At 73.9% G+C, this 54,293-nt stretch carries 53 protein-coding genes and 2 pseudogenes; 18 read left to right on the top strand and 37 right to left on the bottom strand.

The features are described from left to right. Positions 1-121 (top strand): annotated as a pseudogene (locus tag RNC47_RS25145) (aminotransferase); the annotation flags it as partial. Here RNC47_RS25145 and RNC47_RS25140 read toward each other — a convergent pair. After that, positions 82-1,941 carry a phosphoenolpyruvate carboxykinase (GTP) gene (locus RNC47_RS25140; RefSeq protein ID WP_311601852.1) on the bottom strand — a complete coding sequence of 620 codons (1,860 nt, stop codon included), beginning with the start codon at positions 1,939-1,941 and terminating at the stop codon, positions 82-84. The pseudogene RNC47_RS25145 and the gene RNC47_RS25140 sit on opposite strands and share 40 nt — an antisense overlap. Positions 1,942-2,115: 174 nt before the next feature. Here RNC47_RS25140 and trhA point away from each other — a divergent pair, with 174 nt between their 5' ends. From trhA to RNC47_RS25125, 3 genes are all read left to right on the top strand, one after another. Next, a complete protein-coding gene (gene trhA / locus RNC47_RS25135) occupies positions 2,116-2,760 on the top strand; it encodes a PAQR family membrane homeostasis protein TrhA (protein WP_311601850.1) in 645 nt (214 codons plus the stop codon). A gap of 78 nt (positions 2,761-2,838) precedes the next feature. After that, positions 2,839-4,335, top strand: coding sequence for an MFS transporter (locus RNC47_RS25130; protein ID WP_311601849.1), 1,497 nt, complete (start codon positions 2,839-2,841; stop codon positions 4,333-4,335). Positions 4,336-4,340: 5 nt separating this feature from the next. Continuing rightward, positions 4,341-4,949, top strand: coding sequence for an acyl-CoA-like ligand-binding transcription factor (locus RNC47_RS25125; protein ID WP_311601848.1), 609 nt, complete (start codon positions 4,341-4,343; stop codon positions 4,947-4,949). 8 nt (positions 4,950-4,957) lie between these two features. On the opposite strand, the gene RNC47_RS25120 is transcribed toward RNC47_RS25125, so the two are convergent. Then, positions 4,958-5,791, bottom strand: coding sequence for an ABC transporter permease (locus tag RNC47_RS25120; RefSeq protein WP_311601847.1), 834 nt, complete (start codon positions 5,789-5,791; stop codon positions 4,958-4,960). Continuing rightward, entirely contained in the window at positions 5,788-6,696 is a 909-nt protein-coding gene (locus RNC47_RS25115; protein WP_311601846.1) for an ABC transporter ATP-binding protein, read from the bottom strand. Before RNC47_RS25115 ends, RNC47_RS25120 begins: the two co-directional genes overlap by 4 nt. Before the next feature lie 133 nt (positions 6,697-6,829). On the opposite strand from RNC47_RS25115, the gene RNC47_RS25110 reads away from it, so the two are divergent. Both RNC47_RS25110 and RNC47_RS25105 read left to right on the top strand, forming a co-directional pair. Continuing rightward, positions 6,830-8,023 (top strand): sensor histidine kinase, encoded by a 1,194-nt coding sequence (locus tag RNC47_RS25110; protein ID WP_311601845.1) that lies wholly within the window; start codon positions 6,830-6,832, stop codon positions 8,021-8,023. Beyond that, on the top strand, positions 8,020-8,679 hold the full coding sequence (locus tag RNC47_RS25105) for a response regulator transcription factor (RefSeq protein WP_311601843.1): 660 nt from the start codon (positions 8,020-8,022) through the stop codon (positions 8,677-8,679). Before RNC47_RS25110 ends, RNC47_RS25105 begins: the two co-directional genes overlap by 4 nt. On the opposite strand, the gene RNC47_RS25100 is transcribed toward RNC47_RS25105, so the two are convergent. The 3 genes from RNC47_RS25100 to RNC47_RS25090 form a co-directional block, all read right to left on the bottom strand. Then, the gene (locus RNC47_RS25100; RefSeq protein ID WP_311601842.1) at positions 8,676-10,664 is read right to left on the bottom strand and encodes a thioredoxin domain-containing protein; all 1,989 of its coding nucleotides are present in this window, start codon (positions 10,662-10,664) and stop codon (positions 8,676-8,678) included. The genes RNC47_RS25105 and RNC47_RS25100 overlap by 4 nt on opposite strands. 83 nt (positions 10,665-10,747) lie before the next feature. Further along, the gene (greA, locus tag RNC47_RS25095) at positions 10,748-11,248 is read right to left on the bottom strand and encodes a transcription elongation factor GreA (protein ID WP_311601841.1); all 501 of its coding nucleotides are present in this window, start codon (positions 11,246-11,248) and stop codon (positions 10,748-10,750) included. Positions 11,249-11,410: 162 nt separating this feature from the next. Then, positions 11,411-11,827 carry a DUF4307 domain-containing protein gene (locus tag RNC47_RS25090; protein WP_311601840.1) on the bottom strand — a complete coding sequence of 139 codons (417 nt, stop codon included), beginning with the start codon at positions 11,825-11,827 and terminating at the stop codon, positions 11,411-11,413. Between the two features lie 140 nt (positions 11,828-11,967). Here RNC47_RS25090 and mca point away from each other — a divergent pair, with 140 nt between their 5' ends. Further along, positions 11,968-12,840 (top strand): mycothiol conjugate amidase Mca, encoded by an 873-nt coding sequence (mca, locus tag RNC47_RS25085; RefSeq protein WP_311601839.1) that lies wholly within the window; start codon positions 11,968-11,970, stop codon positions 12,838-12,840. Between the two features lie 4 nt (positions 12,841-12,844). Further along, on the top strand, positions 12,845-13,084 hold the full coding sequence (locus RNC47_RS25080; RefSeq protein ID WP_311601838.1) for a hypothetical protein: 240 nt from the start codon (positions 12,845-12,847) through the stop codon (positions 13,082-13,084). A gap of 16 nt (positions 13,085-13,100) precedes the next feature. Here the strand turns inward: RNC47_RS25080 and RNC47_RS25075 are convergent, their stop codons facing one another. The 4 genes from RNC47_RS25075 to ilvA form a co-directional block, all read right to left on the bottom strand. Next, positions 13,101-16,379 (bottom strand): tetratricopeptide repeat protein, encoded by a 3,279-nt coding sequence (locus RNC47_RS25075; RefSeq protein ID WP_311601837.1) that lies wholly within the window; start codon positions 16,377-16,379, stop codon positions 13,101-13,103. Between the two features lie 160 nt (positions 16,380-16,539). Continuing rightward, the gene (locus RNC47_RS25070) at positions 16,540-17,409 is read right to left on the bottom strand and encodes an ABC transporter permease (RefSeq protein ID WP_311601836.1); all 870 of its coding nucleotides are present in this window, start codon (positions 17,407-17,409) and stop codon (positions 16,540-16,542) included. Beyond that, complete coding sequence (locus RNC47_RS25065; RefSeq protein ID WP_311601835.1) at positions 17,406-18,431, bottom strand: ATP-binding cassette domain-containing protein; 1,026 nt, start codon at positions 18,429-18,431, stop codon at positions 17,406-17,408. The genes RNC47_RS25070 and RNC47_RS25065 overlap by 4 nt, the downstream gene beginning before the upstream one ends. A 173-nt stretch (positions 18,432-18,604) precedes the next feature. Then, the gene (ilvA, locus tag RNC47_RS25060) at positions 18,605-19,822 is read right to left on the bottom strand and encodes a threonine ammonia-lyase (protein ID WP_311601834.1); all 1,218 of its coding nucleotides are present in this window, start codon (positions 19,820-19,822) and stop codon (positions 18,605-18,607) included. A 181-nt stretch (positions 19,823-20,003) separates the two neighbouring features. Here ilvA and RNC47_RS25055 point away from each other — a divergent pair, with 181 nt between their 5' ends. Next, entirely contained in the window at positions 20,004-20,519 is a 516-nt protein-coding gene (locus tag RNC47_RS25055; RefSeq protein WP_311601833.1) for a MarR family winged helix-turn-helix transcriptional regulator, read from the top strand. Positions 20,520-20,555: 36 nt separating this feature from the next. Here the strand turns inward: RNC47_RS25055 and RNC47_RS25050 are convergent, their stop codons facing one another. Beyond that, positions 20,556-21,710 (bottom strand): cystathionine gamma-synthase, encoded by a 1,155-nt coding sequence (locus tag RNC47_RS25050; protein WP_311601832.1) that lies wholly within the window; start codon positions 21,708-21,710, stop codon positions 20,556-20,558. A 117-nt stretch (positions 21,711-21,827) separates the two neighbouring features. Here RNC47_RS25050 and RNC47_RS25045 point away from each other — a divergent pair, with 117 nt between their 5' ends. Then, on the top strand, positions 21,828-22,958 hold the full coding sequence (locus RNC47_RS25045) for a hypothetical protein (RefSeq protein ID WP_311601831.1): 1,131 nt from the start codon (positions 21,828-21,830) through the stop codon (positions 22,956-22,958). Between the two features lie 52 nt (positions 22,959-23,010). Continuing rightward, complete coding sequence (msrA, locus tag RNC47_RS25040; protein ID WP_311601830.1) at positions 23,011-23,667, top strand: peptide-methionine (S)-S-oxide reductase MsrA; 657 nt, start codon at positions 23,011-23,013, stop codon at positions 23,665-23,667. 22 nt (positions 23,668-23,689) lie between these two features. Here msrA and RNC47_RS25035 read toward each other — a convergent pair whose 3' ends face one another. Next, entirely contained in the window at positions 23,690-24,436 is a 747-nt protein-coding gene (locus RNC47_RS25035; RefSeq protein WP_311601829.1) for an SDR family NAD(P)-dependent oxidoreductase, read from the bottom strand. Positions 24,437-24,542: 106 nt separating this feature from the next. Between RNC47_RS25035 and RNC47_RS25030 the strand changes: the two genes are divergently transcribed. Then, positions 24,543-25,151, top strand: coding sequence for a TetR/AcrR family transcriptional regulator (locus RNC47_RS25030; protein WP_311601828.1), 609 nt, complete (start codon positions 24,543-24,545; stop codon positions 25,149-25,151). A gap of 26 nt (positions 25,152-25,177) precedes the next feature. Here RNC47_RS25030 and RNC47_RS25025 read toward each other — a convergent pair whose 3' ends face one another. The 4 genes from RNC47_RS25025 to RNC47_RS25010 form a co-directional block, all read right to left on the bottom strand. After that, a complete protein-coding gene (locus RNC47_RS25025; protein ID WP_311601855.1) occupies positions 25,178-26,032 on the bottom strand; it encodes an LLM class flavin-dependent oxidoreductase in 855 nt (284 codons plus the stop codon). Between the two features lie 63 nt (positions 26,033-26,095). After that, the gene (locus RNC47_RS25020; RefSeq protein WP_311601827.1) at positions 26,096-27,700 is read right to left on the bottom strand and encodes an alkaline phosphatase D family protein; all 1,605 of its coding nucleotides are present in this window, start codon (positions 27,698-27,700) and stop codon (positions 26,096-26,098) included. A gap of 130 nt (positions 27,701-27,830) precedes the next feature. Beyond that, positions 27,831-28,511, bottom strand: coding sequence for a response regulator transcription factor (locus tag RNC47_RS25015; protein WP_311601826.1), 681 nt, complete (start codon positions 28,509-28,511; stop codon positions 27,831-27,833). Position 28,512: 1 nt separating this feature from the next. Continuing rightward, positions 28,513-29,730 (bottom strand): sensor histidine kinase, encoded by a 1,218-nt coding sequence (locus tag RNC47_RS25010; protein ID WP_311601825.1) that lies wholly within the window; start codon positions 29,728-29,730, stop codon positions 28,513-28,515. 87 nt (positions 29,731-29,817) lie between these two features. On the opposite strand from RNC47_RS25010, the gene RNC47_RS25005 reads away from it, so the two are divergent. Together RNC47_RS25005 and RNC47_RS25000 are read left to right on the top strand one after the other, a co-directional pair. Continuing rightward, positions 29,818-30,735 (top strand): ABC transporter ATP-binding protein, encoded by a 918-nt coding sequence (locus tag RNC47_RS25005; protein ID WP_311601824.1) that lies wholly within the window; start codon positions 29,818-29,820, stop codon positions 30,733-30,735. Then, positions 30,732-31,484 (top strand): ABC transporter permease, encoded by a 753-nt coding sequence (locus RNC47_RS25000; protein ID WP_311601822.1) that lies wholly within the window; start codon positions 30,732-30,734, stop codon positions 31,482-31,484. Before RNC47_RS25005 ends, RNC47_RS25000 begins: the two co-directional genes overlap by 4 nt. A gap of 631 nt (positions 31,485-32,115) precedes the next feature. Here RNC47_RS25000 and RNC47_RS24995 read toward each other — a convergent pair. The 5 genes from RNC47_RS24995 to RNC47_RS24975 all read right to left on the bottom strand — a co-directional run bounded on the left by RNC47_RS24995 (position 32,116) and on the right by RNC47_RS24975 (position 35,176). Then, on the bottom strand, positions 32,116-32,301 hold the full coding sequence (locus tag RNC47_RS24995) for a DUF3618 domain-containing protein (protein WP_311601821.1): 186 nt from the start codon (positions 32,299-32,301) through the stop codon (positions 32,116-32,118). Further along, on the bottom strand, positions 32,259-32,708 hold the full coding sequence (locus RNC47_RS24990) for a phage holin family protein (RefSeq protein ID WP_311601820.1): 450 nt from the start codon (positions 32,706-32,708) through the stop codon (positions 32,259-32,261). The genes RNC47_RS24995 and RNC47_RS24990 overlap by 43 nt, the downstream gene beginning before the upstream one ends. Positions 32,709-32,779: 71 nt before the next feature. Continuing rightward, entirely contained in the window at positions 32,780-33,331 is a 552-nt protein-coding gene (locus RNC47_RS24985; RefSeq protein WP_311601819.1) for a gamma carbonic anhydrase family protein, read from the bottom strand. 89 nt (positions 33,332-33,420) lie between these two features. After that, entirely contained in the window at positions 33,421-34,683 is a 1,263-nt protein-coding gene (locus tag RNC47_RS24980) for a L,D-transpeptidase (RefSeq protein WP_311601818.1), read from the bottom strand. A gap of 160 nt (positions 34,684-34,843) precedes the next feature. Then, positions 34,844-35,176, bottom strand: a complete 333-nt coding sequence (locus tag RNC47_RS24975; protein WP_311601817.1) for a hypothetical protein — start codon at positions 35,174-35,176, stop codon at positions 34,844-34,846. Between the two features lie 120 nt (positions 35,177-35,296). On the opposite strand from RNC47_RS24975, the gene RNC47_RS24970 reads away from it, so the two are divergent. Further along, positions 35,297-35,470 carry a hypothetical protein gene (locus RNC47_RS24970; protein WP_311601815.1) on the top strand — a complete coding sequence of 58 codons (174 nt, stop codon included), beginning with the start codon at positions 35,297-35,299 and terminating at the stop codon, positions 35,468-35,470. 10 nt (positions 35,471-35,480) lie between these two features. On the opposite strand, the gene hutH is transcribed toward RNC47_RS24970, so the two are convergent. From hutH to RNC47_RS24945, 5 genes are all read right to left on the bottom strand, one after another. Next, entirely contained in the window at positions 35,481-37,043 is a 1,563-nt protein-coding gene (hutH, locus tag RNC47_RS24965; protein WP_311601854.1) for a histidine ammonia-lyase, read from the bottom strand. A gap of 17 nt (positions 37,044-37,060) precedes the next feature. Then, positions 37,061-38,224: a GGDEF domain-containing protein gene (locus RNC47_RS24960; protein ID WP_311601814.1), complete on the bottom strand. Its 1,164-nt coding sequence runs from the start codon at positions 38,222-38,224 to the stop codon at positions 37,061-37,063. Between the two features lie 50 nt (positions 38,225-38,274). Further along, the gene (locus RNC47_RS24955; protein WP_311601813.1) at positions 38,275-39,096 is read right to left on the bottom strand and encodes an enoyl-CoA hydratase/isomerase family protein; all 822 of its coding nucleotides are present in this window, start codon (positions 39,094-39,096) and stop codon (positions 38,275-38,277) included. Between the two features lie 32 nt (positions 39,097-39,128). Then, positions 39,129-40,220 (bottom strand): adenylate/guanylate cyclase domain-containing protein, encoded by a 1,092-nt coding sequence (locus RNC47_RS24950; RefSeq protein ID WP_394814868.1) that lies wholly within the window; start codon positions 40,218-40,220, stop codon positions 39,129-39,131. A gap of 77 nt (positions 40,221-40,297) precedes the next feature. Further along, complete coding sequence (locus RNC47_RS24945; protein WP_311601812.1) at positions 40,298-41,155, bottom strand: biotin--[acetyl-CoA-carboxylase] ligase; 858 nt, start codon at positions 41,153-41,155, stop codon at positions 40,298-40,300. Between the two features lie 115 nt (positions 41,156-41,270). On the opposite strand from RNC47_RS24945, the gene RNC47_RS24940 reads away from it, so the two are divergent. From RNC47_RS24940 to mmpB, 3 genes are read left to right on the top strand one after another with little or no spacing between them, the layout of a single operon-like run. Further along, positions 41,271-42,866, top strand: a complete 1,596-nt coding sequence (locus RNC47_RS24940; protein WP_311601811.1) for an acyl-CoA carboxylase subunit beta — start codon at positions 41,271-41,273, stop codon at positions 42,864-42,866. A gap of 11 nt (positions 42,867-42,877) precedes the next feature. After that, on the top strand, positions 42,878-43,123 hold the full coding sequence (locus tag RNC47_RS24935) for an acyl-CoA carboxylase epsilon subunit (protein WP_311601810.1): 246 nt from the start codon (positions 42,878-42,880) through the stop codon (positions 43,121-43,123). A 60-nt stretch (positions 43,124-43,183) separates the two neighbouring features. Beyond that, positions 43,184-43,318, top strand: coding sequence for a morphogenic membrane protein MmpB (gene mmpB / locus RNC47_RS24930; RefSeq protein ID WP_311601809.1), 135 nt, complete (start codon positions 43,184-43,186; stop codon positions 43,316-43,318). On the opposite strand, the gene RNC47_RS24925 is transcribed toward mmpB, so the two are convergent. The 11 genes and pseudogenes from RNC47_RS24925 to RNC47_RS24875 all read right to left on the bottom strand — a co-directional run. After that, positions 43,308-44,912, bottom strand: a complete 1,605-nt coding sequence (locus tag RNC47_RS24925; RefSeq protein ID WP_311601808.1) for a CotH kinase family protein — start codon at positions 44,910-44,912, stop codon at positions 43,308-43,310. The genes mmpB and RNC47_RS24925 overlap by 11 nt on opposite strands. Next, the gene (locus tag RNC47_RS24920; RefSeq protein WP_311601807.1) at positions 44,912-45,589 is read right to left on the bottom strand and encodes a DUF4956 domain-containing protein; all 678 of its coding nucleotides are present in this window, start codon (positions 45,587-45,589) and stop codon (positions 44,912-44,914) included. Before RNC47_RS24920 ends, RNC47_RS24925 begins: the two co-directional genes overlap by 1 nt. Then, positions 45,579-46,424 (bottom strand): polyphosphate polymerase domain-containing protein, encoded by an 846-nt coding sequence (locus tag RNC47_RS24915; RefSeq protein WP_311601805.1) that lies wholly within the window; start codon positions 46,422-46,424, stop codon positions 45,579-45,581. The genes RNC47_RS24920 and RNC47_RS24915 overlap by 11 nt, the downstream gene beginning before the upstream one ends. A gap of 317 nt (positions 46,425-46,741) precedes the next feature. Continuing rightward, positions 46,742-47,935 (bottom strand): NADase-type glycan-binding domain-containing protein, encoded by a 1,194-nt coding sequence (locus RNC47_RS24910; RefSeq protein ID WP_311601804.1) that lies wholly within the window; start codon positions 47,933-47,935, stop codon positions 46,742-46,744. After that, positions 47,932-48,519: a phage tail protein gene (locus tag RNC47_RS24905; RefSeq protein ID WP_311601803.1), complete on the bottom strand. Its 588-nt coding sequence runs from the start codon at positions 48,517-48,519 to the stop codon at positions 47,932-47,934. Before RNC47_RS24905 ends, RNC47_RS24910 begins: the two co-directional genes overlap by 4 nt. Then, positions 48,516-50,474: a putative baseplate assembly protein gene (locus RNC47_RS24900; RefSeq protein ID WP_311601802.1), complete on the bottom strand. Its 1,959-nt coding sequence runs from the start codon at positions 50,472-50,474 to the stop codon at positions 48,516-48,518. The genes RNC47_RS24905 and RNC47_RS24900 overlap by 4 nt, the downstream gene beginning before the upstream one ends. A 16-nt stretch (positions 50,475-50,490) precedes the next feature. Next, positions 50,491-50,916 (bottom strand): GPW/gp25 family protein, encoded by a 426-nt coding sequence (locus RNC47_RS24895; protein ID WP_311601801.1) that lies wholly within the window; start codon positions 50,914-50,916, stop codon positions 50,491-50,493. 52 nt (positions 50,917-50,968) lie between these two features. Next, a complete protein-coding gene (locus RNC47_RS24890) occupies positions 50,969-52,849 on the bottom strand; it encodes a VgrG-related protein (protein ID WP_311601800.1) in 1,881 nt (626 codons plus the stop codon). Beyond that, a complete protein-coding gene (locus RNC47_RS24885) occupies positions 52,849-53,571 on the bottom strand; it encodes a CIS tube protein (protein WP_311601799.1) in 723 nt (240 codons plus the stop codon). The genes RNC47_RS24890 and RNC47_RS24885 overlap by 1 nt, the downstream gene beginning before the upstream one ends. A gap of 52 nt (positions 53,572-53,623) precedes the next feature. Continuing rightward, on the bottom strand, positions 53,624-54,049 hold the full coding sequence (locus RNC47_RS24880; protein ID WP_311601797.1) for a phage tail protein: 426 nt from the start codon (positions 54,047-54,049) through the stop codon (positions 53,624-53,626). 27 nt (positions 54,050-54,076) lie between these two features. Continuing rightward, positions 54,077-54,293 (bottom strand): annotated as a pseudogene (locus RNC47_RS24875) (extensin); the annotation flags it as partial.

Raw genomic sequence — 54,293 nt, 5'->3', positions numbered from 1 at the left:
GGGCAACCCGGCGGCGTTCGGATTCGACTGCCCGCCGGAGATCCTGGAGGACATCCTCCGCAACGTCTCGTCGGCGCACGGCTACGGCGACGCCAAGGGCCTGCTGGCCGCGCGCCGCGCGGCCAGCGCCTCGTATTCGGCCCACAGGCCGTCCGGCGTGTGGTCACCGAAGGTGCGCAGGTGGTCCGGGATCAGCGCCGCCTCCTGGCGCCAGATCTCGGGGTCGACCTCCAGCAGGAAGTCGAGGTCGGCCGGGGCCAGGTCGAGGTCGGTCACGTCGAGCGCCCCGGGCGCCGGCAGCACGCCGATGGGGGTGGTGACGCCCTCGCCGTGCCCGTCGAGGCGGTCGATGATCCACTTCAGCACCCGGATGTTCTCGCCGAAGCCGGGCCAGACGAACTCGCCGGCCGCGTTCTTCTTGAACCAGTTGACGTAGTAGATCTTCGGCAGCTTCTCCGGGTCGGGCGCGTTCTCGCCGACCTTCAGCCAGTGGGCGAAGTAGTCGCCCATGTTGTAGCCGCAGAACGGCAGCATGGCGAACGGGTCGCGCCGCAGTTCGCCGACCGTGCCCTCGGCGGCGGCGGTCTTCTCGGAGGCGACGTTGGCGCCGAGGAAGACGCCGTGGCGCCAGGAGAAGGACTCGGTGACCAGCGGCACGGCCGTGGCCCGGCGGCCGCCGAAGAGGATGGCGGAGATCGGCACCCCGGCCGGGTCCTCCCACTCGGGGGCGATGGTCGGGCACTGGGCCGCCGGCACGGTGAACCGCGCGTTGGGGTGGGCGGCCGGCACCCCGGAGTCCGGGGTCCAGTCGTTGCCGCGCCAGTCGGTGAGGTGCGCGGGCGGCTCGTCCGTCATGCCCTCCCACCACACGTCGCCGTCGTCGGTGAGGGCGACGTTGGTGAAGACGGAGTTGCCCCACAGGGTGCGCATGGCGTTGGCGTTGGTGCGCTCGCCGGTGCCGGGTGCGACGCCGAAGAAGCCGGCCTCGGGGTTGATGGCGCGGAGCCGGCCGTCCTCACCGAACCGCATCCAGGCGATGTCGTCGCCGATGGTCTCGACCTTCCAGCCGGGCAGCGTGGGCCGCAGCATGGCGAGGTTGGTCTTGCCACAGGCCGAGGGGAACGCGGCCGCGACGTACTTGGGTTCGGCGCCGGCCTCGGGCGGGGTGAGCTTGAGGATCAGCATGTGCTCGGCCAGCCAGCCCTCGTCGCGGGCCATCACCGACGCGATGCGGAGCGCGTAGCACTTCTTGCCGAGCAGCGCGTTGCCGCCGTAGCCCGAGCCGTAGGACCAGATCTCGCGGGTCTCCGGGAAGTGCGAGATGTACTTGGTCGAGTTGCACGGCCACGGCACGTCCTGCTGGCCCTCGGCGAGCGGCGCGCCCACCGAGTGCACGGCGCGCACGAAGGTGCCGTCCTCGCCGAGTTCGTCGAGCACCGCGCTGCCCATCCGCGTCATGGTGCGCATGGCGACCGCGACGTAGGCCGAGTCGGTGATCTCGACGCCGAGCGCGGAGAGCGGTGAGCCGAGCGGGCCCATGCAGAACGGCACCACGTACATGGTGCGGCCGCGCATGGCGCCGCGGAACAGGCCGTTCGCGCCGGTGAAGATCTCCCGCATCTCGCCGGGCGCCATCCAGTGGTTGGTGGGGCCGGCGTCCTGCTCACGCTCGGAGCAGATGAAGGTGCGGTCCTCGACCCGGGCGACGTCGGTCGGGTCGGAGGCGGCGTAGTAGGAGCCGGGCCGTTTCTCGGCGTCGAGCGGGGTGAAGGTGCCGTTGGCGACCAGGGTGGCGCACAGCCGGTCGTACTCCTCCTGACTGCCGTCACACCAGACGACCTCGTCCGGTTCGGTCAGTGCTGCTATCTCCTCGACCCAGGCAACGAGCTTCTGGTGCCGGGTCGGGGCGTTGGCGGCGACGGGAGCTGAGGTCAGCGTCACGTTCGCTCCTGTGGTTGAGGGTTTTCGTGGAGCGGGCCGGGCGCCGGGGACCGGCACACGACCGATGCGCTCATCCGATAAGAACAGGCGCTCATCTGATGGTGCCGCTTCTTCTCTTCTGTGTCCAGAGGAGCTCATGTGAGCGAGTTGGACGACCCCTATACCATCAATCGCATGACCCCGCCCGTCAAACCCCACCTACGCGGCTGGCTCCACGCCGGGATGTTCCCGGCGGTCCTGATAGCCGGCATCCTGCTGACCGCGTTCGCGGGCAGCCCCCGGGCCCGTGTCGCCTGTGCGATCTACGCCATAACGGCCTGCGCCCTCTTCGGCATCAGCGCGCTCTACCACCGGGGGACCTGGGGCCCGCGGGCGGAGGCGGTGTTGCGCCGACTGGACCACGCCAACATCTTCCTGATCATCGCCGGCACCTACACGCCCTTCACGATCCTGCTCCTGGAGGGTGCGCGGGGGCAGGCGCTGCTGTGGATCGTCTGGGTGGGCGCGCTGGCCGGAATCGCCTTCCGGGTGTTCTGGACCAACGCGCCACGCTGGCTCTACACCCCCTGCTACATCGCGCTCGGCTGGGCCGCGGTCTTCTTCCTGCCGGACTTCCTCCGCACCGGCGGGATCGCGGTGCTGGCCCTGGTGGTGGTCGGCGGGGTGCTCTACAGCGCGGGCGGCGTGGTCTACGGACTGAAGCGGCCGAACCCGTCACCGCGCTGGTTCGGCTTCCACGAGGTCTTCCACTCGTTCACGCTGGTCGCCTTCGTCGTCCACTACGTGGGGATCTCGCTGGTGGCCTACCAGCACGGCTGACGCCCCCCGAGAATAACTTGACAGCAGCTACCTTCTGAGAGTCACTATCACTTGATAGCGACTCTCGGAGGTCTGTCCATGGTTCGCCGCTGGTGGGCGCTGACCGCGCTCGGTCTCGCCATGCTCGTGCTCGGCTTCGACATCACGATCCTCAACGTGGCGCTCCCCACCCTCGCCGCCGACCTCGGCGCGAGCACGGGCGAGCAGCAGTGGGTCATCGACGCCTTTCTCGTCGTCTTCGCCTCCTGCATGCTGCCGGCGGGGCTGCTCGGCGACCGGTTCGGCCGCCGCCGGATGCTGGTCGCGGGGCTGGCGATCATGCTCGTCGGCTCGCTGGCCGGCGCCCTCGTCGGCGACCCCGCCGCCCTCATCGCCGCCCGCGCCGTGATGGGTCTGGGCGCCGCGCTGGTCACCCCGCTCGCCATGGCGGTGCTGCCCACCCTCTTCGAGCCGGACGAACGGGCCAGGGCCATCGCCGCCCTCACCGCGGCGCTGGCCGCGGGCATGCCGCTCGGCCCGCTGCTCGGCGGGCTGCTGCTCGACCACTTCTGGTGGGGGTCGATCTTCCTGATCAACGTGCCGCTGATCGGCGTCGGCACAGCCGCCTGTCTCCTGCTGCTCCCCGAGAGCCGCGACCCCGCTGCGCCGAGCCTGGACCCGCTCAGCACCCTGCTCGGCGTCGGCGGCCTCGGCCTGCTGGTCTACGGCGTCATCGAGGCACCGGCGCGCGGCTGGACCGAGCCCGTGGTGCTCGGCGCCCTCGCCGGCTCGCTGCCGCTGCTCACCTGGCTCTTCCTGCGTGACGTGCGCCGCCCGCGACCGGTGCTCGGCCTCGGCCTGCTGGCCCACCGCGACTTCCGCTCGGCCGCGCTCGTCGGCACGGTCGCCAGCCTGGCGATGGCCGGGCTGCTGTTCCTGGTGCCCCAGTACCTGGGGGCGATACGCGGGTACGACGCCTTCGGCACCGGTCTGCGGCTGATGCCGATGATGGGCGGGCTGCTGGTCGCGGCGCGCACCTGCCAGCCGCTGACCAGGCTCCTCGGACCACGCGCCACCGTGGCGGGCGGCCTGGGGCTGCTCGCCTTCGCTGGCCTGCTGGGCGCCACCACCGACACCGACTCCGGCTACGGGCTCACCGCCGCCTGGTTGACCGTCACCGGGCTCGGTGTCGGGTTCGCGCTGATCCCGTCCATGGACGCGGCCCTCGGCGCGCTGCCCGCCGACCGCGCGGGCAGCGGCTCCGGGCTGCTGATGACCGTCCGGCAGGTGGGCAGCGCCGTCGGGGTCGCACTACTCGGCAGCCTGCTCGCCCAGGGCTACCGCGACCGGCTCGACACCGCCGGACTGCCGGCCGAGGCCGCCGACGCCGCCCGGGAGTCCGTCGTCGCCGCCCAGCTGGTCGCGGAACGGGTCGGCGACCCCGGCCTCGCCGAGGCGGCCGACACGGCGTTCCTGCACGGCATGGGCCTCGCGCTGTTCGCGACGGCGCTGGTCGCGGGGATTGGCGCGGTGTTCGGCGGGCTGCTGCTGCCCGGTCGGAGCGTGGCGCCGCCGGGAGACCGTGACGGACAATGACTCCCATGCCCACCGCACCGAAGCCCGCGACCGGCCTCCGGGAGCGCAAGAAGATCCGCACCCGGCAGGCCATCCGGCGGGCCGCGTACCGGCTGTTCGAGGAGCGCGGCTTCGACGCGACCCGGGTCGACGAGATCGCCGAGGCCGCCGAGGTCTCGCCGAGCACGGTCTTCCGCTACTTCCCGACCAAGGAGGACATCGTCCTCTCCGACGAGGAGGACCCGGTGATCGAGGCGGCGCTGCGCGCCAGGCCCGCCGACGAGCCGCCGCTGACCGCGCTGCGCGCCGCCCTGCACGACGTGATGGCGGAGCTGTGGCGCCAGCCGGAGGCGGTCACCGAGCTGCGGCAGCGGATGCGTCTCGTCGCGTCGGTGCCGGCGATCCGCGCCCGGATGCACGAGTCGATCGGGAAGTCGGGCGACGTCCTGCACGGGGCGATCGCCGAGCGGACCGGCCGCGCCCGGGGGGACCTGGAGATCCGGATCCTCACCGGCGCGGTGCTCGGCGCCCTGACCGAGGCGCTGCTGCACTGGACTGAGGAGGGCCTGGAGGACGACCTGATGGACGTCCTCGACCGGTCCTTCCGGGTGCTGGAGCACGGTCTCGCCGACTGACCCACCTCTCACTGGTCGCGGCGCAGCACCGCCACCACCGTCACCGCCACGGCCACCGCCGTCCACACCGCGTAGACCGTCCAGGCGCCGCCCACGGTCATCGGGTAGGGCACCGTGACCCAGTCGACCGTCCTGGCCAGCTCCTGCCAGGCGGGGAACGGCATCGTGTGCTGGATGGTGGCCGACCAGTGGCGCCGCTCGCTGAAGAAGGTCGGCAGCAGCGGCAGCGTGACGACCGCGCAGATCACCGCCGTCGCGCTGTGCCGGACGACGGCCCCGAGGGCGGCGCCCACCAGACCGCTCACCGGGGCGAGCAGGGCCGAGGCCACCACCACCCGCGCCGCCCCCGGGTGGTCGATCGACACCCCGGCGTCCCGGGCCGACAGGATCGCCTGGGAGGACCAGAACGAGACCAGCGCGACGAGCGTGCCGAAGCCGGTCAGCACCACCGCGAGCACGCACAGCTTGGCCGCCATCACCGAGCCACGGGCCGGGACGGCCGCGAAGGTGGTGCGGATCGAGCCGCTGCCGTACTCGCCGGTGACGGCGAGCGCCCCCACCGCGCTGGTGGCCAGCATCAGGATCAGGGCGCCGTTGGCGGTGAACGCGTCGAGCAGCGGCATCCCGTCGGCGACGAAGTTGGCCCGCGTCCGGGCGTCGTACTGGTGCCAGTAGCGGTAGTGGTCCCAGGCCGAGCCGGCGTTGAAGCCGACCACGGCCAGGGCGGCGAGCAGCAGGAACCACGGGGTGGAGCGCAGCGACCAGAACTTGAGCCACTCGGCGGCGAGCGGGTCACGGAACCGGGCGCGCGGTTCGGCGACGGGCAGGGGAAGCGAGGTCATCGGGTGGCTCCGGAGGCGTACTCGACGCGGTCGGCGGTCAGTTCCATGAACGCCTCCTCGAGCGAGGCGGCGCGGGTGGTCAGTTGGTGCAGCGGGACGCCGTGGCGCAGCGCCAGCTCGCCGATCCGGGCCGCGTCGAGGCCGGTCACCGTGAGGTCCCCGCCCGCCTCGCGGACGACCGCGCCCTCGGCGGTCAACGCGGCCGCCAGCACGGCCGGTTCCGGGGTGGCCACGGCCACGCTGGCGCTGCCGCCGCGCGCCGCGAACTCGGCCAGGCTCTCGGCCGCGATCAGCGAGCCGCGCCCGACCACCACCAACTCGTCGGCGGTGTGCTCCATCTCGGACATCAGGTGGCTGGAGACGAACACGGTGCGGCCCTCGGCGGCGAGCCGGCGGAAGAGGCCGCGCACCCACTTCACGCCCTCCGGGTCGAGGCCGTTGAGCGGCTCGTCGAAGAGCAGCACCGGCGGGTCGCCGAGCAGGGCGCCGGCGATGCCGAGGCGTTGCCGCATGCCGAGCGAGAAGCCGCCGATCCGCCGGCCGGCCGCGTCCGTGAGGCCGACCTCCGCCAGCACCTCGGCGACCCGGGCGCGCGGGACGCGGTTGCTCACGGCCAGCGCCGTGAGGTGGGCGCGGGCGGTGCGGCCGCCGTGCACGTCGCCGGCGTCCAGCAGCGCGCCGACGTGCCGCAGCCCGCGCAGCCGGTCCCTGAACGGGCGGCCGTGCACCGTGACGGTGCCCGAGGTGGGGGCGTTCAGGCCCAGGATCAGCCGGAGCGTGGTGGACTTGCCGGCGCCGTTGGGGCCGAGGAAGCCGGTGACCCGGCCCGGGCGGACGGTGAAGGTCAGCCGGTCGACGGCCGTGGTGCCGCCGTACCGCTTGGTGAGTTCGCGTACTTCGATCACGCCACCCACGCTGCCGGGCGCGCGGGCGTCCGGGCATCGGACCGGCGCGGACACCTGGGGCGGCGGCTGTCAGCCACGGGTGTACACCCACGGTCCGATGCCGGGGCGCGGGCCGGCGGCCTACCATCGGCCTATGCCGAGCAACCGGTTCTCTCCGCAGCTCAGGAGCCTGACACCGGCCGCCTGGGTCTCCCTGGCCTGGGGCGTGGGCGCGGCGTTCACCTTCCTGATGCGGCAGCGGCTGCCCGGCGAGAGCGCACCCTCGGTGATCGCCGGGGTGCTGTACTACCGCTGGGACGGCGTGGCCATGCTGGCCCTGGCCGCCGTCCTGAACGTGGCGGGCTGCCGGCTGCTCGGACAGCGACCGCTGTCCGCCGTGGGGCTGCTGCTGGCCAGCGCGGTGGTCGCCACGACGCCGCTGAGCGCCGGCGAGATACCCATGGCCCAGTTCCTGGCGGTGGACGTCGCCCTCTACTTCATCGCCGCCAACGAGTCCCGCAGGACCGGGCGGGTGGCGCTGGGCATGGCCCTCGGCACGCTCGCCGGCTACCTGACGTTCCGACTGTTGTCCCGCTGGACGGTCGGCACCTCGGCCGAGCTCGCCGTCGCGCTGACCGCCGTGATCGCCTGGCTGCTGGGCAACGCCGCCCGGGAGGCGCGTGAGCACGCCGAGGCGGCGCGCGCCCAGGCCGCCGCGCAGGCCGTGACGGCGGAGCGGCTGCGGATCGCCCGCGAGCTGCACGACATGGTGGCGCACAGCATCGGCGTGATCGCCCTCCAGGCCGGCGCGGCCGGCCGGGTCATCGACAGCCAACCGGCGATGGCCAGGGCCGCGTTGGGCGAGATCGAGGCCACGGGCCGGGAGACCCTGGCCGGCCTGCGCCGCATGCTGGGCGCGCTCCGCCAGTCGGCGCCCGGGCGGGCGCCCCTCGACCCGGGCCCCGGACTCGCCGACGTGCCGCGCCTCGCCGAGGCGACGACGGCGGCCGGGGTGCGGGTGGACGTGCGCCGGCTCGGCGATCCTGGCCCGCTGCCGCCGGAGATCGACGTCTCGGCGTACCGGATCGTCCAGGAGGCGGTCACCAACGTGGTGCGGCACTCCGGCGCCGACAGTTGCCGGGTGACGATCGACCGGCGGGGCGACGAGCTGAGCATCGAGGTGCTGGACGGAGGGCGGGGCGCGGGCGCGGCGACCGGCACCGGCTGGGGTCTGGTCGGGATGCGGGAGCGGGTGGCGCTGCTGCACGGCGAGTTCACGGCCGGGCCGCTGGCCGGCGGCGGCTTCCTGGTCAGCGCCCGGCTGCCGCTGCCGGTGGGCGTCCGATGACGGTGGCCCGGGTGCTGCTCGTCGACGACCAGCCGCTGGTCAGGACGGCGCTGCGGATGGTGATCGGCGAGGCGGCCGACCTGGAGGTGGTCGGCGAGGCGGGCGGCGGCGCGGAGGCCGTCCGCCTCGCGGAGCGGCTCGCGCCCGACGTGGTGGTGATGGACATCAGGATGCCGGGGATGGACGGCGTCGAGGCCACCCGCCGGATCACGACGGGCCCGAGCCCGGCGCACGTCATCGTGCTCACCACCTTCGACGACGATGACTACGTCTACGGGGCGCTGCGCGCGGGCGCGGCCGGCTTCCTCGTCAAGGACATGGCGCTCGACGACATCCTCGACGCGATCCGGGTGGTCGCGACCGGCGACGGGCTGCTCGCGCCGGGCGTGACCCGGCGGCTGATCAGGGAGTTCGCCGCCCGCCCCGCCGCACCGCCGCCGGCCAGGACGCCGACCGGCATCACCGAGCGGGAGCGCGAGGTGCTGACCCTGGTGGGCGCCGGGCTGACCAACGCCGAGATCGCCGAACGGCTCTCCATCAGCGCCGCCACCGCCAAGACCTACGTCACCCGGCTCCTCGCCAAGCTCGACGCCCGCGACCGGGTCCAGCTGGTGATCATCGCCTATGAGACCGGCCTGGTCGGCCGCCCGGACTAGCTCGCGCCAGGACCGCCCAGCTGCGCCGCCAGGGCCGTCGGGTCGCTGGTCGGGAGGTCGCAGGTGAAGCCGCGGCAGACGTAGGCGGTGGGCTGCCCGTCCCGCAGGGGGCGGTCGGCGAGCAGCGGCACGCCGTCGGGCGCCTCGGGCGCGCCGAGCGCCACCACCGCGCCGGGCGCGGGCGCCGTGAGCGCCGTCCGGTGGAGCGCGGCGGTGGCCGCGTCCCCCGCCGGGCCGACGACGGCGACCTGCCGCGGGCCGTCGAGCGCCGCCTCGGCGACCGCCAGGCCCCAGCCGATGAACCGGGGCGCGCGCGGCGCGAGCGCCGTGACGATGCCGAGCGCCAGGTCGGCGGCCCTGCGGTGCCGGTCGCTTCCGGTGTAGGCGGCGTAGGAGAGCAGCGCGCCGGCCGCCGCCGTCCAGCCGGCCGGGGCGGCGCCGTCGGTCGGGTCCTGGGGGCGCCTGATCAGGGTCTCCGCGTCGTCGGCCGTGTCGTAGAGCGCGCCGTCGGGACGGGCGAAGCGGGTCAGCACCGTTTCGAGCAGCGCGCCGGCCCGGTCGAGCCAGCGGCTCTGCCCGGTCACCCCGTAGAGGGTGAGGAAGCCCTCGGCGACGTCCCCGTAGTCCTCCAGGACGCCGGCGCTCGGCCCGGCCCGGCCGTCGAGCGAGGTGCGGGCCAGCCGGCCCTCGCCGTCCAGGTGCACCCGGGCCAGCAGTTCGGCGGCGTCCGTCGCCGCGGTCACCAGGTCGGGACGCTCGAAGCAGCCGCCGGCCTCGGCGAGCGCCGCGATGGCCAGCCCGTTCCAGGCGGCGATCACCTTACCGTCCCGCTCGGGCCTGGCCCGCGGGGCCCGCGCCGCGAGCAGCCTGGCCCGCTGCTCGGCCGGCGGCTCGCCGGCCGGCAGCAGCAGCGTGCCGGCCTCGCTCAGCTGGTAGCCGGACGGCTCGCCGCCCAGCGCCTCGGCCAGCTGCTCCGGCGTCCAGACGTAGTAGGCGCCCTCCTCGTGGCCCCCGCCCGGCACCTCGCTGTCCGCGTCGAGCGCGGAGGCGAAGCCGCCCTCCGGGGTGCGCAGCTCGCGCACCAGGAAGTCGGCGGTCTCCAGGGCGATCCGGCGGGCGAACGGCGAGCGGGTGCTCCGCCACAGGTGCGTGTACAGCCGCGCCAGGAGCGCGTTGTCGTACAGCATCTTCTCGAAGTGCGGCAGCACCCACGCCGCGTCGACCGCGTAGCGGGCGAAGCCGCCGCCGAGCTGGTCGTAGATCCCGCCCCTGGCCATCGCCTCGCAGGTGCGCTCCACGATCCGCAGCGCCTCCGGGGCCCCGGTCCGCGCGTGGTGCCTGAGCAGGAACTCCAGGGCCATCGGCGGCGGGAACTTGGGCGCGCCGCCGAAGCCGCCGCGCTCCTCGTCGAACTCCCGGTCCAGGCCGCTGACCGCCACCGCCAGGTCCTCGGCGGTGGGCGGCGCGGGCGCCTCGTACGGCAGTTCGCGGCCGGCCAGGTCGCTCGCGATCCGCGCCGCCACCTGCGCCACCTCGCCCCTCCGGTCCCGCCAGGCCGAGTCCACGCCTTCCAGCAGCTGCCGGAAGGACGGCAGGCCGCCGCGCGGCTCGGGCGGGAAGTAGGTGCCGAAGTAGAACGGCTCACCCTCGGCGGTCATGAACACGGTCATGGGCCAGCCGCCCTGTCCGGTGGCGGCCTGCACGGCGTCCATGTAGACGGAGTCGACGTCCGGACGCTCCTCCCGGTCCACCTTCACCGGGACGAAGCGCTCGTTCAGGAACTCGGCGACGGCCGCGTCCTCGAAGCTCTCCCGCGCCATGACGTGACACCAGTGGCAACTCGCGTACCCGACGCTGAGCAGCACCGGGAGGTCCCGCCGCCGCGCCTCGTCGAAGGCCTCCTGACACCAGGGCCACCACGCGACGGGGTTCTCGGCGTGCTGCAGGAGGTAGGGCGAGGTCTCGGCGGCGAGTCGGTTTGCCATGGGTCCATCCTGCACCGGGCGCCGGGGGCGCCGCAGGACGGGCGAGACGGGAGGGAGGGGCGGCGGCGCGACGCGGGGCGCGCTCAGGCGGCCTGGTAGGGCTTGGCCTCCAGGACCCGGACCATGGCCTTCCTGCCGTTGGGCAGCTCGTACTCGGCGTCCTCGCCGGCCTTCTTGCCGAGCACGCCGGCGCCGAGCGGCGACTGCGGCGAGTACGTCTCGATGTCGGACGTCGCGAACTCGCGGGAGGCGAGGAGGAAGGTCATCGTGTCGGACTCGTCGCCGTCGAAGGCGATGGTGACGACCATGCCGGGCGAGACCACGCCGTTGTCCGCCGGCGGGGCGCCGACCTGCGCGTTCTGCAGGAGCTGGGTGAGCTGGCGGACCCGGGCCTCCTGCTTGCCCTGCTCCTCCTTGGCGGCGTGGTAGCCGGCGTTCTCCTTGAGGTCGCCCTCTTCGCGTGCCTGCTCGATCTTCTTCGCGATCTCGATGCGGGCGGGACCCGACAGATGATCCAGCTCGGCCTTGAGCTGGTCATACGCCTCCTGGGTCAGCCAGGTGACAGTGTCGCTGGTCTGCGTCACAGGTGCTCCTCGGGATGTGCGAAGGGAAATAAAAACAAGGCCCGACCCGGACGGCTACGCCGCTGGGCGGGCGGAAACATCGATCGAACTGTCGACTTTAACAACGCTGGCCGATGTGCGGAAGGATTACCCTCCGCTGCCACGCGTGAAACCCAGGGTTGCCTACCGGGCGCCCTGGGCCTCCGAACAGCTGATCAGCTCGGCAGCGGTGGCACGCTGCGTAGTCCTCAGACTAACGGAACGGTGCAGGCTCGACTCGTCCTCGTCGAACGTGAAGTCCGCCCGGCCGACCTCCAGACCGTCCTCCGCCTGGGCCCGGACGGTGCACACGGCCACCAGATCCGCCGGCTTGCGCACCGCGAGGTTCACGTCGATCCGCTCGTCCGAGACGACGTCGAAGCCGGTGAGCTCGGAGCTGACCTTCTCCCCCGCGACATACGCGTACCCGGCCCACGCCACGAAGGCGAGCAGCAGGGCGCCGAGCACCCCGCCCACGATCATCAGCCGGCGGTCGGTGCGGGCGTCGTCGGTGGCACGGCCGTAGCGGCCGGCGGGGAGCCCCGTGCGGGTGTCAGCCATCCTCGACCTCCGGGAACTCGCGGTTCGGCATGGGAGAGGTCATGGCGTGAAAAACGGGAACAACGACCCCTGGTCCATCAGTCACTATAGAAGCCCGGGAGAAGCCCCGGACGACCCACCCGAGTGACTGAGGACGAGCCTTGACAGAGCAGCTGCGACTCATGGCCGTGCACGCCCATCCGGACGACGAGTCCAGCAAGGGCGCGGCAACCATGGCGAAATACGTGGCCGAAGGCGTGGACGTGCTGGTCGTGACCTGCACCGGCGGCGAGCGCGGCTCGATCCTCAACCCGAAGTTGCAGGGCGACCCGTACATCGAGGCGAACATCCACGAGGTGCGCGCCAAGGAGATGGCCGAGGCCCGCGAGATCCTCGGGGTGCGCCAGGAGTGGCTGGGCTTCGTGGACTCCGGGCTGCCCGAGGGCGACCCGCTGCCGCCGCTGCCCGAGGGCTGCTTCGCCCTCCAGGACGTCGACGTGGCGGCCGAGCGGCTGGTCAGGCTCGTGCGGGAGTTCCGGCCGCACGTGATGACCACCTACGACGAGAACGGCGGCTACCCGCACCCGGACCACATCATGACCCACCGGATCTCCATGGTCGCCTTCGAGGCGGCCGGGGATCCGGAGCGCTTCCCGGCGGCCGGCGAGCCCTGGCAGCCGCTGAAGCTCTACTACAACCAGGGCTTCAACCGGCCACGCACCGTCGCGCTGCACGAGGCGCTGCTCGCCCGCGGGCTGGAGTCGCCCTACGGCGAGTGGCTGGAGCGCTGGGACGACTCGGACCGGCCCGAGCGGTCGCTGACCACCCGGGTGCCGTGCGCGGAGTACTTCCCCACCAGGGACAAGGCGCTCATCGCGCACGCCACCCAGATCGACCCGGACGGCGGCTGGTTCCGGGTGCCGATGGAGCTCCAGCAGGAGGTCTGGCCGACCGAGGACTACGAGTTGGCGAAGTCCCGGGTCGATACCGCGCTCCCCGAGTCCGACCTCTTCGCGGGCATCCGCCAGAATTGAGGCCATGGACGACATGAGTGAGTGGCTTCCCCTCGCGGCCCAGCCCCTGAACGAGTACACGGTCACGCCCGGTGTGCTGGGCTTCATCGTGTTCGCGGTGCTCGGTGTCGCGGTCTGGATCCTGCTGAAGTCCATGAGCAGGCACCTGGGCCGGATCTCCGTCAAGGAGTCCGACCGGGGCGAGGCCGAGGGCGCCGGCGAGCCGGCCGGGGCCGCCACCGGCTCCTCCCCGGCCCGCTCCTAGGCCCTGGCCGCCGGCCTCAGGCCGCGTCGAGGACGCCGAAGACGTCCCGCGCGGCGCGCCTCGGCACCATGCCGAGGCGCCAGGCGGCCCAGCCGTCCTCCGGGCCGAGGCCGCGCGTGAGCATCAGCGCGAAGCTGTGCGCGGCGTCGGTCAGCCGGGGGTCGCGCCACGGGTGCTCGGCGCGCAGCAGCTCGGCCAGCTCCTCCTGCGCCACCGCCGCGCCGACCTCCGAGCCGCCGGGCGAGGCCAGCGGCAGCAGGGTGCAGCGCAGGAACGCCGCCCAGTCGGCGCCCCGCCGGTCGGCCCGGCCCTCGCCGTAGCCGTCGGTGAAGAGCCGCAGCGCCTCGTCGGTCAGCTCCAGGGCCTGGCCGAGGCGCTCGTTCCCCGCGTCGACCACCGCGAGCTCGACGCATGTCCACGCCTCCCCGTAGACCACCCCGGCGCGCTGGAAGTCGCGCCGGGCGTCGTTGAGCAGCTGGCGCGCGAAGCCGCTGTTGCGCAGCGATCCGGTGGACTCGGCCCGCATGTCCCTGGTGACCCGCGCCGAGTGGTGGCGGGCGCAGGCCAGGCCGTAGACGTCCCGCATGCGGGAGAACTTGGCGCGGGCCTGCTCCAGGGTGCGCACGGAGCCGGCCAGGTCGCCGCTCTCCTCCAGCGCCTGGCCCAGGTTGTACAGGGTCCACGCCTCGCCGCGCGCGTCCTCCGTGTCGCGGTGCCTGGCGAGGGCGGCGCGCAGCTGCTCCTCGGCGGCCGTGGGGTCCCCGTCGTAGACGCGGGCCAGGCCGAGCTCGGTCTGCGCCCAGGCGACGCCGCGCACGTCCCGGGAGCGCTCGTAGAGGTCGAGGGAGAGCCGGATCTCGCGCTCGCCGCCGGGGATGTCGCCCCCGCACAGCAGCGTCTGGCCGAGCTGGAAGCGGGTCCAGGCCTCGCCGTGCACGCTGCCGCTGCGCTGGTGCAGGCGGAGCGCCTCGGCCAGCATGGTCCTGGCCGAGCCGACGCGGCCGCACTCGCGCTCCACGGCGGCCAGCGCGTGCAGCGTCCAGGCCCGGTCGCCGTCGAGCCCCGCGTCGGTCTGGAGCTCCAGGGCCTCCCGCAGCTTCTCGCCGGCCCCCCGCAGCTGGCCCTGGTGCTGGAGGGTGATGCCCAGGTCGCGCAGGGCGCGGGCGGTGCCGGCCTCGTGGTGGGCCTGCTGGTAGAGGGTGACCACGTCGGAGAGGGTGGAGCGCGCCTTGTCGAGGTCGCCGAGCTGGCGGGCCGCGACGCCGGTGCGCCACTGGACGGAGCGGGTGAGCAGGCCCTGGTTGACGGCCTGGGTCAGCTCGTTGAGCTCGCCGAGGCGGTAGAGGTCGCCGCGCAGCAGGCAGTAGTCGCAGAGGGCGCCGAGCAGGTGCTGGACGGCGTCCCGGTCGACGCGCTCGTCGGCGTGCCGGAGGGTGGCGGTGATGAAGCTGGTCTCGTCGTCGAGCCAGCGCAGGGCGGCGTCGAGCGAGGTGAAGCCGTGGCCGCCGGCGGCGGCGGGCAGCAGGTCGGCGCGCGTGGACGTCTTGCCGTCGACGAGGCGGATCACGGTGTCGGCGAGGTCGGCGTAGCTGCGGATCAGCCGCTCCTGGGCGGCCGAGCGGTCCTCGTCGGTCTCCTCCTCGTGCAGCCGGGCGCGGGCGAAGCGGCGCACCAGGTCGTGCAGCCGGTAGCGGTTGCCGCGGACGTGCCGTAGCAGTCCCGCGGCGGTCAGCTCCTCAAGGCGGCGGGCGCCCTCCTGCTCGCGGACGTCGAGGAGCGCGGCGGCGGCGCGGGCGCCCAGGCTGGCGCGGCCGACGAGCGCGAGCCGGCGCAGCAGCCGGCGCGCGGTCTCGTCCTGGTCGGCGTAGCGCAGCCGCAGGGCGCGCTCGGCCGCGTCCCCCGGCTGGCTGGTGAGGTCGTCGGCGAGCCGGGCCGGGGAGCGCTCGCCGAGCGCGGCGCCGACCATCCGCAGCAGCAGCGGGCGGCCCTCGCACAGCTCCACCACCCGGCGCCAGCCGACGTCGTCGTAGGGCTCGCCGGCGGCGATGGCGCCGCCGTCGGCGACGGCGGCGCGCAGCAGTTCCTCGGCCGCGGCCTGGTCGAGCGGGCCGAGCTCCAGGTGGTGGACGGAGGCGGGGAAGTCGGGCTCGACGCGCAGCGGCTCGGTGGCGGTGACCAGCACCAGCGAGTCGGAGCGCTCCGGGATCAGGGCGCGCACCTGCTCGGGGTCCGTGGCGTCGTCCAGGATGAGCACCACGGGCAGGTCGGCCAGGTGCTGCTGATAGCGCTCCATCAGGCGGCGCGGGTGGGCCGCGTCCGCGCCGCCGGCGGCGCCGTCGCGGAAGAGCAGCTGCTCGCGCGGGGCGCCGAGCCGGTTCAGCAGGTGGAGCAGGGCGTCCCTGGTGGTGAGCGGGTTCTCGCTCTGGCCGCGCAGGTCGACCAGGCAGGCGCCGCGGAACAGCTCGCGGGTCTCCTGCGCGACCCAGCGGGCCAGCATGGTGCGGCCGGAGCCCGAGGGGCCGTGCAGCACGACGACGGTGGGCCGGGTGTCGGTGCGGGCCCGGTCGCGGTTGACCCACTGGGTGATCTGGGTGAGCTGGCTGCGGCGGCCGATGAACGGGTTGCCGGGCTCCGGCAGGCGGTCGAAGGAGCGGGCGAGCACGGCTCTGGTGCGGGCGGCGCCGCCGCGGTCGCGGGGGCGCTGCTGGCTGACTCGGCGCGGCTCCCGCTGCTCGGGGCTCAGCGGCTCGCGGCGCGGGGCCACGGCGCGCTGCTGCTCCAGGTACGGGCGGAGGCCGCGCACCTCGACCGCGTTGCGCCAGGCGAGCCGCAGCTGCTCGACGCCGCCCGGCTGGTTGCGGCTGCCCGCGTGCCGCTCGGCCGACAGCAGGTGAGCGAGGACGGCCTGCGCGAAGAAGCCGGCCAGCGCGGCGACGCCGACGATGGCGGCGTCGGCGAAGGCGGTGGCGGCCGAGTCGTCGATGCTGCCGATCAGCAGCAGCGCGGCGAGCGCCGCGCCGGCGGCCGCGGCCGCCGGGCCCCCCACGGCGCGCCGGCCGAACCGGTCGGCCAGCCGGCTCGGCGCGTGCTCGGTCTCCGCGCGGAGATACGCCGCGTACTCCTCCTCGGCGGGCCGCAGTATCTCGTCCAGCGCGGCGCGGGCCCGCTGGAGCAGCTGCGGGCCGTCGATCCGGCCCTCGGAGCGCCGCACCTCCTCCTGCACGGCGCGCTCGATCAGCCCGTCGATCTCCGCCCGGTGCCGCTCGGTGAGCGCGCCCGCGACATGTGTCGTCATGCTCTTCCCCCTCCCGGTCTCCTCCTGTGGACATGAGGGACCGACTGCTCGCCTGCCCAACTCGCTTCCTACCACGCCATCTTGACGTCGAGAGTTCTCGTGAGGGCGAATCGTGACAGAACGGAGGCCGGGAGGGGAAGAGCCGGCGGAGCCGCTGTTCTCAGCCGGCGGCCCGCTTGTACTTGCGGACCGCGAGGGTGCGGAAGACGGCGATGACGACCACCGAGGAGATCAGCGAGGCCAGCACCGGGTGCTGCATCGGCCAGGCGTCGGGCGCCTGGTATCCGGCCGGCAGGTTCCCGAAGAGCTCGCGGGCCGCCAGCACGATGGCGCTGAACGGGTTCCACTCGGCCACGGGTTGCAGCCAGCCCGGCATGTTCTCCGAGGGCACGAAGGCGATGGATATGAAGGTCAGCGGGAACAGCCAGACCAGGCCGCCCGAGGTGGCGGCCTCGGGCGAGCGGACCGAGAGGCCGATCAGCGCGCCGATCCAGGTGAAGGCGTAGCCGAAGAGCAGCAGCAGGCCGAAGCCGGCGAGCGCGCTGAGCACGCCGTCGTGGATCCGCCAGCCGACCAGGAAGGCGACGACGGCCAGCACCAGCAGCACCACGGCCGTCTGCACGACGTCCGCGAAGGTGCGCCCGGTGAGCACGGCGCCGCGGGCCATGGGCAGCGAGCGGAAGCGGTCGATGATGCCCTTCTGCATGTCCTCCGCGATGCCGGCGCTGGAGCCCGCCACGGCGAAGGTGACGGTCTGCGCGAAGATGCCGCCCATCAGGAACTCGCGGTAGGCGGAGGCGTCGGTGCCGGCGCCCGGGATGTTGATCGAGCCGCCGAAGACGTAGGCGAACAGCACCACGAACATGACCGGCTGGATGATGCCGAAGACGACGACCTCGGGGATCCGCAGCATGCGCAGCAGGTTCCGCCGGGCGACGACCAGGGAGTCCCGCAGGCCCTGGGCGAACGAGATCCGGTCCCCGGCGCGCGGCACGGGCACCGGCACGGACTTCTGGACGGTGGTGCTCATCGGCGGTCCCCCTTCTTCTTCGTCGCGCCCGCGTTCTGGTCGTCCTGGCCGCCGGCCTCGCCGTCGGCGGCGTTGCCCGCCTGCTCGGCCGCGTGGCCGGTGAGCGAGATGAACACGTCGTCCAGGGTGGGGCGGCGCAGCCCGATGTCGTCGATCTCGATGCCGCGGCCGTCGAGCTCGCGGATGACCTCGGCGAGCAGCTTGGCGCCGCCGGAGGCCGGCACGCTCAGCTTGCGGGTGTGCTCGACCAGCGAGGGCTCGCCGTCCCCGAGGCGGCGCAGCACCTCCTCGGCCGCCGCTATGTGCTCGCGGTCGTGGACGACGACCTCGACCACGTCCCCGCCGGTCTGGTCCTTGAGCTGGTCGGAGGTGCCGCGGGCGATGACCCGGCCGTGGTCGACCACGGCGATGGTGTCGGCCAGGTGGTCGGCCTCCTCCAGGTACTGGGTGGTGAGCAGCAGCGTGGTGCCGCCGGCGACCAGCTCCTGGATCACCTCCCACAGCGCCTGCCGGTTGCGCGGGTCGAGGCCGGTGGTCGGCTCGTCCATGAACATCACGGGCGGGCTGACGACCAGGGCGGCCGCCAGGTCGAGGCGGCGGCGCATGCCGCCCGAGTACGTCTTGGTGGTGCGGTCGGCGGCGTCGGCCAGGTTGAACCGCTCCAGCAGCTCGTCGGCCCGGCGCTTGGCGTCCTTCGCGGACAGCTGGTAGAGCTGGCCGACCATCCGCAGGTTCTCCCGGCCGGTCAGGTACTCGTCCACCGCGGCGAACTGGCCGGAGAGGCCGATGGAGCGGCGCACCTCGTTGGGGTGGGCCAGGACGTCGATCCCGGCCACCTCGGCGCGCCCGGAGTCGGGTCGGATCAGGGTCGTGAGGACCCGCACGGTGGTGGTCTTGCCCGCGCCGTTCGGCCCGAGGAGGCCGAGGACGGTGCCCTCGGGCACGTCGATGTCGACGCCGTCCAGTGCCCTGACATCGCCGAAGGTCTTCACCAGACCCTCGGCGTAGATGGCACCTGGCATGGTGTTTCTCCCGTTTTCGGATCGGCAGGTTCAGGGTGGCCCGCGGAGCGCGGGGACGCCAGTCTAGGGCACTCGCGATACATCGCGATACCCGTTTCCGTATTCGAACACCTGTCGTGTCGCGATCCGCCGACCCGCCGGTCCCCCGCCCCGGCCCGGGAGTTCGGCCCCCTTCAGTCCATGACGCCGTAGCCGGCCGCCCGCAGCGCCTCCGTGACCTCCTCGCAGTGCCGCGGCCCCCGCGTCTCCAACTGCAGCTCCACCTCCGCCTCGCCCACCCCGAGCCGGGGATCCGTGCGGACGTGGTTGACCGCGATCACGTTGGCGTCGGTCACCGAGAGCTCCCCGAGCAGCGCCGCCAGCGCGCCGGGCCGGTCCGACACCCGCAGCCGCAGCGACAGGTAGCGCCCGGCCGCCGCCATGCCGTGCCGCAAGGTGCGCTGGAGCACCAGCGGGTCCACGTTGCCGCCCGACAGCACCGCCACCACCGGGCCGCCGGCGAACGCCTCGGGATCGGCGAGCAGCGCCGCGACCGGGCTGGCCCCGGCCGGCTCCACCACCAGCTTGGCCCGCTCCAGGCAGAGCAGCAGCGCCCCGGAGAGCGAGTCCTCCGAGACGGTGCGGACCTCGTCCACCAGGTCGGCGATGATCCGGAACGGCACGTCCCCGGGACGCCCCACCTTCATGCCGTCCGCCATGGTGGCCACCTCGGGCAGCGCCACCGGGCGCCCGGCGGCCAGCGAGGGCGGATAGGCGGCCGAGCCCGCCGCCTGCACCCCGACGATCCGCACGTCGGGCCGCAGCGACTTCACCGCCAGCGCCACCCCGGCCGCGAGCCCGCCGCCGCCGATGCCGAGGACGATCGTCCGCACCTCGGGGCACTGCTCCAGGATCTCCAGGCCCACCGTGCCCTGGCCGGCCACCACGTCCTCGTGGTCGAAGGGGTGGATCAGCACGGCGCCGGTGCGCTCCGCGTACTCGCTGGCCGCCGCCAGCGTCTCGTCCACCACCGTCCCGTGCTGCCGCACCTCGGCGCCGTACTCGCGGGTCGCGGCGATCTTCGGCAGCGGGGCGCCGACCGGCATGAACACGGTCGAGCGCACCCCCAGCAGCGAGGCCGCGAGCGCCACGCCCTGCGCGTGGTTGCCGGCGCTCGCGGCGACCACGCCACGGGCCCGCTCGGCCTCGCCGAGGCCGGCGATCCTGGTGTAGGCGCCGCGGATCTTGAAGGAGCCGGTGCGCTGCAGGTTCTCGCACTTGAGGTGCACGGGCGCGCCGACCAGCCGGCTCAGATACCGGCTGCCCTCCATCGCCGTGACCCGGGCGATCCCGGCGAGCGTCTTCTGGGCGGCCAGCACGTCGTCCAGCCGGGGCCGGTGGTTCTCAGCCATGCCGCCAGTCTGGCAGGGCGGCGCCCCCGAGGGCCCCTCGGGCCCGAGGGGACGTGGTGCGTCGGGGTGGCGCGGGGCGGATCCGGCATCGCGCGCCCCGGTGTCAGTGCGGCGGCGTACGCTGATGCCCAGTCAGCGAGCCACCCCCCGCGGCCGCCGCGCCCCGACGACAGACCCGGACATGACTCCTGAACCCACCGCACCCGCCGCCCCGTCCCACGCCGCTGCCCCGGCCGACCCGCCGGCCGTGGCCGACGTCCCCCTGCTCGACGCGTTCCAGCACGAGGTGGCGGTGTTCGCGCGGCGGGCCGAGCAGACGCGGCTCGCCGGCCTCGGCCCCACCCGCGGCACCATGGACCGGGCCGCGTACCTGCTGCTGAGCCGGCTCGACCAGGAGGGCCCCACCGGGGTCAAGGCGCTGGCCGCCGGCATGGGGATCGACTCCTCGACGGTCACCAGGCAGGTCGCCCCGCTGGTCGACTCGGGGCTGGTGAAGCGCACCGCCGACCCGGACGACGGGCGGGCCGTGGTGCTGCGCATCTCGGCGCGCGGCAGCGACCGCCTGGAGGAGGTGCGGGAGTCGCGGCGCCGGCTGATGACGCTGCTCACGGCCGACTGGACGGAGGAGGAGCGCGCCACGTTCTGCGCGCTCCTCACCCGCTTCAACTCCTCGATCGCCCGCCTCCAGTCGGGCTGAGGCGGGGCGCCCCAGCGGTCGTCCCGGGGGCTCGGCTCAGGCCAGCGCCTGCGCCAGGTCGGCCAGCAGGTCGTCCACGGCCTCGATGCCCACCGAGAGCCGCACCAGGTCGGCCGGCACCTCCAGCGCCGAGCCGGCGGCGGAGGCGTGCGTCATCCGGCCCGGGTGCTCGATCAGCGACTCGACGCCGCCGAGCGACTCGCCGAGCGTGAAGAGCCGCGCCCGGTCGCACACGGCGACGGCCGCCTCCTCGCCGCCCGCCACCCGGAAGGACACCATGCCGCCGAAGTCACGCATCTGCTTGGCGGCCGTCTCGTGGCCCGGGTGCGTGGCGAGCCCCGGGTAGAAGACCTCGACGACCCTCGGGTGCGCGACCAGCGCCTCGACGACGCGCGCCGCGTTGGCGCTGTGCCGGTCCATCCGCACGGCCAGCGTCTTGATGCCGCGCATCACCAGCCAGGAGTCGAAGGGGCCGGCGATGGCGCCCATCGCGTTCTGGTGGAAGGCGAGCTCGTCCGCGAGGCCGGCGTCCGAGGTGACCAGGGCGCCGCCCACCACGTCCGAGTGGCCACCGAGGTACTTGGTGGTCGAGTGCACCACCACGTCGGCGCCGAGCGCCAGCGGCTGCTGCAGGTAGGGGCTGGCGAAGGTGTTGTCCACCACCAGGCGGGCGCCGGCCGAGCGCGCCAGGTCGGCGACCACCGCGATGTCGGTGACGCCGAGCAGCGGGTTGGACGGCGTCTCCACCCACACCAGGCGGGTGGTGGGCCGCAGCGCCGCCCGCACCGCGTCCGGGTTCGAGGTGTCGGCGACCGACCACTCCACGCCCCAGCGCTCCACCACCCTGGCGATCAGCCGGAAGGTGCCGCCGTAGGCGTCGTTCGGGATCACCAGGTGGTCGCCGGGGCGCAGCACGGTGCGCAGCAGGCAGTCCTCGGCGGCGAGCCCCGAGGCGAACGCCAGGCCGCGCCGGCCGCCCTCGAGCGCCGCCAGGTTCTCCTCCAGGGCGGTGCGGGTCGGGTTGGCCGAGCGGCTGTACTCGTAGCCGCCGCGCAGGCCGCCGACGCCGTCCTGCTTGAAGGTGGACACCTGGTGGATGGGGGGCACCACCGCTCCGGTGACCGCGTCCGGTTCCTGCCCGGCGTGGATGGCCAGCGTCTCGAAACGTGACGGGCTGTGCTGCTCGTTCATGAGTACACGGTAGTGGGCCTTACGGTTGACATATCGCGCAGGCCGCAGCGCCGGCGCAGCCGACATGCACCCGTCATAGGGTGGACATCCGAAGGAACGAGGGGGAGCCGCGCCGCCATGGAAGCCCTTCTGCTGCTCATCGCGCTGACGACCATCTTCGGGGTGGTCGTGGTGCCCGCCATCCGCAGGCGACGGGAGCGCCAGGAGTTCGAGCGGGCCGCCGCCACCGCCGAGGCGCAGACCACCCGCCCGGTCTTCGGCGTCCAGCTGGGCAAGGACGGCGACGGCGTCGGCGCCCCGACCGCGACCGGGCTGGTCCCCGTCGACCAGCTCGACGTGCGGCTGCCCGGGCCCGACCCGCGCCTGGTCGCCGCCCTCGAAGAGGTGCAGCGCACCCAGAACTGGCGTCCGGCGGGTCAGCTGCTGGCCCTCACCGACGACCGCGAGCTGCGCTGGCAGCGGGTGCAGTCGCTGGCCGGCGCGGCCGCGATGGAGCTGGCCCGCTCGCGCGCCGCGGGCGACACCTCGGGCGCCGCCTGGCTGCGGAGCTGGCGCGCCGACGAGCCGAACGACGCGGGCGGCTCCCAGGTGTACGCGCAGTTCCTGGTCTGGCAGGCGATGGCCGACCCGTCCTCGGCCGACCACCGGATCATCCTGGAGGAGGCCCGCACGGTCTGCGCCGAGGCCGCCAAGCTGGCCCCCGAGGACCCGACCCCGCACATCACCGAGCTGTTCATCGCCCGCGGCCTCAGCTACCGGCCGGCGGACTTCGAGGCGCTGTGGTCGAACGTCACCCAGCGCGACCCGGCGCACATGGGCGCCCACCTGGCGGCCCTCCCCTACTGGTCGGAGAAGTGGCACGGCTCGCGCGAGCAGGCCGACGCCTTCGCCACGGCCGCGGCCGCCTCGGCCCCCGAGGGCAGCCTGCTGGCCGCGCTGCCGCTCTTCGCCGTCTACGACCACCTGCCCGACGTGCAGCTCTCCCCCAGCCTCTACACGGGCGCGGTGGTCTCCGACGCCGTCGAGGCCGCGCAGTTCGCGGTGAACACGGCGCGCCCCGGTCACCCCGTGGAGCCGCACGTGCGCCATCTGCTGCTGTGTTTCCTGGTGCGCGCCGAGAGGTACCCGGAGGCGGCGGAACAGGTGCGGGCCATCGACGGTTATGTGGGAGCGATTCCGTGGGTGGACGGCGAGAACCCGGCCCGTGAGTACGCCACCTACCGTGCCCTGGCCATCGCCGGCGAGTAGCGCCGACCAGGACCACCACCGACGTCGGACGACCACAGGAGAGAGATCGACCATGCTGTACACCTTCAAGTCCCGGCTCCCCAGCCAGGACGAGGCCCTGCCCGGCCGCGCCGAGCGGCCCTTCGAGGTGCCGGCCCGCCACACCGTCCTGGGCAACCCGCTCCTCGGCCCCTACCCCGAGGGCCTGGAGGTCGCCGACTTCGCCCTCGGCTGCTTCTGGGGCGCCGAGCGCCGCTTCTGGCAGACGCCGGGCGTGTGGACCACCCTGGTCGGCTACCAGGGCGGCATCACGCCGCACCCGACCTACGAGGAGGTGTGCAGCGGCATGACGGGCCACACCGAGACGGTCCGCGTCGTCTTCGACCCCTCGGTGGTCTCCTACCGCGACCTGCTGAAGGTGTTCTGGGAGTCCCACGACCCCACGCAGGGCTTCCGCCAGGGCAACGACGTGGGCACCCAGTACCGCTCGGCGATCCACACCCACTCGCCGGAGCAGGCCGCGGCGGCGGAGGAGTCGAAGTCCGCCTACCAGCGGGTGCTCGCCTCCTCGGGCTACGGCGCGATCACCACGGAGATCCTGCCGGCCGACACCCGCGCCTTCTACCCGGCCGAGGACTACCACCAGCAGTACCTCGACAAGAACCCCGCCGGCTACTGCGGCCTCGGCGGCACGGGTCTCAGCTGCCCGGTCGGCGTGGCGAAGGCCTGACCCACCCGCCCCCCTGGCCGGGTCAGAGCTGGTTCTCGCCGCCGTCGACGTACAGGTTGGCCCCGAGGATGAAGCCGCTCTGCTCGGAGGCGAGGAAGGCCACCACGTTGGCGACGTCGTCGGGGTGCCCGATCCGGCCCAGGGGGACCTGCGCGGCGAACCGCTCCTTGGTGACGGACGTGTCTCCCGCGACCACGGCGTCGAGCCCGGGGGTGTCGATGGTGCCGGGGGAGACCGCGTTGACCCGGATGCCGCGGTCCTTGAGCTCGTTGGCCCAGGTCCGGGCGAAGGACCTGATCGCCGCCTTGGAGGCGGCGTACGTGCCGAAGGCCGCGACGCCGTCGTCGGCGCGCACGGAGGCGTTGAGGATCACCGAGGCGCCGTCGTTGAGCAGCGGCAGCGCCTTCCGCACCGTGAACAGCGTGCCCCGGACGTTGACGCCGAAGGTCTCGTCGAAGTGCTCCTCGGTGACCTGCTCCAGCGTCGCGAACGACGCGGTGGCGGCGTTGGCGAACAGCACGTCGAGGCCCCGGCCCCGGGCGTGGACCGTGTCGTAGAGCAGGTCGAGGTCGGCCAGGTCGGAGATGTCGCCCACCACGGCCGTGGCCCGCTCCCGGCCGATGGTCTCGACGGCCGCGTCCAGCACGGTCCTGCGTCGGCCGGTGATGAACACGTGCGCGCCCTCGGCCGCCAGCCGGACGGCGGTGGCCAGGCCGATGCCGGTGCCGCCGCCGGTGACGACGGCGGTCTTGCCTTCGAGTTGTCCCATGGGTGATGCCCTCCACAGACTTCGGTACCGATCGGTACTGATCAACGCCGAACGAGACCGTATCACCTTCCGCACCGATCAGTACAGAAGAGGTAGGATCGACCGCATGGAGACGCGGCAGAAAGCACCGATCGGCCGCCCGAGGGGATTCGACGCCGAGGAGGCCCTCGAACGCGCCATGCGGGTCTTCTGGGAACAGGGCTACGAGGGCGCCAGCCTCACCGACCTGACCAGGGCCATGGGCATCACCCGCACCAGCATGTACGCGGCCTTCGGCAACAAGGAGGAGCTGTTCCGCAAGGCGCTGGAGCGCTACACCGAGGGCCCCGCCTCGTACGGCGCCCGGGCCCTGCGGGAGCCGACCGCCCGCCAGGTGGCCACCGCGTTCCTCAACGGCTCCGTCCGGGCCTCCACCCGCCCCGGCTGCCCCAGCGGATGCCTCGGCGTCCAGGGCTCACTCGCCGCCGGCGACCCCGGACGCGCCGCCCGCGACGAGCTCGCCGCCTGGCGCAACGCGCACACCGCCCACCTCCGTGACCGGTTCCGGCGGGCCGCCGACGAGGGGGACCTGCCGCCCGGCAGCGATCCCGACCTCCTCGCCCGCTACCTCATGACCGTGGCGAACGGCATCGCCGTCCAGGCGGCCAGCGGCGCCAGCCGCGACGACCTCCAGCGGGTGGCCGACATGGCCCTGCGGAGCTGGCCGCCCTCCTGACCACCGGTCGGCGCGGTGGAGGACCGTCAGCCCCGCGAGAGCGCCGGGAGGATCGCGGTGAGTTGGGCCAGCGGGTCGTCGCCGACGGGGCGGAGGACGACGGTGTGGGCGCCGGCCTCCCAGAGGGAGGCGATGCGGGTGGCGGCCGTGCTGAGGTCGCCGGCGGCCAGGAAGACGTCCTCCGGGGGGATGCCGAGCCAGCCGGAGTACTCGGCGATCACCGGGGCCTTCACCGCCGGGTCGTCGCCCAGGTACAGGTGGGTGAAGGTGATGAGCTCGTGGCCGGGGCGCGGGGCCTCGGCCGTGGCGCGGCCGCGTTCGATGTGGGCGAGGGCGGCGGCGAGGCGGGCGGGGCCCTGGCCCTCGGCGATGATCGTGCCGTCCGCGACCCGGCCGGAGAGCTCCAGCGAGCGGGGCCGGACGACGCCGGTGACCAGGGGCGGGGGCTCGGCCGGCGGGTGGACGAGGGTGACGCCGTCGATCCGGACGGTGCGGCCGGCGACGTCGGTCGTGGCGCCGGAGAGGAGGGAGCGGACCGCGACGATCGTCTCCTCCAGCAGGGCCAGCTTGGTCGGGGAGGCCGCGCCCACCTGGGCCATCCACTCGGGGGAGCCGTGGCCGACGCCGGCGACCAGGCGGCCGGGGAAGAGCCGGGCCACGGTGGCCAACTCCATCGCCAGCAGGGCCGGGTTGCGGAAGGGGGCCGGCACGATGCCGATGCCGACCCGCAGCCGCTCGGTGGCGGACAGCGCGAGCGTGGCCGACGAGATGCCGCCGGCCCAGCCCAGGTCCTCCACCACCCACAGGTCGTCGACGCCCAACCGCTCGGCGGCGCGGGCGAATTCGGCGAGGCCCTCCGGCGGGAGGGAACGGTCGTACATCACGCCGAGGCGGCGGGTTCCAGGAGCGTCTTCGGTCACGGTGCCACTCTAAGCGCGGGCGCCTCAGAGTTGGTGGGCTCCGGGGTGGCCGGGTTCGACCACGAAGGAGGCCGCCGTCTCGACCGAGGAGCCGGGGGTGGTGACGTAGGGCACCACCCGGTAGTCCGCGCGGAGTTCGGTCGGGGTCAGGCCGATCACCGTGTAGCCGCGCTGCGAGTTGTGCCACTTGAAGTGCGGATTCACGCCCGGGGTCATCCAGTTGAAGCCGAAGGTGTCCATCGGGGTGCCGTCGCCGCCGGAGCTGACCGAGGTGCCGGCGAACTCGGTGGCGACCACCGGGGAACTCTCGTCGTCGAAGTCCAGCTTGAGGTCGGCGACCACGCTGCGGTGGATGTCCCCGGTGAGGACGACGCAGTTGGTGACGCCCCGGTCGTGCAGGCCGGTGAGGAGCCGGTCGCGGGCGGCCGTGTAGCCGTCCCACATGTCCAGGCCCACGGTGTGGGTGGCCGGGTCGGTGTCGTGGTCGGCCTGGGCGATCAGGGTCTGGTTGGCGAGCACGTTCCACGCCGTGCCGGCGCGCCGGGTGCCGTCCAGCAGCCAGCCCTCCTGGGCCGCGCCCAGCATGGTGCGTGACGGGTCGGAGCGCTCGGCCTCGCAGCCGAACTGGGTGCCGTCGCCGCACACCTGGTCGTCCCGGTAGGAGCGGGTGTCGAGGACGTGCAGCTGGAGAAGGTCGGCGAAGCGCAGCCGCCGGTAGAGGCGGGAGTCGGCGCCGTCGGGCTTCTGCGGCAGGCGCAGCGGCAGGTGTTCGTAGTAGGCCTGGAAGGCGCCGGCCTTGCGGGCGCGGAAGGCGGTGACGTCGTCGTCGGGGAAGCCGTCGGAGTCGATCTGGGCGACGTCGCCCGCCCAGTTGTTCTCGACCTCGTGGTCGTCCCAGGTCAGCACCCAGGGGAACGCCTGGTGGGCGGCCTGGAGGTCGGGGTCGAGGCGGTAGAGCGCGTGCCGGTTGCGGTACTCGGCGAGGGTGCGGGTCTCGCGCTGGTAGGAGGCGTCGAGGCTGAGGCCGCGCACCCCGCCGGTGGCGCCGACGCCGTACTCGTAGATGTAGTCGCCCAGGTGGACGACGAGGTCCAGGTCCTCGGTGGCCAGGTGGCGGTAGGCGGTGTAGAAGCCCTCGTACCAGCACTGGCAGGAGGCGAAGGCGAGCCGCAGCTCGCTGGCCGCGGTCGGGGCGGTGCGGGTGCGGCCGACCGGACTGACGGCGTCCCCCGGCGCGACCCGGAAGCGGTAGAAGTAGTCGCGGCCCGGAGTGAGTCCGGCCACCTCGACGTGGACCGAGTGCCCGAGCTCGGGCACGGCGGGCGCGACGCCGGAGCGGACCACGCCGCCGAACGCCTCGTCCTCGGCGACCTGCCACTCGACGTCGACCGTCACCGCCGGCATCCCGCCGCGCCCGTCGACGGCCAGCGGGTCGGGGGCCAGCCTGGTCCACAGCACGACCCCGTCCGGTCGCGGGTCGCCCGAGGCGACGCCGAGTTGGAAGGGGTCGGCGGCGAACCTGGGCACGGCCCAGGCGGCGCCCGCGCTCAGTCCGGCGGCGTGCAGGCCGAGGGTGGCCACCCCGGCGCCCGCGGCGCGGCCCAGCAGTCCGCGTCGTGTCAGTCCCATGGAGAACCTGCCCGTCTTGTCAGCTGACCAGCGACGGGCACGTTTCTTGCAAAATGCCGGATTTCGATGGAGGCGCGCCCGGTGCCCCGCAGATTTGGGGAAACGTTGAGGAAGACGGTTCGGTGCCGCCTCAGCCGAGGCCACCGGACGAGGCGTCCCGCACCAGCAGCGCGACCTGCACCCGGTTGGCGCAGTCCAGCTTGCCCAGCGCGCGGCTGACATAGGTCTTGATGGACAGCTCGCTCATCCGCAGCCGCCCGGCGATCTCCGCGTTGGACAGGCCCTCGGCCACCAGCCGCACCACGTCCGCCTCGCGGGCGGTGAGCCGGGCGAGCAGTTCCGCCGCCTCCCGTCGGCGGCGCGCCGCCTGCGGGGTGACGCGGCCCAGCAGGAGGCGGGTCACCGGGGGCGACAGGTAGGCGTCGCCGCCGTGGGCGGCGCGCACGGCGGCGACCAGCTCCTGGGGCGTGCAGTTCTTCAGCAGGAAGCCGGCGGCGCCCGCCTGGAGGGCGCGCAGCACGTTGGGCTCCGCGCCGAACGCCGTGAGCATCACGGCGCGCACGCCGGGCGCGCGGCGCTGGAGTTCTTCGAGCGCGCCGAGGCCGTCGAGCGCCGGCATGCTGATGTCGAGCAGCGCCACGTCCACCCGGTGGCGCAGGGCGGCGTCGACGGCGGCGCGGCCGTCGCCGGCCTCGGCCACCACCCGGATGCCGGGCGCCGCCTGGAGCACGGTGCGCAGCCCGGCCACGATCAGCGGCTCGTCGTCGGCCAGCAGGACGCGGACCGACGCGCGCTCGGCGTCGTCCGTCATCTCAGCGCACCCCGACCAGCATCCCGGCGGCCGGCACCGCCAGCAGCACCACGGCGGTCACGGTGCCGAGCGCCAGGCCGCGGGCGACGCCGCCGGCGCCGGGGTCCGGCGTCTCGGCCGCCTCGGCCGCCTCGGCCGGGACCATCGCGACCAGCCGGAAGCCGTCCTCGCCGTGCCGGTGGTCGAGGAAGCCGCCGGCCGCGCCGACCCGCTCGGCCAGGCCGGCGAGGCCGTGGCCACCGGACGGCGCCGGGGGCGCGGCGGGGGCGGCCAGCGGATTGACGACGGTGAGCAGCAGCGCGTCGGACTCCCAGTCGAGCGCCACGGTGACCGGCCGGCCCGGCGCGTGCCGGGCCGCGTTGGTCAGCCCCTCCTCGACCACCCGGTGGGCCGCTCCCCAGCCCGCCGCACCGAGCGGCAGCTCGGCGCCGCGCTCCCGCAGCGTCACCGGCACGCCGGCGGCGCGGCAGCCGGCGACCAGGCTGCGGATCCCCGCGAGGCCGTGCTCCGGCGGCCGCGGCCCGGCGTCGGTGCCGCGCAGCGCGCCGACCAGGTCGTGCAGTTCGGTCAGCGCGCCGCGCGCCGCCTCGGCGAGCTGCCGGGTGGTCGCGCGCTGGGCCGGCGGCAGCTCGGCCACCTCCAGGGCCGCCGCCTGCACGGAGACCAGCGAGAGCCGGTGGCCCAGCGAGTCGTGCATGTCCCGGGCGATGCGCAACCGCTCCCGCAGCCGCTCCCGTTCGGCCAGGAACTCCCGCTCCCGCAACAGCCGCCGGTTCCGCTCGTCGAGGGCGCGCAGCAGCCTGTGGTGCTGGGCGAGATAGCGACCGAGCAGCAACGGCAGGGCCACGAAGATCAGTTGACCGGAGACCAGCCGCGACAGGGCGTCCGTCCTGACGGGGACGGCCAGGAGCTGGACGGCGAGACCGCCGAGCACCGCGCCGGCGACGACGGCCGCGTCGGCCCGGCCACGCAGCGCGCGCCCCGCCAGGTAGGAGGACCACAGCAGCAGCGCCTGGCCCGCGCCGGTGAGCGAGGCGGCGCACTGCGCCGCGGCGAACCCGGCCAGCGGGCGGCGCCGGCACAGCGCCGCCACCGTGAGGGCGGCGACCGCGTAGCCGGCGAGCGGCCAGGGCGAGGACCCGCGGTCGCGCAGCACGGCCGCCAGGAGCGCGGTGTCCGCCAGCGACACGGCGGCGAGGGCGATCAGGCGGCGGACCATGCGGGCCAGCGTAAGGGCGGGCGCCGGCCCGAAGGTGTCCACTTTGGAGGACAGTTCGGCGCCGGCGCCGTCCCTAGCGTGGGCCGGGTGATCGACGTACACGAGCTGAGCAGGTCCTTCGGGGACACGGTGGCCGTTGACCGGCTCACCTGCACGGTGCGGCCCGGCCTGGTGACCGGGTTCCTCGGCCCCAACGGCGCCGGCAAGTCCACCACGCTGCGCATGATCCTCGGCCTGGAGCGCCCGACCGCGGGCCAGGCGCTGATCGCCGGCGTCCCGTACCGGGAGCTCGACCGGCCGCTGCGCCGCGTCGGGGCGTTGCTGTCGGCCGGCGACGTGCACCGGGGGCGGCGCGCGGTCGACCATCTGCGCTGGCTGGCGCGCGCCGGCGGCATACCGCAGGCCCGGGTCGGGCGGGTGCTGGAGCTGACCGGCCTCACCCCGGTGGCCCGGCGGCGGGCCGGCGGCTTCTCGCTCGGCATGGGTCAACGGCTCGGCATCGCGGCCGCGTTGCTCGGCGACCCGGAGGTGCTGGTGCTCGACGAGCCGGTCAACGGGCTCGATCCGGAGGGCGTGGTGTGGTTGCGGACGCTGCTGCGGGAGCTGGCGGCCGAGGGGCGGACGGTGCTGCTGGCCAGCCACCTGATGAGCGAGATGGCGCTGACGGCCGACCGGCTGCTCGTGATCGGTCGGGGGCGGCTGCTGGCCGACGCCTCGGTACCGGAGTTCCTGGCGGCCAACGGCGGCACCCGGGTGGCCGTCCGCACCCCGGACCCCGAACCGCTGCGGCGCGCGGTGGAACGGGAGGGGGCGGGGGTCGAGGGCCCGGACGGGACGGGTGCGCTGCTGGTGTCCGGCATGCCGGCGGCGCGGGTGGGCGAGGTGGCCGCCGCCGGCGGGATCACGCTCCACGAGGTCGGGGAGCGGGCGGTCTCGCTTGAGGAGGCCTACTTCCGGCTCACCGGCGAGGCGGACGCCGTCGCGTACCGGGGCGGTGCGCGATGAGGCGGCTGGTCGCGGCCGAGTGGCTGAAGCTGTGGACGGTGCGGGCCACGGGCTGGACGCTGGGCGGAACGGTGGCGGTCGCGACCGGCTTCGGCGCGCTGATCGGCACCAGCTTCCGCGACCACGCCAGGTCCGACGCGGCCCCGCACTTCGCGGGCTCCTACGGGCTGATGCTGGCGCAGCTCTGCCTCGTGGTCTTCGCGGTGCGGGCGATGGGTGACGAGTACACCTCGGGCACGATCCGGGCCTCGCTGCTCGCCGCGCCGCGCCGCGGTGGCTTCTACGCGGCCAAGGTGGTGGCCACGGCGCTGGCGGTCGCGGTGGTCGCCGCGCTCTCGGTGGCCGGCTCCTTCCTCGCGGCGCAGGCGACGATGGGCGACGCCGGGGTGGCGCCCTGGTCGCCGGGGGCGCCGCGCGCGCTGCTCGGCGGCTGGCTGTACCTGATGCTGATGGCGCTGCTCGCGCTGGGCGTGACGAGCGTGGTGCGCCGGTCGGCGGCGGCGCTCGGGGTGCTGTTGCCGCTGCTGCTGCTCGGCTCGCAGGGCCTGGCGAACATCCCGCGGGTCGGCACCGTGCTGCAGTTCCTGCCCGACCAGGCGGCCGGCCTGCTGCTCGGGATGGCCGGGCCACCCGACGACCCGACCTTCGCCCGGGCCTACGGCCCATGGACCGGAATGGCGATCACGGCCTGCTGGTCCGCTGCCGCACTGGCCGCCGGCTGCTGGACACTACACCGCCGCGACGCGTGACGGCCTGCGCCTTCTGCCTGCGGCCGGCCAGGCCACGACCACGCGGCGCGCGACCGGCGCGCAGCGTCCCGCCTCCGGCGGAGCGCCCGGCCTGCGGCCGGCCCGGCGACGGCTCCGCGCCGCACGGCGCCTTCAGCCTGCGCCCGGCCAGGCGCCCCACCGGGCCCCGCGCCAGCGAGTGCGGTGGACACCGCACAGCGGAGCGTTCTCGCCTGCGGCCAGCCAGGCGACGGTCCGCGCGGCGAGCCGGGGCCTGGCTCCACACACGGCGGACGCCGTGCGGCCCGGCGCCAGCCGGACGGCCGTGCGGGCCGGCCCCGCGCAGCGGGCCGCGCCGAGGGCGCGGCCCGCATCGTGCCCGGACGGCCGGCGGGAGCCGGACCGGCGGCCGTAGGCGCCAGCGGCACGCGGCCCCGGCGCTGGGGCCGGCTCGCGCCAGCGAGACGCGGGCCCGCCCCACCCGCCCGCGTTGGCGTCGCGCGCCAGCGCGGCTTCGCGCCAGCGCGGCTTCGCGCCGGCGCGGACCGGCGGCCGGCGCCAGCAGGCGCGCGGCGACGGCCGCGAGCGGCCCCGCGCCGCAGGTCCGCGGCGTCCGCGGCGGGGGTCGCGCCCCGGCGGTCGGCCGGTTCGGTCAGCCGGCGGACCGGTGGGAGCCTCGGGCGCGTTTGGCCAGCTTGGCCAGCGGGCCGGGGCGTTTGGCGCGGGCCGTGACGCGGTCGGCCAGTCGGTCCAGGTCCTCCGTCAGCCGGGCCCTGGTCTCCTCGATCTCCCTCGCTATGCGCTCGGGTGAGTCCGACGAGTGGGATGACGAGCCCATTCCGCGTCCTCCTTCAACGTGTCGACGGTGCGGCGCGGCGTCATCGAGCCGCGTCGCAGGTCAGCCCTGCCCTTCAGGAACAGCAGGGCGCCGAGCAGCAGCCAGGCGCCGGCGACGATGAGCGCGGCCCAGGTGCTCCACAGCACCGCCGTCAGCGCGAACATGGCGCCCAGCGAGCCGAAGACCGCCACCATGACGCCCGCGAACGCGGCGCCGCCGAACATGCCGCCGGCCCGGCCGGCGCGGCTGGCCTCCTGCCGCATCTCGGCCCTGGCCAGCTCCATCTCCTGGCGGACCAGGGTCCGCGCGTCCGTGGCCAGGTCGGCCACCAGTTCGCCGAACGTGGCGTCGTGGTCCTCGGTCCGGTCCCGCGCCCGCTGCCGCGTCCTCCGCGAGGTCAACGACATGGCACCTCCATCTCCTCGGAGTCGGGAAGCCGGAGCCGAGTGCCCCGTCGCCGCCGCCCTAAACGCGGTGGTCACGGAAGCGGGGTGGCCTCCTTGGCGTGGCGCCGGGCGTAGGCGCGGTAGTGGTCGGCGTTGGCGCGGATCCGCGCGATGTCGTCCTCGGTGAGCTGGCGGCGCACCTTGCCGGGGACGCCGGCGACGAGGGAGCCGGGCGGGACCTCGGTGCCTTCGAGCAGCACGGCGCCGGCGGCGATCAGGGAGCCGCGGCCGACGCGGACGCCGTTGAGGAGGACGGAGCCCATGCCGACCAGCACGTCGTCCTCGACGACGGCGCCGTGCACCACGGCCCGGTGGCCGACGGAGACGCCGGCGCCGAGGATCGCGGGGAAGCCGGGGTCGGCGTGGACGACGGTGCCGTCCTGGAGGTTGCTGCCGGGGCCGATCTCGATGCGCTCGGTGTCGGCACGGACCACCGTGCCGTACCAGACGCTGGACTCCTCGGCGAGGTGGACGTCCCCGACGACGGTCGCGCCCGGCGCCACCCAGGCGCCGGGGGCGAGGACCGGGGTGCGGCCTTCGAGGGCGATCAGCCGCGGTCCCCGCGGGTCCGGGGGATACGTCATGGGGGCACTCCTCGGGTCGACGGGCCGGTGGCCGGCCCAGTCTCCCCGGGGAGTGCCCGCCGGGAAAAGGGAGCGGTGGGTGGCGGCGCCTACAGCGCGCTGCCCGCCTGCCACTCGGTCCAGTCCATGTTCCAGCCGTTGAGCCCGTTGTCCGGGGCCATCTCCTCGTCGGGGGAGTTCACGACGACGATCACGTCGCCGAGCATCGACTCGTCGAAGAACCAGGCGGCGTCGGTGGTGTCGTCGTCGGCGCCCTGCTCGTCGTTGAGGCCGATGCAGCCGTGGCTGGTGTTGGTGGAGCCGAAGACGCCGTCGGACGCCCAGTAGTTGCCGTGCACGAAGGTGCCGGAGGTGGACAGGCGCATGGCGTGCGGCACGTCGGGGATGTCGTACTCGCCCTCGCCGTCGTCGTCCGTGAAGCCGACGGTCGCCCCGTTCATCCGGGTCTCCTCGTGCTTCTCGGAGATCACCATCTGGCCGTTGTAGGTCGGGGTCTCCTCGCTGCCGGCGGATATCGGCAGGGTGCGCAGCACCTCGCCGTCCCGCACGACCTGCATCTGCTTGCTCTCGACGTCGACCGTGCTGATCTGGGAGCGGCCGACGGTGAAGCTGAAGGTGCGGTCCTGGACGCCGGTGACGCCGTCGGCGCCCTCGACGCCGTCCCAGTCGAGGTTGACGGTGACCTCGGTGTTGGCCTCCCAGTAGTCCTCGGGGCGGAAGTCGAGCCGGGTCTCGTTGAACCAGTGGCCGACGACCTCCTGGCCGCTGCTCGCGGTGATCTCGACGGCGGCCTCGACCTCGGCCCGGTTGGTGATCGGCTTGTCGAAGTTGAGCGAGACCGGCATCCCGACGCCCACCGTGGAGCCGTCCTCCGGGGTGAAGTAGCCGATGAAGCTGTTCTCCGGGGAGACCGTGGTGAAGGTGCGGGTCTCGTGCGCCGCGCGGCCCTCCCTGTCGCTGGCCTGAACGTCGATCTGGTACTGGGTGGCCCGCTCCAGCTGCGCGTCCGGCAGCCAGGTGGTCTGGTCGGCGGATATGGTGCCGGTGATCTCGGTGCCGGACTCGGTGGCCGTCATGGTCACCGAGTCGAGCGTGCCGTCCTCGACCGAGACCTGGACGTCGTCGTTGATGCCGACGTTGTCCGCGGCGTCGTCCGGGGTGATGGATATCACCGCGGCCGACGTGTTCGCGTCCTCCGCGGCCCGGTCCGCGTCCTCCTGACCCGAGCCGCCGCTCGCCGCCGATTCCTCAGGCGAGTCATCGCCGCCGCCGCTGCACGCCGAGAGTGTCAGTACTCCGGTGAGCAGCGCAGCCGCCACCCCCAGGCTCTTGCGCCGCATGCCGTCCCTCATCAGTAGCTTCTCCGTCCGCTGCCGCGGTCCCCAGAGAGGACACATGGGATGTGACGTGCCATGGCGGCAGCGCGTTCCACTGTAAGTGAATCTGTGCCGTGAACCACACGGTCGAGTGACGGTCTTTCGGGGGACGTCCGGGTCAGGGCGCGGCGGGACCTTAGTCCTCGTCGTCCTCCCCGTACTCGTCCTCGCCGTCCCACGGCTCGTCCGGGTCGTAGTCGGCCAACTCGCTGCTCCAGGACGCCTGGGAGAGCACGACGCCCGGCACCTCGGCGACCAGGTCGAGCGGGTCGACGAGGTAGGCGACGGCCTCCGCCTCGTCCCGCGAGACGGCCTGGGCCGCCAGGTCGCGCTCCTCGCGCGGCATCAGCTCGTCGCCCTCGATCCGGGCCCAGGCGGCCCTGATCAGCTCGTCCCGTTCGCTGATCTCCAGCACCAGCTCCACGCGGACCCGGACGTGGCGGGGCTCGTCGGTCATGTCATCAGTCATGTCCCGGAGGGTAAGGGGCCACGGCGCGACCTCTTCCCCACGACCCGCACCAGTGCGTAACATCGCTCACCACGCCGCCTGACCCCGCAGCCCACACCAGCACCACCACCGGAGGGCGCCATGAACGGCAACGCAAGCAGCAACCGCCGCCCCTTCGTCTACGCCCTGGTCGCCACCTGTGCGCTGGGCCTCGGCTGGTTGCTCCCCTCGGCCTACGGGGAGGACGAGGAGGCCGGCGGCGCGGTGATCCCACCGGTCGAGCAGCAGCTCGACCAGGGCCAGCCGGACCAGTAGCCGGTCCCGCTCACGCCAGCGGCCCGGTCACGGACTCGGCCGCCGCCACCAGCCCCCCGCTCCGCACGAACTCCTCGGCCGCCGCCAGGTCGGGCGCCAGGAAGCGGTCCTCGCCCGCGCCCGCCACCCCGGCCGCCCGCGCCGCCGCGAGCACCGCGCGCCCGGCCGGCCCCGGCAGCAGGCCGCGCTCGGCCAGCGGGGCGCGGAGTTCCAGCGCCCGGGTCGCGGCGCACAGCTCGACGGCGACGACCCGGGTGAGCCCGTCGAGCGCGGTGCGCAGCTTGCGCGCCGCCGACCAGCCCATCGAGACGTGGTCCTCCTGCATCGCCGAGGACGGGATGGAGTCGACCGAGGCCGGGGCCGCCAGCCGCTTCAACTCGCTGACCAGCGCGGCCTGCGTGTACTGGGCGATCATCAGGCCCGAGTCGACCCCGGGGTCCGCGGCCAGGAAGGGCGGCAGGCCGTGCGAGCGGTTGCGGTCGAGCAGCCGGTCGGTGCGCCGCTCGGCGATGGAGGCCAGGTCGGCGACGGCGATGGCCAGGAAGTCGAGCACGTAGCCGAGGGGCGCGCCGTGGAAGTTGCCGTTGGACTCGACGCGGTCGCCGATCACCACCGGGTTGTCGACGGCCGCGGCCAGCTCCCGTTCCGCGACGGCCATGGCGTGCGCCAGGGTGTCCCGGCCGGCGCCGGCCACCTGGGGGGCGCAGCGCACCGAGTAGGCGTCCTGCACCCGGGGGGCCTCGTCCTGGTGGTGCCCGGTGAGCCCGGAGCCGGCGAGCACCCGCAGCATGTTGTCGGCGCTGGCGGCCTGCCCCGGGTGTGGGCGCACGGCCTGGAGTTCCGGGGCCAGCACCCGGTCGGTGCCGAGCAGCGCCTCCAGGGTGAGCGCGGCGGTGACGTCGGCGGCGGTGAGGATCCTGGCCAGGTCCGCGCCGGCGAGCAGCAGCATGCCCAGCATCCCGTCGGTGCCGTTGAGCAGCGCCAGGCCCTCCTTCTCGCGCAGTTCGACGGGGGCGATGCCGTGCCGCGCCAGCAGCTCGCCGGCCGGCGCGAGCACGCCGTCGGGCCCCTCGGCCTCGCCCTCGCCGAGCAGCGTGAGCGCGCAGTGGGCGAGCGGGGCGAGGTCTCCCGAGCAGCCGAGCGAGCCGTGCTCGTGGACGACCGGGGTGATGCCGGCGTTGAGCACGGCGGCCATGGTCTCGGCCACCTCGGGGCGCACCCCGGTGTGCCCGGAGGCGACGGTCCTCAGCCGCAGGAACATCAGGGCGCGCACCACCTCGCGCTCCACCCGGGGGCCCATGCCGGCGGCGTGCGAGCGCACGATGTTGCGTTGCAGCCTGGCCCGCAGGTCGGCGTCGATGTGCCGCACGGCGAGCGCCCCGAAGCCGGTGGAGACGCCATAGACCGGCTCGGGGCGGGCGGCCAGGTCGTCCACGACCCGGCGGGCGGCGGCCATCGCGGCCCTGGCCGACTCGGTGAGCTCGACCCGGGCGCCGTGCCGCGCGACGGCGACGACGTCGGCCGGCGTGGTGCCGGAGGTGGAGAGCGGGACGGGCGCGGCCGCGTTGCGCATATTCATATTCACTAAGCCTATGGAGTGAATCGATTGTCGTCATCGGCCGGGGTCCCCGGGACCGGCCGGGCCCGGAACGCCCGACGCTCGGGCCCCTCGGGCGCCGGCACGTCCGCCATCGCCACCACCACGTCGTGCGCCCCGCCGCGCCCCGCCACCACCGGCACCGGGGAGCGCGCCGCCTTCGCCCGGTACTGCGCCGCGTCGGCCAGCCGGAACAGCCACCGCGCCGACCGCAGCGGCCCGATGGCCTCCCCCGTGGTCGCGATCCCGCAGGCCACCCCCTCGCCCAGCTCGAGATCGGCCGCCCGCCGGCACACCTCCCCCGCCGCCCGCTCCACCGTGGCCGCGTCCACGCCCACCGCCAGCAGGCAGAACTCGTCCCCGCCGAGCCGGGCGGCCAACGCCCCCGGCACGGCCGCGCCGCACCGCGAGAGCACCGAGCCGAACCGTTCGAGCAGCCGGTCCCCCGTGGCGTGCCCGAAGGTGTCGTTGACCTTCTTCAGGCCGTTCACGTCGCAGACCACCAGGCTCACCACCTCGCCGGTCGCCCGGTGCCGCTCCAGCGCCTCGTCCAGGCGTATCTCCACCGCCCTGCGGTTGGCGAGCCCGGTCAGCGGATCGGTGAACGCCAGCCGCCGCGCCTCGGCGAGCCGCTCGTACTGCACGAGACCGGCCGCCACCACGGACGCCAGCACCGAGGCGAAGTCCGCGTCCTCCCGCTCGAAGGCCGGGGCGCCCGGGCCACGCGCCACGTACAGCTCCCCCCACGCCCGCCCGTGCAGCACGATCGGCGCCACCACGCAGCAGCCGCGGCCGCGCCGCCGCAGCACCGCCACCCGCCTGCTGCCGCGCGGCCCGGCCGCCGTCTCCACCCACGCCCGCGGCTCGGCGCCGCGCGTCCAGCGCTCGTGCAGGAACTCGGTGATCTCCGGGAAGTCGTGCACCGGATACGACTCGTCCTCCGGGTACGGCTCCTCGCCGGGGGCCAGCTCCCCCGTGTTGACCAGCACCCGCAGCCGGCCGCGCTCCCGCTCCCAGGCCGACAGCGCGGCGAAGGCGCCACCCAGCGCCCGCCGCGCGCCCTCGGCGGCGGCGTGCGCGACCTCCGGCAGCGCCTGCGCCGCGGCCATCCGCTGCGCCAACTCCACCACGGCACGCAGCCGGCTGTCCTCACCCATAAGCCCAGGCTATGGGCGTACGCCCGGCTTCGGGTCGTTACGCTAGCCCTTCACTCGCCTGGCCAGTCCGGGGTGCGCTTCTCGTTGAAGGCGGCCACCCCCTCCTTGCGGTCCGGCGAGAACGCCACCGTGCGCCAGGCCGCGTCCTCCACCTCCAGGCCGGAGCGCAGGTCGAGGCCGAAGCCGGTGCGCAGCGCCCGCTTGGCGGCCCGCAGCCCCACCGGGGAGTTGGCCGCGATGGTGCCGGCCAGCGCCAGCGCCTCGTCCCTGGCCCGGCCGTCCTCGGTCAGCACGTCGACCAGGCCGAGCTCCCGCGCCTCCCCCGCCGCGACGCGGCGACCCGTGAAGATCAGCTCGGCCGCCCTGGCCGAGCCCACCCGGCGCGGCAGCAGCTGGGTGCCGCCGCCGCCCGGGATGACGCCGACGGTCACCTCGGGCAGGCCCACCACCGCCGTCGGGTCGGCGACGATCAGGTCGCAGGAGAGCGCCAGCTCGAAGCCGCCGCCGAGCGCGAAGCCCCGCACCGCCGCGATGGCCGGCATCGGCAGGTCGAGCACCGCCGTGAACGCCCCGCGCAGCACCGTGCGGTGCCGGCCGAACTCCGCGTCCGAGAGGCCGTTGCGCTCCTTGAGGTCGGCGCCGACGCAGAACGCCCGGTCGTGCGTGGACGTCAGCACCACGGCCCGCACCCGCCGGTCACTCGACAGGTCGGCGCAGGCCGCCGTGAGCCGCCACGCCAACTCGGTGGAGAGCGCGTTCATCGCCGCCGCCCGGTCGAGCACCAACTCCCCGACGTGCGCCGCCTCGTCGATCACCACCGACACCCACTCGCCGTACCGCTGGGTCACCGTTCGCTCGCTCAGCTCACTCATGGCCGGCATTATCGGCCCCCGCTCGGCGCGCGTCAGCCGGTCTCGCCCCGGCGGGTCAGCAGCCAGGGCTCGATGATGCCGAGCCCGCGCACCGGGCGCTGGTAGAGCGGCTGGAGGGCGAAGCGGTAGCCGGCGGCGGAGTCGGCGGCCTTCTCCGAGTGCGGGGCGAGGCCGGCCGCCGTCAGCTCCTCCCGCATCACGCCGTCCACCAGGACCATGTCCTTGGGCGCTATCGACGTCAGCCGGCTCGCCAGGTTCACCGTGTTGCCGAAGACGTCGCCCATCCGCGTCGTCACCGTGCCGAACGCGATGCCGACCCGCAGCTCGGGCATCATCGGGTCGTCGCCCAGCGTCTCCACGAGCCGCACCCCGATGTCCGCCGCCACGCCCGGGTCGTCGGCCGCGAACAGCACCTCGTCGCCGAGCGTCTTGATCAGTCGCCCGCCCTGGGCCGCGATCTGGTCGGCCGCCGTGGTCTCGAACGCCTCGACCAGCTCGCCGAGCTGCTCCTCCTCAAGGCGCCGGGTCAGCCGGGTGAAGCCCACCAGGTCGGCGAAGCCGATCGCCAGCCTGCGGTCCACCATCTCCGTGTCGTCCTGGGCCTGGACCACCCGGCCGGTGGCCGCGGCCAGCTGCCGCCGCCACACGTAGACCAGGAACTCCTGGAGCTCCGGCAGCAGCAGCTCGACCAGCGGGTAGGCCACGTCCGTCCTGGTCATGCCCGGCTCGGGCGGCTCGGTGAGCCGCTCCAGGAAGGAGTCGATCTGCCAGTCCGCCAGCCGGGCCGTGGTCTGCCCGGTGGACCTCGCCACCTGGACCGCCATCGACTCGCTCAGCAGGCCGGCCTCCACCAGACCCGCGAGGCGCCGCAGCGCCAGCACGTCGGCCTCGGTCAACGCCCGCGCCTGGCCCACGTCGGGGAAGCCCATCGCGCGCCAGAACCTGGACGCCAGGTCGAGCGGGACACCGGCCGCCCTGGCCGCCTGGAACGGGGTGTACTGCCGCTCGGCACCGATGATCAACGCCTCCACGCGCAGCGCGACGTTCTGGGCCTCGTCCTCCGCCGGGTCACCGCCGGCGGCGGTGGCCTCGGGCCTGCCCGGATCAGCCTCGGACACGGTCACCGCCCTCGCCCACGCCGCGCCTGTCGAGCCCTTCGCGCGTTCTCACGGCCCCAACCCTACGGCAGGTGTGCCCTATGTCACGTCGCACGGAGGTGGATGATGTCAGCGGCCGCCACCGGCTGGCGAGATCCGGCCGACTCGATGACGAGACGGCCGTCGCCGTCCAGCGCCACCGCCTCGCCGCGCAGCTCGCCGCCGCCCGGCAGCTCGGCGCGCACCGTGCGGCCGAGCGTCGCGCAGCCGGCCGCGTAGGCGGCGTCGAGGCCGCTGGCCGCCGGGTCGCCGGCGGCCTCGACCCAGCGCCGGTACCAGTCGGCGAGCGAGCGCAGCACCGCGCGCAGCAGCGGGTCCCGGTCGGTGGTGACGGCGTTCGCCAGCAGCAGCGAGCCGGCGGTCGGCACTGGCAGTTCGTCGGCGCGCAGCGAGACGTTGAGGCCGAGGCCGAGCACCACGGCGCCGTCGTCGCCGGTGACCCGCTCGGCGAGGATCCCGCCCAGCTTGCGCTCCTCGCCGCCCACCGACACCAGCAGGTCGTTGGGCCACTTCAACGCCGTGTCCACGCCGCCGACCCGGGACAGCGCGGTCGCCGCCGCCACCCCGGCGAGCAGCGGCAGCCAGGTCAGCCGGTGCGCGGGCACCCCGGCCCGCTCCGGGGCCAGCAACACGGAGAAGAACAGGCCGGATCGTGCCGGTGCGCTCCAGCTGCGGCCGAGCCGGCCGCGGCCCCGGGTCTGCTCCTCGGCGACCAGCACGCTGCCGGGCGCCGCCCGGCCGGCGCTCGCCGCCGCGGCCAGGTCGGCGTTGGTCGATCCGGTGCTCTCGGTCACGTCGATCCTGGTCCACACGCCGTCCGGCCAGATCAGGGCGGTGCGCAGCGGGGAGACGCGCAACGGCGGCCGGTCCAGGTCGGACCAGCGGCTGGGCTGGGGAGTCATGCCGACCAATCTAAGGGAGCGGCCCCCGGCGGGCGCGGCTGCCAGGGAGGCGCCCGCGCGACGCGCCGGCCCGCCGTTACCCTACGGATCGGTAGCCATCCGAGGACGAGGAGCCATGCCGGTGCCCGAGGAGATCCAGACCACGGCCGGGAAGATCGCCGACCTCAGGCGCCGAGCGGCGGAGGCCGTCAACGCCGGCTCGGCGCGCGCCGTGGAGAAGCAACACGCGAAGGGCAAGCTGACCGCCCGGGAGCGGATCGAACTCCTGCTCGACGAAGGGTCGTTCGTCGAGCTCGACGAGTTCGCCAGACACCGCTCGACCAACTTCGGCATCGAGCACAACCGCCCCTACGGCGACGGCGTGGTCACCGGCTACGGCACCGTGGACGGCCGTCAGATCTGCGTCTACTCACAGGACTTCACGGTCTTCGGCGGCTCGCTCGGCGAGGTGTACGGCGAGAAGATCGTCAAGGTGATGGACTTCGCGCTGCGCACCGGCTGCCCGATCGTCGGCATCAACGACGGCGGCGGCGCGCGGATCCAGGAGGGGGTGGTGGCGCTCGGCCTCTTCGCGGAGATCTTCCGGCGCAACGTGCACGCCTCGGGCGTGGTGCCGCAGATCTCGCTGATCGTCGGCCCCTGCGCGGGCGGCGCCGTCTACTCCCCCGCGATCACCGACTTCACCGTGATGGTCGACAAGACCTCGCACATGTTCATCACCGGGCCCGACGTGATCAGGACGGTCACCGGTGAGGACGTGGGCTTCGAGGAGTTGGGCGGCGCCCGCACCCACAACACCCGCTCCGGCGTCGCCCACCACATGGCGGGGGACGAGAAGGACGCCGTCGAGTACGTCAAGGCGCTGCTCTCCTACCTGCCGTCCAACAACCTCTCCGAGCCGCCCGTCTACGAGCAGCGGTACACCGACGAGGAGTTGGCCACCACCGACGAGGACCGCGAGCTCGACGCGCTGATCCCGGACTCCGACAACCAGCCCTACGACATGCACCAGGCGATCGAACACGTCCTGGACGACGGGGAGTTCCTGGAGACCCAGGCGATGTTCGCGCCCAACGTGATCACCGGTTTCGGCCGGGTGGAGGGCGCCCCGGTCGGCATCGTCGCCAACCAGCCGCTGCAGTACGCCGGTTGCCTCGACATCCACGCCTCGGAGAAGGCCGCGCGCTTCGTGCGCACCTGCGACGCGTTCAACCTGCCGGTGCTGACCTTCGTCGACGTGCCGGGCTTCCTGCCCGGCACCGACCAGGAGTACAACGGCATCATCAGGCGCGGCGCCAAGCTGATCTTCGCCTACGCCGAGGCCACCGTGCCGCTGGTCACGGTGATCACCCGCAAGGCGTTCGGCGGCGCCTACGACGTGATGGGCTCCAAGCACCTGGGCGCCGACCTCAACCTGGCCTGGCCCACCGCCCAGATCGCCGTGATGGGCGCCCAGGGCGCCGTCAACATCCTGCACCGGCGCGCGCTGGCGGAGCTCGACTCGGAGGCGGAGCGCGAGGAGACCAGGGCCCGGCTCACCGCCGAGTACGAGGCGGCGCTCCTCAACCCGTACGCGGCGGCCGAACGCGGCTACGTGGACGCGGTGATCGAGCCGTCCGAGACCCGCCGGCACATCGTCCGCGGGCTACGGGCGCTGCGCACCAAGCGGGCCCAGCTGCCGCCCAAGAAGCACGGCAACATCCCACTGTGAGAGGTGAGTCGATGTCCGAGGCACCGCAACAGACGCCGGAGCGCATCAGGGTGGTGCGGGGCAACCCGACACCCGAGGAACTGGCCGCCGCGGTGGCCGTGATGCGGGCGCGGGCCGCCGCGGCCGCGGCCGCCGAGGCGGACGCGGATCCGGGGCCGCCGCCGGCGTCCGCCTGGTCGCACCCGGCGCACACCGTCCCGCGCCGCCTGCCGGCCCCCGGGCCCGGCGCGTGGCGGACCAGCTTCTGGCCCGGCTGAGGGCCGGATCTGAGTACGGGTACTCAGGCGCCCGCCGGGCCGGGCTGCCACCCTTGGCCCATGCTCTGGTCGGACCTGCACCAACCGCCGGGCGGCGGCGACCGGGAGTTCGCCGCCGCCCGGGCCATGCTGCGCCGCGCCGGCTGGCTGATCGCCCTGGCGGCGCCGCTGGCGCTGCTGCTGATCAGTCGCTGACGGCCGGCTCGGCCTGGCGGGTCACGGACTCCCGCAGGGTGTCGGCGGCGGTGGTCAGCTCGCCGCCGTCGGCGCCGGCGGCCTCCGCCCGCGCCACCAGCCCGTCGAGCAGGTCGAGGGCGGCGCCCGAGCCGTAGAACGCGTCGTGCAGGTCCTGGCGGGCCTCCGCGTAGACCTCGGCGAAGGCGTCGGACTCCAGGAACCGCTCCTTGAGCGCGTTCCCACCCATGAGCCCGCCGCGGACGTCGTCCTCGGCCGCGCCGTCGCCGCCGGGCGGCTGGTCGCCGCCCTCGATCCGGCAGTCCTCGGCGCCCTCGGGCGGTTCCATTCCCTCGGGCGGTACCGTTCCCTCGGCCGGCCCGCCGCCCTCCGGTGCCTGTCCGGCCCCGCCGAGCTCGCCGCCGGGGCCGGCCATGCCCATGCCCATGCCGCTGAACGTCAGGTTGAAGTCCCAGCCCAGCACCTCGAACGTCCGGCTCTCCAGGTCGTACCGCAGCAGGTAGTTGTTGCCCGGGCCCGACATGTCGTCGAAGTTGCCCAGCAGGTCCTGGGTGGCGACGTAGCGGGCGAACGACTCGACGTCCACGTGCTCGTCGAGCTCCGCCGCGAACTCCGCGTCGGACGCCTCCTCCACCCACCTGATGAGGTCGATCACCGGCTGGAGGTCCTGGCTGCCCTCCATGTTCAGCTGCTTGAAGTCGTCCTGGTACTCGGTCGGGTCGTCGCCCCGGTAGCTGAACTCGCTGCCGGCCCTGGCCTTGTACAGCACGCCGTCGTCGCCGAGCGTGGCCGCGTAGCCGGCGCTGGGGTTCTCGACCAGCAACCGGGTGGTGGTGGGCCGGTTGTTGACCGTGAAGGAGGAGAACGTGAACCGCTCGGCCGCCTGGTCGGTGGCGGCCATCAGCGAGAGCGAGAGCGCCTCGTTGAGCGGCACCTCGGCGTCGCTGCCGGGTCGCACCGAGATCTCCTGGTGGCCCTGGTAGGCGCGGCCCTCGACGTACTCGTCGATCTTGATCAGCCACGGCAGTTCCTCCGGCCGGTCCGCCGACAGCGTCGTCATCCCGGCGCCGCCGGGACCCGCACCGCCCTCGACGAGGCCCTCCGGCAACTCGGCGTCGCCGCCGCCGTCGGCGCCTTCGGCGCCGGGACCGGGGCCGCACATCACCAGCCGGCCGCCACCGCCCTCGCCGTCCTCCGGCCCACCGGAGCCGGCGCCCCGCAGCGAGGACAGCGTCGAGTTGCCCTTGAGCCGGATGCCCACGCTCTCGATGAAGGTCCCGTCGATCGTCAGGTCCGCCTCGATGTACTCCTTCTCGCCGTCCTCCTCGAAGGAGGCCATCAGCTCGGCGAAGTCCTCCTCGTCGTACTCCAGTTGGATCGAGTGGGCCACCGAGGCGTCGTACAGGTCGACGGTCCCGGCGATGTCCTCCGTGATCTGGTCGCCCTCGCCGTCCGAGGCGCTGGTGACGACGGCCGTGACCCTGGCGTCCCCGAAGAACACCAGCGTCACCCCCAGGGCGCCGACCAGCGCCGCCGTCGGCCGCCAGTGCTGCCGCAGCCGCACCGGCAGCCGGTGCCGCAGCCGCCGCCCCATCAGAGGTCCGTCTGGTCGTAGCCGGTCAGCACCGAGACCCGTTGGCCGTGGGTGCGTTCCTGGACGGCGGCGACCAGCTTCGCCGGCGTGACGCCCTTCTTCATCCGGACCGTGTAGAACACCTCGTTGAGGGCGCCGCCGCGTATCGACTCCGTACTGACCAGCTCGAACTCGGTGGTGTGCCGGATCAGCACGTCCTCGATCGCCGGGGTGTGGTCCTCGCCGGCCGGCACCTGCACCTTGACCACCTGCCGCTGCACGTTGAGGTGGAAGACGTTGAACCGGTGCATCACCAGGATCACCGCGCAGATGGTGATGGCGCCGAGCACCGCCAGCGTGTAGAAGCGGGCGCCGCACGCCATGCCGAGGCCCATCACCAGGAAGATGAAGCCGACGTCCCTGGTCTCCTTGATGGCGTTCCTGAACCGCACCACGGACAACGCGCCGACCAGCGAGAACGCGCGGGCCAGGTTGGAGCCGACCACCAGCAGGATCAGCGCCACGATCATGCCGACGATCACCAGCGTCTGCACGAACGACTGGCTGTAGGAGACGTTGCGGTGGGTGGCCCGGTAGACGAAGCCGGTCATCATGCTGAGCACGAAGGACAGCGCGAGGCAGACGACGACGTCGGTGGTGCTGAACGTGCCGCTGAGGTCCTGGAGATCATCGAACATGGGCGGGGGCCGCTTCCTGGGCTCGGTCGGTGGGGGTGGGCTGGGGGGCGGGCTCGTCGTCGGGGACGTGGAACGCGGAGCGCGGCGCCCGGCCGTACGCCTCCACGCTCTGGCAGTACTTGGAGACGCGGACGACGGTCAGGTTCCGGCGGGCCATCAGGTCGGTGAGCCAGTACGGCACCCGCTCGTTGACCTTGACCTCCATCACGGCCAGCCGCGGCGGGATGATGAACCGGTTCTCGGCCGCCGTCCCGAGGCGGAAGTCGCGGTCCCGGCCACGGATCCGGCGGTCGAAGGTGACCCGTAGGCCGGTGTCCTGGTCGCGCCCGACCAGCGCCTCGCGCTGGTACCCGGTGATCGCGGTGGCGCGCAGGTCGAGGCGGACGAGCAGGTCCAACACCTCGTGCACGAAGGGCCGTTCCCGCTCCTCGTGCGGGACCTCGACCCGTCGGTCGCAGAGCGCCCGCGCCGCCTGGTACGGCAGCCGCAGCCGCCGCTTCTGCGTGACGCGGTTGACCCGCTGCTTGATCTCCACGTGGACCGGCGAGTCGTCCGTCACCGTCGAGACGTCCCCGTAGTGCCTGATCCGCAGCTTGCGGCGGAACTTCAGCCCCTCGATCTTCTCCCAGTAGAACCGGAGCGCCGGCGTGTCGTAGTACACGCTCCACACCCCGTACCCGCCGACCGGACTGTGGGCGTCCCGGTCCATCCGCCGGGCCAACTCCTCGCGCAGCGGCGCCACCTCGGTGACGGGCAACAGATACTTGATCTCGTACCGGTTGAAGGCGTGCAGTCGGCTGGCCACGCCTCGTTCATGGCGTGCGTCGGCTGTCATGGCCCTCCTCTCGTTCGGTGTTCACCTTCCAATCGCTGGGCGTTAACCAACTAGGCCCGGATGAGAGCCGGATGAGAGCGGCCTGAGAATGCCCTGTGGGATCGCGCGGCGGCGGCTTTCTCATCCAGGTCTACGTGACCAGGCAGGGACACGACCCCACCCACGAGCCGCTGGGCTGGGACGACCTGGAACTGGTGAGGACGACCAGCGGCTACCCCAACCAGCAGCACTACGTCGTCAACAACGTCAACCCGTGTTCGGCCGTCTCGCGTGGAGGGGCGGCTTCGCGGTGCCGGGCCACGGCGTGCTCGCGCCCGTCACAGCCTGGTGCCGGACGACGGGCCGAAGAACTCGATCTCCGCGATGGCCACCTGCCGGTCCGCGGCCGCGCCGTACGACGACAGGATGGTGAAGCGCACACTGGTGACGCCCTCGGCCCGGAACTGCCGGCGCTGCGGCCCGAGGCCCGGGTCGAGGGTGAGCTCACGCGTCGTGGTGCTGCCCTCCTGCGTCGTGATCCGTGCCTCGACGCGGTGCGGCCGCGCCGACTCACGGAGCTGGTCGGCGCGCGGGGAGACGCCGGGCGTGATGATCACGTCGAGCAGCCTGGTGGGCTCGGCGAAGCCGGCCTCGATCCACTCGCCCTCGCCGGACTGCGAGACCCCCGGACCCCACCAGGTGTCGTTGAGCTTGTCGAACGCCAGCTCGGCCGGGTGGTCCTCGTACGAGTGGAGCGCGTGGAAGCGTTCCGGCTCGACGGGGCCGCGCCTGGTGAAGTGGTCGCGGGTCGCCCGGACGCCGTCGGGGAGGTGGACGGCGAGGATGATCAGCAGCGTCAGGACGAGCGCCGCGACCAGCCACCTGACGAGGTGCTCGAAGGTGCGGCGCAGCCGGGGGCGTTCACCGGCCCACGGCGCCTCGCGGTTACGGCCGTCCAGAATCCGCCGCCACCAGGGGCGGCGGGCGGCCCGCGTCTCCTCGTCCCCGGCCATCGGCATGGCGCAGCGCGCGCAGTAGTGCCGGTCGGGGCGGTTGGCGGTGCCGCACCAGGGGCAGGGCGGGCCGCCGTGCACGCCGGGTTCCTTGGTGACCGGCTGCACCTGGGGGCGCGTGGCATCGGGGCGGCCAGGCAGGACAGGGCTGACGGCGGTCGGCGCCTCGGCGTCCACCGGGTCGGCGACGGGGACGAGGAGGCGGCGCGCACGGTCGGTCATCTCGTCGTCCGTGGTGGCGGCGGGTGTCGGGGGGGCGGTGTCCGCCTCGCTCGTCCGCGGGGCCTCGGGCGCGGAGTCGGCCGGCGGGATGGCCGCGGCGGATGGCACGGTTCGGGTGGCGCCCGGGCTCTGGCGCGGGCCAGTCCGGTCCCCGCCGGAGGCGGTCGCGGCGTCCGATGCCACGACCCCGGCCCGCGCCGACGTGTCCGTCCAGCCGAGCACGGTCCCGCACGCGTCACAGAACGCCTGGCCCGGTTCCGCGCGGGCGCCGCACTCGGCGCAGTTCTCGGTGCTCATCTGTCCTGAGTCCTCTCAAGGGCGGTCACCTGGACCGTGTACGGCATGTGGGCGGGGCGGGCGGCCGCCACGAGGGTGTCCAAGCGGTGCTCGTCGGTCGGCGTGGGATCGACGAGCCGCAGGTGGACGTGGAGGAGCGGTCGGGGCTGGCCCGGCATCGGCCCAAACGGCTCGGCGCTCCACGCCGCGCCGCCGCTCTCGCTGATCTCCGGCTCCACGCCGAACGCCAACCGCACCGCCTCCGACAGGCCGCGCCGCGTGCCGCGTATCCGGTGCAGGTACGCGGCGGCCCCGACGGCCGCGCGCAGCCGGGCCGCTTCCTCCTGGCCGTGGCGCTCCCGGCCGCGGCCCTCGTCGATGTCCGTCTCGGCGCCGACCCAGGTGCCGAGCCACCGCACGAAGTCCAGCGGCGCGAGGTCGGGCCCGAAGTACGCGTCCAGGCAGTCGAGCACGTTCAGGATCGGTGCCAGGATGTCGTCGAGGCCGCCCACGAAACGCCGCATCAGGTCGTCGTCGGCGAACACGGCCGGCAGGGTCGGGGCGATCGGCGAGGGCGACGCCAGGCCGTCGACCGAGCCCCTCACGTCGCGTCTCCGACGGCCCGCACCCGGTGGTCGAAGGAGAACACCAGGGACGAGGGCGCGAGGTTGATGCGGTCCGTCGCGTCGCCGCGTTTGCCCGTCAGCGGGTCCGCCGGGTGCAGCACCACCTCGTCCACCAGTTCCACCCCCGGTACGCGCTGGAGCACCGCGAAGATCTCGCCCGCCTGCACCGGGCGTCCGAACGGCCATCCCGTGCCGTCGGCCCCGCCGGTCAGCGGATCGAGGTGCCGGTAGAGCGCGTCGTGGGCCTGTTCGCGTACCTGGTCGGCGTCGACGCCGCGGAAGGCGTGCACCGTCGCGACCACCGTGACGCCCTGGTAGTGCGGCGGTCCCACCGCCAGCCGCGTGCCGATCGGACGCCGCTCGTCCAGGTGGCGGGTGACGCGGTCCAGCAGCGCGTCGCCCGGCACCAGTTGCTCGAAGCGCAGCCGCCCGTCCGGGTCCGGCACCGCCTGCGGCACCACCAACACCCGCACGGCGTAGGCCCCGTACTCGTTCTCCTCCCCCTCCAGGCACGTGATGCGGGCGGTCTCGGGCGCGGCGCGCCGGGTCAGCTCCTCGTAGTCGCGCAGCGTCACGGCGCGCTCCTGGGCGCGCAGCGTGATCGGAGCCCGCGTCTTCGCCTCCTCCACCGTCTCGCCGTCGACGCCGCCGCGCGCCGCTTCCCGGTTGACCACCTCGGAGACGTAGGGGATGGAGGTGCGCAGCACCCGCACGGCGCCGCGCGCCACGTTGCCCGCGCGCCCGCCGCCCGTGCGGTAACGGCGTGCGCGGACGGCCGCGCCCTTCGGAGCGACCATCCCGTACTGCCGTAGCGTGCCGTCGGGTTCGCGGACGGCCGGCCCGAACGCGATCTCGCCGGTCGTCGCGTCCAGCGTGACGTGGCGGTCGCGCGGCCCGGACCCCGCGAAGTGCGGGACGACCTGCCAGTCCACCCACCCGTCGTCCTCGGCGGTCTGGAGCAGCATCGGCGGATCGTCACCGACCACCGGCGTGTGGGCGAGCCGCAGCCGCTGCCCCGGCAGGCCGGTGGATTCGCCGAGCGCCTCGTCGCGGACGGTCTCGGCGTGGACGACCGGGGCCGTGCCGCCGATCGTGAACGCCTCGGCGGCGCGCACGGTCGGCGAGGTGGTGTAGAACGGCTGGCCCGGCAGCTGTTCGGTGACGCGACAGCGCAGCCATCCGGCCTGCTGCCCGCCGACCCGCGACGGCGCGTGCCCGCCGGGCACGTGCAGCACGACGGCTCCCGGCCGGTTGAGGCCGCCGGTGCCGTCCCGGTCGACCTCGCACTCCTGCCAGCCGTTCTCGGTCCACGCCTCCCACATGAGGGGCGGCTGCCGCGGGTCCACGCCGACGCCGTCGACGCGGCTGTCCAACTCCAGTGCCACCGCGCAGTGCGGCACCGCCGCCGTCAGCCCGAACAGCAGGCAGTCGCCGACGGCCGGGGCCTCGGCGAAGCACAGCACGTCCCGGCCCTCGGCGAGGTCGGCGGTCCGGTCGGTGACCTGTTCCCCGCTGTTGCGCACCGCCACGTGCCGCAGTTCGCAGGGCACGACGACCAGGTCCCGCTCGGCGGCGAAGACGACCGCCTCCTCGCTCTCGGTGCGCGCGGTGGCGACCTCGGTGCCGGTCGGCACCAGGACCGGCTCCTCCTGCGGCGCCGACAGCCAGTAGGTGACCTCAGCGCGGGCCGCGGTGGGCGGGAAGAGGTTGATGCCGACGAGGTCCAGGAAGGCCAGGTGGTTCTTCTCCGGCACGCGGTTGAGCCGGTAGACGATCTGGTCGGCCATGTGGGCGACGGCCTCGACCAGCGTGACGCCCGGGTCGGAGACGTTGTGGTCGGTCCACTCCGGGGCGCGCTGCTGGATGTAGCGCTTGGCGTCGTCCACGAACTGCTGGAAGCGACGATCGTCGAGGTTCGGGGAGGGCAGGGCCATCGGGGTTGAGTCGCTTTCACAGATCCGGGCCGGCGGAGTCGGCCGGCTCGTCGTGGGACGGGATGACGTAGAAGGGAAAGACGAGGCTGCGCGGGTTGTTGGTGCCGCGGATGGCGTAGCGGACGTCGATGTACAGCACGCTCTGGTCGGACCCGGCGGTGACCTCGACGTCGTGGACCTCGATCCGCGGCTCCCAGCGGTCCAGGCTGGCGTACACCTCGTGTTGGATGCGGCCCGCCGTCTGCTCGTTGACCGGTGCGAAGACCAGGTCGTGGATGGCACAACCGAATTCCGGGCGCATCGGCCGCTCGCCCGGCGCGGTGGCCAGCACCAGGCGCATGGCCTCCTCGATCTCCCGCTCCCCGCTGACCAGGGCGATGCCGCCGGTCGGGGAGACGCGCAGCGGGAAGGCCCAGCCGGACCCGACGAACTGCTCGGCCATCAGGCTCCTACCTGCCTCGCCCGCGTCCCGGGCATGTCGATCACGGTCTCGGTCACAGCAGTGGCGGCTTCCCGTTGATGGTCACGAGGCCGACGAGTGGCATGGTGGCCGCCTTCAGGGACATCACCCCCGCTGCCGTCAGATCCACCGCCGCCATCGCCCTGACGCTGACCGCGGCGGCCGCGTTCACCGCGACCGGGCCCGTGAGCGATCTGACGTTGACGGGGCCACGGCCCTCGATGCTGAGGATGCCGCCGCTCCTGAGGGTCAGCTTGCGCCGCGCGCTGAGCGTCAGGTCCGTGCCCGCCTCCACCGACACCGAGCGGCTGCCGCTGATGCTGACCGCGCCCTCGCTGTCGACGGTGATCTCCGTCTTCGTCCGGTCGAGGTTGATGACCAGTCGGTCGTCGCCGGTCGCCAGCCGCACCCCGCGCTTCCTGGCGCCGGTCTGCTGGCTGAGCAGGTCGAGGCGGTTGCCGGTGCGGTCGGAGAGGGTGTGCCGGGCCGCCAGCCGCCGCAGCCCGTCGTGGAGCGGCACGTCCGGTACGGCGGTCGGCGTGTCCTTGCCGTTGTAGAGCCCGCCGATGACGAAGGGGTGGTCGAGGGCGCCCCGGTCGAACGCCACCAGCACCTCGTCGCCGACGTCCAGCGGGAAGATGCCACCGCCGCCCTTGCCGCCCCACTGCACCACCCGGGCCCAGTCGCTGACGTACTGGTCGTCCAACCACGGGAACTCCAGCTTCACCCGCCCCTGCTTCAGCGGGTCCCGCACGTCGGTGACCAGCGCGTTGGCCACGCTGGGCAGCCGGCCCTCAGCCTGCGTGCCGCCGCCCCCGCCCGAGGCGAGCCCGTACAGCGATCGCCACTGCCGACCGCTGACGGTCACCCACGCCTGGTAGTGCTCGCCGTCGCCGAAGACGTGCCGGACGGAGGTGACGGTGTACTTGCCCTCGAAGGGCTTGCCCACCTCGGCGAGCGCCACCGGGATGCCCGCCCGGAGCTTCGGTGTACCGCGCGCGATGACCTCCACCTCGGCGAAGGAGGACGTGACGTCGCCGGCGAGCGCCGCGGCGGCGTGCTTGACCTCGGCCTGCCGGTCGTACGGGGTTCCGGTCTCCACCAGGGTGACGGGCTTGAATCGCGCGGTCGCCGCCCCAGGACTGCTGCCGATGTCGATGCCGGGGTCGGTGGCGGCCGGTGAGGTGCCGATGATCCGCCGCTTTCCGGCGACGTCCCAGCCGCGCGACTCGACCTCGCTGACCTGGTCGGCGGCGGTGACAGCGGCCCGCAACCGCAGGATGTCGGCCCGGCCGAGCACGAAGGGGGTGGTCTGGCTGTCCGTCTGTGGCGAGGGCGCGCCGGAGGCCGGCCTGGGGTTGACGAACTGGAACCGGCCACGCGCGTCGATGGACATCACCATCTCGTTCTCGTCGGCGAGCCGCCCGAGGAAGTCCCAGTCGCTGACGCCCCCCTGGCTGATGAACTCGTACACCGTCTCCGTCGCGTCGATCCGGCCGACGGGCACACCGTCCAGGCCGGCCAGCTTGCGGGCGATGTCGGACGCCCGCTGGTTGCGGTACGCCACCACCCGGCGTTGCCGCATCAGCCGGAAGCCGCTGTCGTAGCCTCGGATGACGGCGAACGAGCCGGTGCCGTCGAAGTCGGCCTCCAGGCCCGTGACCTCGCCGGTCAGGAGTGGCTCCGTGGTGCCGCGACCGGCGGCGACCGGGAAGATCTGCACCGGGGTGCCGAACTCCACCCCCAACAGGCCGAGCAGTTTGCGCTTCGGGTCCCGGAAGGTGAGCTGGAACGCGGCGGGCACGCCCATGCCCTGGTCGACCCAGCCTTCGACAAGGTGCTGGGCCTCCTCGCGCGCCAGCACCCTGCCATCGATGGAGACGTGGACGATGTTGGAGAACGACGGCTGTGGCATCAGTACGTGACCTCCTCGGCGGCCGGCAGCATCAGTTCGCCGCCGATCCGCAGTCTGGCGGGGTCGTCGATGTCGTTGGCCTCGGCGATCGCCCGCCACGCGGAGGCCGCGCCGTACTCGCGCCACGCGATCGACTGGAGCGAGTCGCCCGCGACGACCCGGTGCACCCGCCGCGCGGTGAGGGCGCCGGAGGTGGGGTTCTGGCCCCGCGTCCGGCTGGGGATCTCGTGCAGGTGCACCTGGCAGGTGGCGCGGATCGGCACGCCGGTGGTGCCGAAGAGGGAGTAGGTGGCCTCGACGGAGCTGATGTAGGCCGTGAACCGGGCCGTGGCGAACGAGCCCCACTGGAAGACGACCCACGGCGGCGACGGCTGCTTGGCCGCGGTGCTCTTGGCGGTCGTCTCGCAGCACTCCATCAACGCCTCCACCTTCTTCATCACGGAGGTGCTGTCGGGTTGTTCCGAGGAGTCGAGAAAGACCTCCACGTTCATCTCGCGGGGTTCGGGGCCCAGGTACTCCGGCAACGAGCCGTCACGCACGGCGGCGGTCGGGGTGACCATCCACTCGGCGCGGCGGGCGAGGGCCAGCTGCGCCGGGTTGAAGTCGAGCGTGAGGGTCTTGATGAGCCCGCCCGGCGTGGTGCTGTATCCGGTGGGAGGTTCGTGGATGGCGAGCGTGGCGCGGATGAGACTGTTGCCCGCGCCCCTGCTTCCCGTGGCCATGGCTGGTGGGGTCCTTACTGTCTGGGTCGTCTGGGGCGGCAGGGTCCGCTCGTCAGTCCGTGAACCCGTGGTGGGTGATCTCCAGGATCTCGGTGGCCACGGCCGGGGACGCCGGATTGAAGGAGGGGCCCTGCCAGCTGACCGGCAGGACGTCGATCAGCCCCCAACGGGCGACCTCCGACGTGTCCGCGCGGAGAGCCCTGATCAGCGCGGTGGGCCGGGTGATCCCGGTCTGGACGGAGGAGATCCACCGGGCGACCTTGGCGGTTTCCGGGGTGATCGGGCGGGTCAGCCGGATGGTGGAGAACGTGACGCGGGTCGGCAGCTGCCAGACGAAGCCGTTGTTGCCGCCCTCCTGGCGCTGCTCGATCTCCACCTGGGCCGACAGCCCTTCGCACTCGTTGAAGCGGCCCAGGCTCTCGCCGTCGATGCTGAGGTTGAAGAAGACGGAGGTACCCGGGTCGAGTTCCTGGGGCATCGCAGGGGGACCTTTCTCTCGTGGAGGTCAGTGGCGGTTGTCGCGGAGCCTTCCGACCCGTTCGCGGTCCTGGCGCAGCTCCGTCCGCAGGAGGCGCGTGATGCGGCTGGTGAGCCGGTGGGTGAGCTCGTCGAGCTGGCGGGGGGTCAGCGCGCGCGGGTCGAAGGCCGCCGCCGGTGGGAGCGCCTCACGCTCCGCGGGCATCGGGGCGGCGTGCCTGGTCCGGGTGGCGGGGGTGGGGGGC

Origin of the sequence: Streptomyces millisiae, assembly GCF_031845425.1 — a bacterium.
GTDB lineage: Bacteria > Actinomycetota > Actinomycetes > Streptomycetales > Streptomycetaceae > Streptomyces > Streptomyces millisiae.
The sequence above is the reverse complement of the archived record's forward strand: the minus strand, read 5'-3'. Positions and strand labels throughout refer to the sequence as shown.

Bases quoted from the DNA above. Each gene is read 5' to 3' on its own strand.
- RNC47_RS25050 (WP_311601832.1), bottom strand. From the start codon at position 21,710: ATGAACGAGCAGCACAGCCCGTCACGTTTCGAGACGCTGGCCATCCAC.
- RNC47_RS24945 (WP_311601812.1), bottom strand. From the start codon at position 41,155: ATGACTCCCCAGCCCAGCCGCTGGTCCGACCTGGACCGGCCGCCGTTG.
- RNC47_RS24920 (WP_311601807.1), bottom strand. From the start codon at position 45,589: ATGTTCGATGATCTCCAGGACCTCAGCGGCACGTTCAGCACCACCGAC.
- RNC47_RS24955 (WP_311601813.1), bottom strand. From the start codon at position 39,096: ATGAGTGAGCTGAGCGAGCGAACGGTGACCCAGCGGTACGGCGAGTGG.
- RNC47_RS25065 (WP_311601835.1), bottom strand. From the start codon at position 18,431: ATGCCAGGTGCCATCTACGCCGAGGGTCTGGTGAAGACCTTCGGCGAT.
- RNC47_RS25100 (WP_311601842.1), bottom strand. From the start codon at position 10,664: ATGGCAAACCGACTCGCCGCCGAGACCTCGCCCTACCTCCTGCAGCAC.
- RNC47_RS24895 (WP_311601801.1), bottom strand. From the start codon at position 50,916: ATGGCCGAGCAGTTCGTCGGGTCCGGCTGGGCCTTCCCGCTGCGCGTC.
- RNC47_RS24915 (WP_311601805.1), bottom strand. From the start codon at position 46,424: ATGACAGCCGACGCACGCCATGAACGAGGCGTGGCCAGCCGACTGCAC.
- RNC47_RS24925 (WP_311601808.1), bottom strand. From the start codon at position 44,912: ATGGGGCGGCGGCTGCGGCACCGGCTGCCGGTGCGGCTGCGGCAGCAC.
- RNC47_RS25025 (WP_311601855.1), bottom strand. From the start codon at position 26,032: ATGTACGACCGTTCCCTCCCGCCGGAGGGCCTCGCCGAATTCGCCCGC.
- RNC47_RS24975 (WP_311601817.1), bottom strand. From the start codon at position 35,176: ATGACTGATGACATGACCGACGAGCCCCGCCACGTCCGGGTCCGCGTG.
- RNC47_RS25075 (WP_311601837.1), bottom strand. From the start codon at position 16,379: ATGACGACACATGTCGCGGGCGCGCTCACCGAGCGGCACCGGGCGGAG.
- RNC47_RS24940 (WP_311601811.1), top strand. From the start codon at position 41,271: ATGCCGGTGCCCGAGGAGATCCAGACCACGGCCGGGAAGATCGCCGAC.
- RNC47_RS24880 (WP_311601797.1), bottom strand. From the start codon at position 54,049: ATGCCCCAGGAACTCGACCCGGGTACCTCCGTCTTCTTCAACCTCAGC.
- RNC47_RS25000 (WP_311601822.1), top strand. From the start codon at position 30,732: ATGAGGCGGCTGGTCGCGGCCGAGTGGCTGAAGCTGTGGACGGTGCGG.
- RNC47_RS25110 (WP_311601845.1), top strand. From the start codon at position 6,830: ATGCCGAGCAACCGGTTCTCTCCGCAGCTCAGGAGCCTGACACCGGCC.
- RNC47_RS25030 (WP_311601828.1), top strand. From the start codon at position 24,543: ATGGAGACGCGGCAGAAAGCACCGATCGGCCGCCCGAGGGGATTCGAC.
- RNC47_RS24980 (WP_311601818.1), bottom strand. From the start codon at position 34,683: ATGAGGGACGGCATGCGGCGCAAGAGCCTGGGGGTGGCGGCTGCGCTG.
- RNC47_RS24890 (WP_311601800.1), bottom strand. From the start codon at position 52,849: ATGCCACAGCCGTCGTTCTCCAACATCGTCCACGTCTCCATCGATGGC.
- RNC47_RS25035 (WP_311601829.1), bottom strand. From the start codon at position 24,436: ATGGGACAACTCGAAGGCAAGACCGCCGTCGTCACCGGCGGCGGCACC.
- RNC47_RS24935 (WP_311601810.1), top strand. From the start codon at position 42,878: ATGTCCGAGGCACCGCAACAGACGCCGGAGCGCATCAGGGTGGTGCGG.
- hutH (WP_311601854.1), bottom strand. From the start codon at position 37,043: ATGCGCAACGCGGCCGCGCCCGTCCCGCTCTCCACCTCCGGCACCACG.
- msrA (WP_311601830.1), top strand. From the start codon at position 23,011: ATGCTGTACACCTTCAAGTCCCGGCTCCCCAGCCAGGACGAGGCCCTG.
- RNC47_RS25070 (WP_311601836.1), bottom strand. From the start codon at position 17,409: ATGAGCACCACCGTCCAGAAGTCCGTGCCGGTGCCCGTGCCGCGCGCC.
- RNC47_RS24900 (WP_311601802.1), bottom strand. From the start codon at position 50,474: ATGGCCCTGCCCTCCCCGAACCTCGACGATCGTCGCTTCCAGCAGTTC.
- RNC47_RS24995 (WP_311601821.1), bottom strand. From the start codon at position 32,301: ATGGGCTCGTCATCCCACTCGTCGGACTCACCCGAGCGCATAGCGAGG.
- ilvA (WP_311601834.1), bottom strand. From the start codon at position 19,822: ATGGCTGAGAACCACCGGCCCCGGCTGGACGACGTGCTGGCCGCCCAG.
- RNC47_RS25055 (WP_311601833.1), top strand. From the start codon at position 20,004: ATGACTCCTGAACCCACCGCACCCGCCGCCCCGTCCCACGCCGCTGCC.
- RNC47_RS25080 (WP_311601838.1), top strand. From the start codon at position 12,845: ATGGACGACATGAGTGAGTGGCTTCCCCTCGCGGCCCAGCCCCTGAAC.
- RNC47_RS25125 (WP_311601848.1), top strand. From the start codon at position 4,341: ATGCCCACCGCACCGAAGCCCGCGACCGGCCTCCGGGAGCGCAAGAAG.
- trhA (WP_311601850.1), top strand. From the start codon at position 2,116: ATGACCCCGCCCGTCAAACCCCACCTACGCGGCTGGCTCCACGCCGGG.
- RNC47_RS24885 (WP_311601799.1), bottom strand. From the start codon at position 53,571: ATGGCCACGGGAAGCAGGGGCGCGGGCAACAGTCTCATCCGCGCCACG.
- RNC47_RS24990 (WP_311601820.1), bottom strand. From the start codon at position 32,708: ATGTCGTTGACCTCGCGGAGGACGCGGCAGCGGGCGCGGGACCGGACC.
- RNC47_RS25020 (WP_311601827.1), bottom strand. From the start codon at position 27,700: ATGGGACTGACACGACGCGGACTGCTGGGCCGCGCCGCGGGCGCCGGG.
- RNC47_RS24960 (WP_311601814.1), bottom strand. From the start codon at position 38,224: ATGGGTGAGGACAGCCGGCTGCGTGCCGTGGTGGAGTTGGCGCAGCGG.
- RNC47_RS25090 (WP_311601840.1), bottom strand. From the start codon at position 11,827: ATGGCTGACACCCGCACGGGGCTCCCCGCCGGCCGCTACGGCCGTGCC.
- RNC47_RS24985 (WP_311601819.1), bottom strand. From the start codon at position 33,331: ATGACGTATCCCCCGGACCCGCGGGGACCGCGGCTGATCGCCCTCGAA.
- RNC47_RS24910 (WP_311601804.1), bottom strand. From the start codon at position 47,935: ATGAGCACCGAGAACTGCGCCGAGTGCGGCGCCCGCGCGGAACCGGGC.
- RNC47_RS25010 (WP_311601825.1), bottom strand. From the start codon at position 29,730: ATGGTCCGCCGCCTGATCGCCCTCGCCGCCGTGTCGCTGGCGGACACC.
- RNC47_RS25015 (WP_311601826.1), bottom strand. From the start codon at position 28,511: ATGACGGACGACGCCGAGCGCGCGTCGGTCCGCGTCCTGCTGGCCGAC.
- mmpB (WP_311601809.1), top strand. From the start codon at position 43,184: ATGCTCTGGTCGGACCTGCACCAACCGCCGGGCGGCGGCGACCGGGAG.
- RNC47_RS24970 (WP_311601815.1), top strand. From the start codon at position 35,297: ATGAACGGCAACGCAAGCAGCAACCGCCGCCCCTTCGTCTACGCCCTG.
- RNC47_RS25120 (WP_311601847.1), bottom strand. From the start codon at position 5,791: ATGACCTCGCTTCCCCTGCCCGTCGCCGAACCGCGCGCCCGGTTCCGT.
- RNC47_RS25130 (WP_311601849.1), top strand. From the start codon at position 2,839: ATGGTTCGCCGCTGGTGGGCGCTGACCGCGCTCGGTCTCGCCATGCTC.
- RNC47_RS25105 (WP_311601843.1), top strand. From the start codon at position 8,020: ATGACGGTGGCCCGGGTGCTGCTCGTCGACGACCAGCCGCTGGTCAGG.
- RNC47_RS25045 (WP_311601831.1), top strand. From the start codon at position 21,828: ATGGAAGCCCTTCTGCTGCTCATCGCGCTGACGACCATCTTCGGGGTG.